Below are 57,183 nucleotides of genomic sequence, written 5' to 3'. Positions count from 1 at the left end.
CTCCGCTGGCCCCCGTGTGAGTGCGGGCACTCGTTGTGCCCCGATTACGTGCCGGAGGGCGACGGCTGAGAGGTTCGGCCCACGCGGGGCCCGAATGGCCGGTCGGGGGCCCGTGGCCGGCCCCCCGGCCGGCGTGCTCGGCGCCGTTTCTCAGGCCTGGAGGCCCAGCTCGCGGGCGATCAGCATGCGCTGGACCTCGCTGGTGCCCTCGCCGATCTCCAGGATCTTGGAGTCGCGCCACATCCGGGCCACCGGGTACTCGTTCATGAAGCCGTAGCCGCCGTGGATCTGGGTCGCCTCGCGGGCGTTGTCCACGGCCACCGTCGAGGAGTACAGCTTGGCGATGGCCGCCTCCTTCTTGAACGGCTCGTCCGCGAGCAGCCGGGAGGCCGCGTCGCGCCAGCCGATGCGGGCCATGTGCGCCCGCATCTCCATGTCCGCGATCTTGAACTGGATGGCCTGGTTGGCGCCGATCGGCTTCCCGAAGGCGTGCCGCTCGGCGGCGTACTTCACCGACTCGTCCACACAGCCCTGCGCCAGGCCCGTCGAGAGCGCCGCGATGGCGATCCGGCCCTCGTCCAGGATGCGCAGGAACTGCGCGTAGCCCCGGCCCTCCTCGCCGAGCAGGTTCTCCAGCGGGACGCGCACGTCGGCGAAGGACAGCTCGCGGGTGTCCGAGGCGTTCCAGCCGACCTTGGAGTAGGGCGCGGCCACCGTGAAGCCGGGGGTGCCGGAGGGGACGATGATCGAGGAGATCAGCGGGGCGCCGTTCTCCTTGCGGCCGGTCACCGCCGTGACCGTGACCAACTCCGTGATGTCCGTACCGGAGTTGGTGATGAAGCACTTGGAGCCGTTGATCACCCACTCGCCCGCCGCCTCGTCGCGCACGGCGGTCGTCCGGGTGCCGCCCGCGTCCGAACCGCCGTCCGGCTCGGTCAGGCCGAACGCGCCCAGCGCCTCGCCCGAGCAGAGCTTCGGCAGCCACCGCCGCTTCTGCTCCTCGGTGCCGAAGCGGTAGACCGGCATCGCGCCCAGCGAGACCCCGGCCTCCAGCGTGATCGCGACCGAGGAGTCGACCCGGGCCAGCTCCTCCAGGGCGATGCCGAGCGCGAGGTAGTCGCCGCCCATCCCGCCGTACTCCTCCGGGAACGGCAGCCCGAACAGGCCCATCCGCCCCATCTCGCGCACGATCTCGTACGGGAACTCGTGCCGCTCGTAGAAGTCGCCGATCTTCGGGGCGACGACGTCGTGGGCGAACTCCTCGACGGTACGGCGCAGTTCCTCGTGCTCGGCGGTCAGCCGGTGGTCCAGGGACATGGGTTGTTCACTGCTCCTTGTGGGACAGGGTGCGGACGGTGCGGGAAGGGCTGGGTCGGCCCAGGTGGCCGGCGAGCCACACGCTGGTGGCGGTGAGCTCGCCGAGGTCGACCCCGGTTTCGATACCGAGGCCGTCGAGCATCCACACGAGATCCTCGGTGGCGAGGTTTCCGGTCGCGCTCTTCGCGTACGGGCAGCCGCCGAGGCCGCCGGCCGACGCGTCCACCGTGGACACGCCGTGCCGCAGCGCGGCCAGGGTGTTGGACAGCGCCTGCCCGTACGTGTCGTGGAAGTGCACCCCGATCACGTCGGTGGCCACCCCGGCCTCGTTCAGCCCGGTCAGCAGCGCCTGGACGTGGCCGGGGGTGGCGACGCCGATGGTGTCGCCGAGGGACAGCTCGTCGCAGCCGAGGTCCATCAGCGCCCTGGCGACCCGGACGACCTGCGGGACGGGCACGGCGCCCTCCCAGGGGTCGCCGAAGCACATCGACAGATAGCCGCGCACGTGCGCCGACTCCGCCTTGGCCCGGGCCACCACCGGCGCGAACATCGCCAGCGACTCGTCCACCGTGCGGTTCAGGTTGCGCGCGGCGAACGTCTCCGTCGCCGAGCCGAACACCGCGATCCCGCGGGCCCCGAGCGCCAGCGCCCGGTCCAGCCCGCGTTCGTTCGGCACGAGGACCGGGAGGGCCACGTCACCGACGTCCGCGATGTCGCCGAGCATCGGGAACAGCTGCTCGGCGTCGGCGAGCTGGGGCACCCACTTGGGGTGCACGAAGCTGGTGGCCTCGATGGTGGTCAGCCCGGCGACCGCGAGCCGGCGGATGAACTCCGCCTTCACCTCGGTCGGGACGACCTCCTTCTCGTTCTGGAGGCCGTCGCGGGCGCCGACCTCGTGGATGCGGACCCGGGCGGGCAGCCCCTCGGCGGGCACGGTCATCGGCAGGGCACGGGCGGTGGTGGTCACGCTTCCTCCCCGGCGCCGGCGGCGGGCACGACCACGGCGAGCACCTGGTCCATGGCGACCGTGGACCCGGCGGTCACGTCGAGTTCGGTCACGGTGCCGGCGTGCGGCGCGGAGATGACGTGCTCCATCTTCATCGCCTCCACCACCAGCAGGCTCTGCCCGGCGGCGACCTCGTCCCCGACGGCCACCTTCACCACGGTCACCGTCCCGGGCATGGGCGCGGCGAGCGTGTCCGCGCCGGAGCGGGCGGCGCCGGTCAGCGACGCCTGGACCGGGTCGTGGTCGCGGACGTGCCAGCTGTCGCCGTCCCGGCCGAGCCAGTGCCCCTCCGGGGAGACCGCGTACGCGAACACATGGGTGACCCCGGCGAGTTCGAACGCGATCCGGCCGTCACCGGCCGCGAGGGTCCTGGCCTTCTCCGCCGTACCGGGCAGCGGTCCCAGCGGTCCGCAGGAGCCCGATTCCGGGGCGGGCGGGCTCGCGCCCTCGCCGACATGGCCGAACGTCAGCTCCGTGTCCCCGCCGCCGCACGGCCGCAGGCCCACCTGGACCGGGTCGTGGCCCGGGATGTGGAAGTCGAGCACCGTCCGGGCCGGGGAGCCGCCGAGCCGCCAGCCGTTCCCGGCCGAGAACGGGTCGGCCCAGGTGCCGGGGGCGGGGCGGGCGGCGGCGGAGGCGGTGTGCTGTCGCAGCAGCGCGGCCGCCGCGTACACCTCCTCCGGCACGCCCTCCGGGACCAGCGCGGCCACCTCGCGCTCCACCAGGCCGGTGTCCAGCTCGCCCGCCACCACCGCCGGGTGGGCCAGCAGCCGGCGCAGGAACCCCGCGTTGACCGGGACGCCGAGGACGACGGTGTCCGCGAGGGCCACCCGCAGCCGGCGCAGGGCGGTCGCCCGGTCGGGGCCGTACGCGATGACCTTGGACAGCATCGGGTCGTACAGGCTGCCGACCTCGCCGCCCTCGGCGAGCCCCGAGTCGGTGCGCACCCCGCCGCCCTGCGGCTCGCGCAGCGCGAGCACCGTGCCGCCGGAGGGCAGGAAGCCGCGGGCCGGGTCCTCGGCGCAGACCCGGGCCTCCACGGCGTGCCCGGTGAGCGTGATGTCGTCCTGCCCGTACGGCAGCGGCTCACCGGCGGCGACGCGCAGCTGCCACTCCACCAGGTCGAGGCCGGTGATCAGCTCGGTCACCGGGTGCTCGACCTGGAGACGGGTGTTCATCTCCATGAAGTAGTACGAGGAGGGGTCGTTGCCCGGCACGATGAACTCCACCGTGCCCGCGCCGACGTAGCCGCAGGAGCGGGCCGCCTGGACGGCCGCCTCACCCATCGAGGCCCGGGTCGCCTTGTCCAGCAGGACGGACGGGGCCTCCTCGATGATCTTCTGGTGGCGGCGCTGGAGCGAGCACTCGCGCTCGCCCAGGTGCACCACGTTGCCGTGCGCGTCGGCCAGCACCTGGATCTCGATGTGGCGCGGCCGGTCGATCCACCGCTCCACCAGCAGCGTGTCGTCGCCGAAGGAGGCGCGGGCCTCGCGCCGGGCCGCCGCGATCTCGTCCGCGAGCAGCGCCGCGTCCCGGACCAGCCGCATGCCCTTGCCGCCGCCGCCCGCCGAGGGCTTCAGCAGCACGGGCATGCCGATCCCGGCCGAAGCCTCCGCCAGCTCGGCGTCGCTCAGCCCGCTCCCCGAGGAGCCGGGGACGACGGGGACGCCCGCCGCGGCGACCGTCTCCTTGGCCCGGATCTTGTCGCCCATCAGCGAGATCGCGGCGGCGGGCGGCCCGATGAAGACCAGCCCCGCCTCCGTGCACGCCCGGGCGAACGCCGCGTTCTCCGCGAGGAAGCCGTAGCCGGGGTGGACCGCCTGCGCACCGGTGCGGCGGGCGGCCTCCAGGAGGCGGTCGGCGCTCAGATAGCTCTCGGAGGCGGGCGCGGGGCCGATCCGTACGGCCGTGTCGGCCTCGCGTACGTGCCGCGCGTCGGCGTCCGCGTCGCTGAAGACGGCGACCGAGCGCACGCCCAGCTCGCGCAGGGTCCGGATGACCCGGACCGCGATCTCGCCGCGGTTGGCGACGAGGACCGTGTCGAACATCGTCATCTCTTCCTCACATCCGGAAGACGCCGAAGCCGGCGTCGCCCAAGGGCGCGTTGGCGCACGCGGTCAGGGCGAGCCCCAGCACCTGCCGGGTCTCCAGCGGGTCGATCACCCCGTCGTCCCAGAGCCGGGCAGTGGCGTAGTACGCGTTGCCCTGGGTCTCGTACTGCTCGCGGATGGGGGCCTTGAAGGCTTCCTCGTCCTCGGCGCTCCAGTCGTCGCCCAGCTGGTCGCGCTTGACCGTGGCGAGGACGGACGCGGCCTGCTCGCCGCCCATGACGGAGATCTTGGCGTTGGGCCACATCCACAGGAACCGGGGGCTGTAGGCCCGGCCGCACATGGAGTAGTTGCCCGCGCCGTAGGAGCCGCCGACGACCACGGTCAGCTTCGGCACCCGGGTGCAGGCGACGGCGGTGACCATCTTCGCGCCGTGCTTGGCGATGCCGCCGGCCTCGTAGTCCCGGCCGACCATGAAGCCCGAGATGTTCTGGAGGAAGACCAGCGGGATGCCGCGCTGGTCGCACAGCTCGATGAAGTGCGCGCCCTTCTGGGCGGACTCGGAGAACAGGATGCCGTTGTTGGCGACGATCCCGACCGGGTGGCCGTGGATGTGCGCGAAGCCGGTGATCAGCGTCGTGCCGTACTCCGCCTTGAACTCGGCGAACCGGGAGCCGTCGACCACCCGGGCGATCACCTCGCGCACGTCGTACGGCGTACGCGAGTCGACCGGGACCGCGCCGTACAGCCCGGCCGGGTCCACCTTCGGCTCCTCGACCGGACGCACCGACCAGGGCAGCGCGCCCCGGTCCGGCAGCGTCGCCACGATGTTCCGCACGATCCGCAGCGCGTGCGCGTCGTCCTCCGCGAGGTGGTCGGTGACGCCCGACGTGCGGGAGTGCACCTCGCCGCCGCCCAGCTCCTCGGCCGTGACCACCTCGCCGGTGGCGGCCTTCACCAGCGGCGGGCCGCCCAGGAAGATCGTGCCCTGGTTCCGGACGATGACGGCCTCGTCGCTCATCGCCGGGACGTACGCCCCGCCGGCCGTGCAGGAGCCGAGGACCGCCGCGATCTGCGGGACGCCGGCGCCCGACATCCGGGCCTGGTTGTAGAAGATCCGGCCGAAGTGCTCGCGGTCCGGGAAGACCTCGTCCTGCATCGGCAGGAAGGCGCCGCCCGAGTCCACCAGGTACAGGCAGGGGAGACGGTTCTCCAGCGCCACCTCCTGGGCCCGCAGGTGCTTCTTCACGGTCATCGGGTAGTACGTGCCGCCCTTGACCGTCGCGTCGTTGGCGACGACCACGCACTCCCGGCCGCTGACCCGGCCGATCCCGGCGATCACCCCGGCGGCCGGCGCCGCGCCCCCGTAGAGCCCCTCGGCCGCCAACGGGGCCAGCTCCAGGAAGGGCGAGCCCGGATCGAGCAGCGTGTCCACCCGCTCCCTGGGCAGCAGCTTGCCGCGCGCCACATGCCGGGCGCGGGCCCTCTCACCTCCGCCGAGCCTGGCCGTGGCGAGCCGCTTGCGCAGCTCGTCGGCGAGCGCGTGATGCGCCGCCTCGTTGGCCTGCCAGGCCGCCGAGGCGGGATCCGCCGCGCTCGTCAGCACCGGTGCCTGCTGCATCGTGTCGAGCCCCCTTGCCCGTACCGCGCCGTTCCGATCGCCAACGCCACCGTGTTAATGAGCGTTAACGTGATCACAGGTTAACGAGCGCTAACCCGCCTGTCTAGAATGGCTGCTCATGAGCACCCATGCCGCCGCCCGCGTCGCGGCCCCCACCCGTCGCGAGCAGATCCTCCGGGAGGCCGCCCGGCTCTTCGCCGAGCGCGGCTTCCACGGCGTCGGCGTGGACGAGATAGGGGCCGCCGTCGGCATCAGCGGCCCCGGCCTCTACCGCCACTTCCCCGGCAAGGACGCGATGCTCGCCGAGCTCCTCGTCGGCATCAGCGAGCGGCTGCTGGCCGGCGGCGAGCTCCGGGTCTCCGAGGACGCCGCCTCCGGCGACGGGTCGCCCGAGGCCCTGCTGGACGCGCTCATCGAGGGCCACATCGACTTCGCCCTCGACGACCGCCCCCTGATCACCCTGCACGACCGGGAGCTGGACCGCCTGCGGGACACCGACCGCAAGCGGGTGCGCCGGCTCCAGCGGCAGTACGTCGAGGTCTGGGTCGCCGTCGTCCGCGACCTCTACCCGGAGCTGCCCGAACACGAGGCCCGCGCCGCCGTCCACGCGGTCTTCGGCCTGCTCAACTCCACCCCGCACCTGGGCCGGCCGGGCGCGCTGCCGGGGCGCGCCGAGACGGCGGCGCTGCTGCACCGGCTGGCCCGGGGCGCGTTCGCGGCGGCGGGGGACCGACAGGAGACCGGCCGGGACTGACCGGCCCCCGGACGGCCGGGACGCCGGGCACGCGTCACGGCACAATGGCCCCATGCCGATACCCAGCCGCGCCGCCCTCGTCGAACAGCTCGTCCGTACGCGCATCGCGGGGGACGTCGCCACCCCGCGCGACAACAACCTGGCCCACTACCGCAGCCTGGCCAACGGGGACCGGCACTACTGGCTGGGCCTGGAGCTGGGCGACCGGTGGCGCGACGAGCAGGACGTGCTGGCCGTGATGGCCGAGCGGTGCGGGGTCAGCGACGATCCGGAGCACCGGTTCGGCCAGGACACCATCGACCCCGAGCTGACCGTGGACGCCCTGGATCGGGCCGCCGCCCGGCTCCGCAAGGCCGTCGAGGGCGCCGAGCGGGTGCTCTTCGCCACCGGCCACCCCGGCGGCCTGCTCGACGTGCACCGCCGGACCGCGCAGGCGCTGCGGGCGGCCGGCTGCGAGATCGTCCGCATCCCGGGCGGTCTCATGGCCGACGAGGGCATGGTCTTCCAGTTCGCGGACGTCGCCGTCCAGGAGCGCGGCGCGACACTCTGGCACACCCACTCCCCGGCCCCCATGGCCGCCGTCCTCGACGGCCTGGAACGCGAGGGCCGCCCGCTGCCCGACCTCGTCGTCGCCGACCACGGCTGGGCCGGATGCGCCGCGCAGCGCGGCCTGGACGCCATCGGGTACGCGGACTGCAACGACCCCGCGCTGTTCCTCGGCGAGTCCGAGGGCACCCTCCAGGTGTGCGTCCCGCTGGACGACCACGTTGTGGACCCGCGCTTCTACGACCCGATGACGGACTACCTGCTGGACGCGGCGGGGCTGCTCTGAGGCTTCAGGGCCCCTCCTCCTCCGCCCGGGCCCGGCGCCGCGCCTCGCGCCCCGATGTGGGGTCCAGGTACACCCGTTTGATGGACGCGTACCGCTGCCGCAGCCGGCGCTCGGCCTCCTCGCACGCCGTCTCGACCTGTTCGGCGGTGACGGTGTCGCGGAAGTCGACCTTCGCGGCGACCAGGATCTCGTCCGGTCCCTGGATGAGCGTGGTCAGCTCCAGTACGGAGATGAGGTGGTCGACGCCGAGCAGCTCCTCCCGGATGCCGTCCCGCATCGGCCGCGACACCGGCCGCCCGATCAGCAGCTGGATGTTGGACTTGCCGAGCACCCACGCCACGTACACCAGCAGCGCCCCGATCAGCAGTGAGGCGATGCCGTCCCACACCCCGGACCCGGTCAGCTGGCCGCCGAGCAGCCCGCCCGCCGCGAGCAGCAGGCCGAGCAGGGCCGCCGAGTCCTCCATCACGACGGCCTTGACGGCGGTGTCCGGGGTGCGCCGGAAGTAGTGCCGGGCGGGCGCGCCCAGTTCCTCGGCCTCCTGGCGGACCTGCTTGAGCCCGGTCCGCAGCGAGAAGCCCTCGAGGAGGAAGGCGACGACGAGCACGAGGTACGAGATCAGCGGCGAACCCAGGTCCTCGCCCGCGAGCAGGGTGTGCACCCCGTCGTAGATCGAGAAGACCGCGCCGCCGACGAACGTGGCGACGGAGGCCAGCAGCGCCCAGATGTACCGTTCGGGGCCGTACCCCAGCGGGTGGTCGTCGTCGGCCGGTTTCTCGCTGCGCTTGAGCGCGGTGAGCAGCAGGACCTCGGTGACGGTGTCGGCGACGGAGTGGGCCGCCTCGGAGAGCATCGCGCTCGATCCGCTGATCAGCCCGGCGACCGCCTTCGCCACGGCGATGCCGAGATTGGCCAGCGCCGCGACGACGACGGTGAACGTGGACCCCCCGCCACTGCTTTTCGCGTCAGTCATGCCGGTGAGTATGTCCGCGCGCGGCCCGCTCATGTCCGACGCGCGGCCGGTCACCGGGGGACCCGGACCACACCCTCCTGGATGACGGTGATCGCCAGGCGGCCGTCCTGGGTGTAGATGCGGGCCTGACCGAGGCCGCGCCCGCCGGACGCGGACGGCGACTCCTGGTCGTACAGCAGCCACTCGTCGGCCCGGAACGGCCGGTGGAACCACATCGCGTGGTCCAGGCTGGCCCCGACGACGTCCCCGACCGCCCAGCCGCCGCGCCCGTGGGCGAGGAGCACGGAGTCGAGCAGTGTCATGTCGGAGACGTACGTCGCCATGCAGACGTGCAGCAGCGGGTCGTCGGCCAGCTTGCCGTTGGTGCGGAACCACACCTGCGACCGGGGCTCGCGGGGCTCGCCCACCGTGCCGAACGGCGGCGCGTCCGCGTACCGCAGATCGACGGCGGCCCGCGCCTCGACCAGCCGGTCCACCATGCCCGGGTCGCTGAACCGGCCGGCGTAGCGGGGCAGCATCTCGGCGGCGGTGGGCAGCGTCTCCGGGTCGGGCGCAGGCGGCATGTCCGCCTGGTGCTCCAGGCCGTCCTCGTACGCCTGGAAGGACGCGGAGAGGTGGAAGACCGGCTGCCCGTGCTGGACGGCGACGACCCTGCGGGTGGTGAAGGAGCGGCCGTCGCGGATGCGGTCCACGGTGTAGACGATCGGCGCACCCGGGTCGCCCATGCGCAGGAAGTACGCGTGCAGCGAGTGGGCGGAACGGTCGGCGGGGACGGTGCGGCCCGCGGCGACGAGCGCCTGGGCCGCGACCTGTCCGCCGAAGACCCGGGGCACGACCGCCGAGCGGCTGGTGCCCCGGAAGATGTCCTGCTCGATCCGCTCCAGGTCGAGCAGATCGAGCAGGGAATCGAGTGCGGTGCTCATGGCTGTGTGGACGCGGTCCCTACAGGCCCATGGACTTGGCGATGATCGACTTCATGACCTCGCTGGTGCCGCCGTAGATGCGGTTGACGCGGTTGTCCGCGTACAGGCGGGCGATCGGGTACTCGTTCATGAAGCCGTAGCCGCCGTGCAGCTGGAGGCAGCGGTCGATCACGCGGTGCGCGACCTCGGTGCAGAACAGCTTCGCGGAGGCGGCCTCGGCGGCGGTCAGCTCACCGGCGTCCAGCGCCTCCAGCGCGCGGTCGGCGACGGCCTGGGCCGCGTCCACCTCGGCCTGGCAGGCGGCCAGCTCGAACTTGGTGTTCTGGAACGAGGCGACGGTCTTGCCGAAGACGGTGCGCTCCTGGACGTACTCCTTGGCGAACCGCACGGCGGCGGCGGCCTGGGCGTACGCGCCGAAGGCGATGCCCCAGCGCTCGGACGCCAGGTTGGTGCCGAGGTAGCCGAAGCCCTTGTTCTCCTCGCCGAGCAGGTCCTCGGCGGGCACCTTGACGTCCACGAACGCCAGCTCGGCGGTGTCGGAGACCTTCAGGCCCAGCTTGTCGAGCTTGCGGCCGATGGAGTAGCCCTCGGACTTGGTGTCCACGGCGAAGAGCGAGATCCCGAAGCGGCGGTCGTCCTCGCGCGGGGCGGAGGTGCGGGCGCAGACGATGACGCGGTCGGCGTGGACGCCACCGGTGATGAACGTCTTGGAGCCGTTGAGGACGTAGTGCGTGCCGTCCTCGGAGAGCTTCGCGGTGGTCTTCATGCCCGCCACGTCCGACCCGGTGCCCGGCTCGGTCATCGCGAGGGCCCACATCTCCTCGCCGGTGACGAACTTCGGCAGCCAGCGCTTCTTCTGCTCGTCGGTGGCGAGCATCTTGATGTACGGCAGGCCGAGCAGCGTGTGCACCCCGGAGCCGCCGAAGGAGACGCCGGCCCGGGCGGTCTCCTCGTAGATGACGGCCTCGTACTTGTGCGAGTCGATGCCCGCGCCGTCGTACTCCTCGTCCACGTTGATCCCGAAGACGCCCAGCTCACCGAGCTGCTTGTAGAACTCCCGAGGCGCCTGCCCGGCGGCGAACCACTCCTCGTACACGGGCACGACCTCGGCCGCGATGAAGGCCCGGATGGTCTCCCGGAACGCCTCGTGGTCCTCGTTGAATACCGTACGGCGCACGGGGTGCCTCCCTGGTCGGCTGCGTCTTCTGGGTCTACGTCTTCCGGAGCATGGCTAAGCGCTTGCTCAGCCATGGTTAAAAGTTACCCGGCGGTCATGGGGCTGTCCAGGGTGATGCGGAGCACGTGGGAGCGGGGTGGTGGCGACTGCCGGTCGATAGGGTGACGCGCGGTCCGCGCCTTCGGGCGGACGCGGACTACCCGCCCACGGAGGCGCAGGTGCTCGCGGCGATCGACGGGGGGCTCGCCCGGATCCGCGCGTTCGGCGCCGAGCTGGGGCGCGATGTCGGGGGGCGCCCCGATTACCTCGCCCTCCTGGCGCTGCGTGTCCTCGCGGCCGGGGACCGGGAGGCGTTCGACGCGGCGTTGGGCCGACTGCTGCTCTCGTACAGGTCGTTCGGCGAAGTCGGCGCACAGCCCCGTTCCCTTCTGCCGCTCCCACCCCTGGCGCTCGCCGCACTGGCGTACCGCCGCCGGGGCTGGACGCCTGCTGTGGACAGCGACTACCTTCCCCGCGCCGTGGTCACAGGCCGCGAGGCGATTCGACCCGCCACCCCCGGCCGGGCCGACATGGTCGCCGCTCTGCGCTCGGGAGCGGAACTCTTCGAGCGGCCGGGCGATTAGCGCGGGCGCGGTTGGCGCCCTCAGGTGGGGAATTCGCCGATCCAGGTGCGCTGGTGTAGGCCCTGGCCGGTGACAGGGAGCGTGCGCTTCTCGTGATGGATGCGGCACTCGGGTGTCGCCCACGGCAGTGGCGGCGCGGAGGATCGCCGATCCCCCTTGCGTGGCGTTCACCACGGCTTCCCAGGTTTCGATGGCTGAGCACGTGGGGTCGACTGTCGACCGGGCGCTGACGCATGTGCGGACGGAGTTCCACAGGGCGTCGAGCATATGTGGCGACTGCTCGATCGAGGAGATCTCCTCGATGGTCTCCTCGGTCAGGGCTTGTGCAAGCCTTCGTCGTCGGGTCCTGGCGCGCTATGGCGAGGGATGGTCACGGTCGCGAAGCTCCCTGATGTCGAACTGCCGAGGGCCGGGTCAGGGCATCAGGTGCAGCACTGCTTCGGCGTTTGCGATCATTCGTCCGATCTCGATGGGGGGATGCTCGAATTCCTCCATGGCAACGTCGTACGGCTCTACGCGATAGCGGTTTCCGTCCAGGCCGGTCGCCTCGATGAGCCACCGGTGCCCGGTGGGGGATGTGGAGTCCTCCGCGTCCACCCAGGTCGCCTCGTGGCGCAGGACTATGAGGTCTCCCAGGTAGGCGGTCAGGTCCGTGTGCAGGGTGATCCAGTCCGACTGCTCGAACTCCGCCAGCGGAAGGCGGTCCACGTAGTTCTGGAGACCTGGCAGGAGATTAAGAGGGTCTTCCGTGTACCGCTGCTCGCTCAGGCCCAGCATCTCGGCGAGGCCCACGGCGTGACGGTGCATGCCGGCGGCCCACTCGGAGGCGTATGAGGATTCCGGCATTTCTTCGCCGCGCATTCGATCGGGTCCTGCCTGTGACGTCGATGGAGGGTCATGTGCTATTCGAGTGGGCTTGGGCTAGTTCCTCTTGGGCGCCTCGCCGTACTCGAGAAAGATGATTCTTGCCTCGGTCAAGTAGGCTCGGAGCTCATCGGACGGGCCGGCGTGCGTGAACGACCACCGAGGATCGTATCGGGGGTCGGCTCGTCTAAGGGCCAGGTCTTTATGTATCTGCTCACGGATGTGCTTGCTCAAAGGTACCTGGTTCTTGACCGCCTGACGTGTGCCGTCCTTGAGTGTGATGGTTCGGTACGGTCCGTACGTCTTCACCTCGACGGCGACCGTGCGCCCATCGGGAAGGTCGACGGGGACATCCACTTTTCGTCCGCCGGTGGCAGTCACGGGGTAGCGAGCATGGGAATTCGTCGGGACGGGATAGTGGCGTTCCGGGCCCCCGCCCCACAGTTGCCGGTGGAATTCCTCGCCGCGCTCCCAACGGTCGCGCGTGCGTGCGGTATTGCGTACATCTCTGAGAGTGAGTGGGCCCTCCGAAGGCAGGAGCGCGGGTCTCGGAGGCTCCTGTTCGCCTTGCGAATGAGTTTCCCCGGCCGAGTGATCGTGGGGTGGCCGCTCGTCGCTGTCAGCCGACCCGGCGTCCTCGCCCTGCTCCGGTCCCTGTTCCGGTTCGTGTGGTGGCGGACCGTCGGGACGCTCCTCGACCCGAACGGTGTCGTCGGCCGGGTGCTCATGGTGCGGGGTCCCCGGCCCACCGTGGCGGGCACCGTTGTTCACGGGGTGCGGTGGGAGTTCGGGGAGGTGACTGCCACCCGTGCGCTCCCCGCCGCCCGCGTGGTGCGGTGTCGCGCCCGATGATCTCCCCGCCCCGACGAGCGCCTCCTCCGGCGAGGCCGAAGCCCGTACCCCCGCCCCCTCCTGCCGGGCCGCCGAGTTGTGCTGGAGGAGGGTGCCGTCCTCGCGCAGGAGGTTGCCGTGGCCGTCCAGGTAGACCGTGTTGCCGGCCTCGTCCGTGCCCCTGAGCACGTTCTCCGGCAGGGCCGTCGTACCCTCCGGGAGTTTGAGGGTGCCCTCCGGGATGCGGAGGGAGCCCGCTGGGGGCTGTACTCCCTCCGGGAGGCGGACCACGCCGTCGCCCAGGGCTATGGCGCCCGGGGGGATCTCCGCGCCCGCCGGGAGTTTGAAGGAGTTGGCCGGGACCTCGAACGCGCCCTCCGGGACCGCCGCGCCCTCCGGCAGGTGCAGGGTGCCGTCGGGGAGTTTGAACGCGCCCTCCGGGAGGGTGATCGCGCCCTCGGGAAGGGCGGGTATCTCGAACTTCCCCAGGCCCTTGAGCGCAGCCAGGCCCTCGCCGATCTTCGTCAGGCCCATGCCCGCGCCCGTGAAGACGTACGTCATCGGGTCGACGAACCGGCCCACCTTGCCCGCCGTGGACAGGGCCTTCGCCGCGAGGGCCGCCTTTCCGGCGCCGGAGGCCGCGCCGCCCGTGCCACCGGTGAACACCGTCGTGACGACGTTGAACGACACCGCGCCCAGCGCCCGGGACGGGTTCTCGCTCCACTGGTCCCAGGCCAGCAGTGCCTTGCCGGTCTGCTTCATCGCCGTGCGGGACTCACGCAGGGAGGATGGGAGCTTGTCGTCCGGCAGGCCCCAGTACAGGCCGGCCAGTGGCGTGCCGGAGACCGCCAGGCCGGTGGCGAGCTTGCCCAGGCCCGACCACGCCTGCTTGGCGGAGTCCCAGCCGTCGGTGCCGACCAGGGTGCCCAGGCCCTTGATCGTGCCCCAGACGCCGTCGACGAAGAACCCCTTGGCGAAGTCCCAGGCGTGTTCGTGGAGCTGCCACCAGGGCACCGACTCCTCGACCGGGTCGCCCCAGGGCAGGCCCTCCGCGTGCTTCAGCGCCTCGGCGTCGTAGCCGTACGTGTGGGCCTTGCCCGAGCCGTCGTCGGCCCTCAGGGGCGCGCCGTCCACCAGCGCGACGATCTTGTTGTAACAGGCCCGTTCCACCGCCTGGAAGGCCGCCCAGGTCTCCGCGATCTCCTCGCGGCGCCGGTTGTTCTCGCCGACGAGGTCGCCGTCCTCGCGCCACTTGTCGTCGGCGGCGGCCTTCACCCGGAACGCCCCGGCGTCGCGCTTGAGCTGCTTCAGCTTCTCGATCAGCGGTTCGGCGTCCTGAGAGTACGTGCTCAGCGCGGAGGTGATCGTGGCCAGGTCCGACTTGAGGGAGATCCCGCGGTCCGCCACCGGCCGGGTCGTGGCGAACAGCTGGTCCGCTTCGGGCGCCCGGTAGAACGCCTGGAGGCCGCCGAAGCTGCTGTGCACGTCGCCGGCGGACGTCTCGATGGCCTCGCCGCCCTTGGTCAGTGCGGACACCTGGACGTCGAGCAGGGCCAGGTCGCCGGTGAAGACCGGGATGCCTTCGAGGGTGATCGGCTCGTCGTCGCTCACCTGCCCTCCCCGATGTCCTTCAGCACGTCGAGGCGGAGAGCCCTGGCCGCGTCCTGGGCCCTCTTGGCGTTGTCCAGGTCACCCTCGACGTACTCGTTCGTCGCCGTGACCGCGCCCAGGACAGCCGCCTCGATGCGCTCCGCCATCGCGGCCAGCTGCGGCTGCCGGCAGCGCAGGTACTCGCCCAGGGCGGCGGCGACCGGACCCAGCGTCGGTGCCGTGAGGTGCGGCTGCCCCGGAGCAACCGGGCCTTGCAGCGGTGTCTCGCGGGCCATCGTGCCGGGCACCGCCGTGCCCGCCGCCCGGGCCGCCTTCTCCAGGGCGGCCAGCATCGCGTCCTGTGCCTTCGCCAGCTCGCCGGCGTGACCGCCCACGAGCCGCAACTGCCCCTGCACGCCCTGCGGTCTGATGTCCCAAGCCGTCACCGGCCGCCCCGGAGTCGTGACCGTCAGCCGATGTTGTCGACGGCCGCCTTCGCGCGGGCCAGGGTCTGGTGGGCCGTGCCGTCGTTCTTCTCCAGCGTGGAGCGGAGGAGGTGGATGATGTTCTTGACCTCCTGGGACGTCGCCTGCCAGCGGAGTTCCTTGCCGTGGTACTCGTCTGCCACGCCGTCCGCCGCGAAGTCGCTCATCGCTGCCTTGACCTGGCCGTCCCGGGCCGTGATGACCAGTTCGAGCTGGGCGATCACCGTCTGGAGGTTGCCCTGCACCTCGGTCGATGCGCCGGTGTCGTACGAGCGCCGGTCCGTGTTGCCGCCGTTTCCCGCCATGACTCTTTGTCTCCCCGTCAGGAATGTGTGCGGATGCGTCGAAAGTGCCGGTCGTGCCGGCTCAGCGGGCGCCGAAGCGGGCCGCGTCGAAGTTGGCCGAAGCCATCTGCGTACGCGCGTTCTCGCCCTGCTCCTGCTCGCCCGAGCCGAAGGCCGCGTCCATGCCCTGCTGCCCGCCCAGGATGCCGGAGAGCGAGGCGTTCAGCGCCGCCGTGATCTCGTCGGAGCGGTTCTTGAAGTCGTCGAACGCGATCTTGCCCGCGCCGTTGAACTTGCCCTCCAGCGGCTCCGCCGCCGCGATCAACTGCCGGATCAGCGTGCCCAGATCGGTGCTGGAGCCCTGCGAGTGCTTGAGCAGCGTCGACAGGACCGTGGACCCCATGTCGAACTTCATCGGCTTCCCCCATGCGTCGAGCCTCGAACGGATGTGTTCGTTCCAGCCTCATGTCTATCAATCCGCGCGTCGCTACTGCAATCTGCAATCGGCCATATCGTCACCGTGAGGGGACGAGTGGGCCGGTGACCCCTTCGGCCGCGCTTTGCGAAGGGGTACGTCAGTGCGGTACGTACACCGTCTGCGTCAGCCGGTTCGGGCGCCCGCGCTGGATGAAGACCCCCCGGCCCGGCGCCTGTTGGGCCGCGTACACGCCGGGGAAGAGCTGGCCCTCGCTGCGGTCCCCGGACATCACCAGCGCCGAGGCCCCCGACTCCCGCAGGCTCTGCACCACCGGCTCGTACATCCCGCGCGCCGCCCCCGCCACGCGCCGCGACAGGACGAAGTGCAGGCCGATGTCCACGGCGGAGGGGATGTACGGGAGGAACGCGGCCAGCGGCGACTGGCCCGCCGTCGTCAGCACGTCGTAGTCGTCCACCAGGACCACGATGCGCGGGCCCTTGCCCCAGCTGCCCGGCTCCAGGTCCTCCAGGCGGGCGTTCTCGTCCGGCAGCCGCTTCTCCAGCTCGGCGGCGATCGCGGCCGAGAGGCCCGTGCAGAGCTTGGAGTTGTACGCGTAACCGCCGTTCAGCTCCTCCGGGACCACCCCGCGCAGCGAGCGCCGGGGGTCCATCACCGCGAAGACGAGGTCGTCCTCGCCGTAGCGGTCGGCGAGCCCCTGGGCGACCGCGCGCAGCAGGTTCGTCTTGCCGCACTCGCTGTCCCCGAGCACCAGCAGGTGCTGGTCGTGGCCGAACAGGTCCAGCAGCACGGGCGCCAGGGCCGACTGGTCGAGGCCCAGCGGCACCCGCTCCGGCTCCGCCGCCCGGCCGGGCAGCAGGTGCGGTTCGAGCAGATGCGGCAGCACCCGTACCGGCTGGGCGACCTCGCCGTGCCAGGTGGCCCGGACCGTGCGCGCGGCGCGCTCCAGGACCGCGCCCAGCTCCGCCGTCTCCACGGCCCCGTCCGTGCGGGGCAGGGCGACCTGGGCGAAGAGCTTCCCGTCGGTGAGGACGCGGCCCGGCTCGTCGGGGGAGAGGGTCTCGGCGAGCTTGCGGTCGATGCTCGACTCGCCCGGGTCGTTGAGCCGCAGCTCCACGCGGGTGCCGAAGTTGGACTGGATCGCGATGCGCACGTCGTTCCACCGGAGCATCCCGGCGACGACGTGGATGCCGTAGCCGCCGCCCCGCTTGAGGATGTCCGCGACCGCGTCGTCCAGCTCGTCGAAGTCGTCGCGCAGCGCGCCGAACCCGTCGATGACGAGGACGATCTCGGCGGACGCCAGCCGCGGCAGGCGGCCCGCCGCGTGCAGGGCGCGCAGCTGCTCGACGGAGTCGATGCCGTGCTCGCGGAACAGCTCCTCGCGCAGGGTGAGCATCGCGCGCACCTCCTCGACCGTGCGCGCGGCCCGCTCCCGGTCGGCGCGGCCGGCGACGCCGCCGACGTGCGGCAGCCCGGCGAGTGCCTGGAGGCCGCCGCCGACCAGGTCGAGGCCGTAGACGCCGACCTCCTGCGGGGTGTGCGTGAGGGCCAGCGAGAGGACCAGGGTGCGCAGCAGCGTCGTCTTGCCGGACTGCGGGCCGCCGATGACCGCCGCGTGCCCGCCGGCCACCGTGAGGTCCAGGAGCCACTGCCCCTGCCACTGCTTGGCCGGGTCGTCCAGCAGCCCGAGCGGCACCAGGAGCGGGCCGCGCTGCCGGGTGCCCGGCCTACCCGTGTCCGGGCGCACCCCGGTCAGCCGCATCCCGCGCGGTCCGGCGTCCAGCGGTCCGGCGACGGCATCGAGGGTGATCGCCGGGGGCAGCGGGGGCAGCCAGATGCTGCGCACCCCGGGCGCGGCGCCGGTCAGCTGGTCCACCATCACCGCGAGTTCGGTCGGCCCGGTCTCGCGGCGGCGGGCCGACGGCTCGCGGTCCTGCGGGGCGCTCTCCGGCCCGGCGAGGGTGTTGTACGCCTCGTAGGGGAGGGCGAGGGGCCCGGTCTCCTCCTCGTCGGCGGTCCGGACGGGACCCCGGTACGCGCCGGAGACGTAACCCGCCTTGAAGCGCGTGTAGTGGCTGGTGTCCACCTTGAGGAAGCCGAAGCCGGGCAGCGGCGGGAGGTGGAAGGCGTCGGTGGTGTCCAGGACCATCCGCGACTCGTCGGCGGAGAAGGTGCGCAGGCCGAGGCGGTACGAGAGGTAGGTCTCCAGGCCCTTGAGCTTGCCGCTCTCGATGCGCTGGCTGGACAGCAGCAGGTGCACGCCGATGGAGCGGCCGATCCGGCCGATGGACAGGAACAGGTCGATGAAGTCCGGTTTGGCGGTGAGCAGTTCGCCGAACTCGTCGATCACCACGAACAGGTGCGGCAGCGGCTCCAGGTCCGGCCGCTTCCGCGCGCGCAGCGCGGCGTAGTCCCCGATGTCGGCGACGTTGCCCGCGTCCTTCAGCGCCTGCTGGCGGCGTTTGACCTCGCCGGCCAGCGAGGAGTGGACGCGCTCGACGAGACCCGCCTGGTTCTCCAGGTTGGTGATGACCCCCGCCACGTGCGGCAGGTCCGCGAACGGGGCGAAGGTGGCGCCGCCCTTGTAGTCGACCAGGACGAGCGCCAGGTCCTCCGGCGGATGCGTGGCCGCCAGGCCGAGGACCAGGGTGCGCAGCAGCTCCGACTTGCCGGAGCCCGTCGCGCCCACGCACAACCCGTGCGGGCCCATGCCCAGCTCGGAGGACTCCTTGAGGTCCAGGAGCACCGGCTCGCGCGCGTCGCTGATCCCGATCGGCACCCGCAGGAAGGCCCGTTCGCCGCGCGGCGCCCACAGCCGGTCCAGGTCCAGCGCCGCCACGTCCTGGATGCCCAGCATCGCGGCGAACTCGACCGGACCGGCCAGCGGCGCGTCGGCCAGGGACTCGGCGGACAGCCGCAGCGGCGCGATCATCCGGGCCAGGCCCTCCGCGAAGTCCACCCCGACCTCGTCCACCGTGCCGTGCGACTCGACGGTCTCCGCCCCGCGCAGGTCCTCCACGACCACGTCGGCGCCGTCCACGGTGAGGCGCACGTTGACGTGGTCCGGCTCCTGGACCCGCCGGTCGAGCAGGTGCACCACGGTCACGCCCATGTCGCGCAGCCCGACCGCGTCGTCGGGGCGCGGCAGGTCCACGGCGTCCTCGCCGTGCCCGTCGACCACCACGAGCAGCCGGGAGTTCATCGCGAGCGCGTCCCGCCCGGCCAGGCCCCGGCGCACCTCGGCCGCGTAGGAGGCGCGGCGGCGCAGCTCGGGCCCGAGGAGGCGGGCCAGCCGGTCGGCGGAGGGCGCGATGCGCCGGGCGGCCACCGGGCCGTCGGACTGCTCGGGGTCGAGCAGATGCGGCAGCCACTTGGCCCATTCCCAGGCGGCCATGCGCTCACCGGACGCGGCGACCGCGATCGCCACGTCGTCCGGCGCGTGCAGGGCCGCCGCCTGGACGAGCAGGGCGCGCACCACCCGCAGGCCGTCCTCGCGGGGGCCGACCACGCTGACGTTCCCGGCCCGGTCGAGCGGGACGGTCAGGGGGAGCTCGGTGCCGTTGCGGAACCGCTTCACCACGGCCGACGCCTCGTTGAGCATGAAGAGGTCGGGCGGGGTGAGGACGGACGAGCCCTGCTCGCCGATCCGGAGGTCCCGCAGCGGCATCTCGCCCGTGCCGGCCCGTATCCGCAGGAAGTCGTCGTCGGCCCTGCGCCGCTCCCAGAGCCGGGCCGGGTCGCGCACGATGTCGTAGAGGGCGTACGGGGACGGGTTCAGCACGTCCGCCTGCTCGCGCCGGGCCCGCTCCTCCGCCGACAACTCCTCGCGCAGGTCCTCCACATAGGCGAGATACGCCTCGCGCTGGGTGCGCCGGGTCCGCTGCGCCTTGCCGCGCTGGGAGAGCAGCAGCACCGCCGAGCCGATGACCGTGACGACGAGGATGATCGCGCCGAGCCCGGCGAACTGGCTGTTGCGGACCACCGTCATCATCACCACGGACGACATGACCCCGGCGACCGGCAGCAGCGACATCGCGATGTTCCCGGACTTGCCCTCGGGCAGGTTCGGCGGCGCCTCGATGGTGCGCGGCTCGGAAGCGGCCGGCGGGCGCGTCGTGCGGGCGGGGCGGTGGATCAGGCGGGTGCTCATCGGCTCCGTCCGGGGATCTCGGCCGGGTGGGCGTGGGGGTACGGGCACGGTGCCGCGCGGCGGGCGGGAGGGGCGGGACAGGCCCTCGGCACCGGGATCACCGGCGCTTCTGGGACAGCTCGAAGACCTCGGCGGCGAGGCGGGTGGCGGCCAGCCGGGCCGGGCGGGAGAGCAGTTCGGTGCGCAGCGGTCCGCCGGCCGCCAGGTGCCGGTCGTACGGCAGGACGTGGACGCGGGCGCCGGTCGTCGCGAGGCGTTCGGCCGCCGCGTCGGCGTCGACGCCGAGGCGCGGGGTCGTCACGGAGAGCGCGACGACGGTCCCCTCGATGACGTGCCGGGGGAGTGCCCGGAGCCATTGCAGCACGGCGTACGTGCTGGTCACGCCGTCGAGCGTGGCGGGGGCCGCGAGCACCCGGGCCTGCGAGGCGGACAGGGCGACCCGGGCGACCTCGGCGGGCAGCGTCTCGCAGTCCACCACGGTCACCCCGAAGTAGCGGCGCAGGGCGACCATCACCCGTTCGTACGTGACGGTGTCGACCATGGCCCCGATCCGGCCCTGGCTGCCGGGCAGCAGCCAGGCGTTGTCCGGGAGCTGGACGAGATAGCCGGTGACGTCGAGCAGCGACATCTGCGGCGCGGCGATGTCCGCCAGGTCCGCCGTGGTCCAGCGCAGCGCGCCGGCGCCCAGCCGCAACGGCAGCGACCCCAGCGCCGGGTCGGCCTCCACCAGGAGGACCGGGTCCTGCCGGTAGTGCGCGTACGTGGTGCCGAGCAGCGCGGTCACCGTCGTCTTGCCGGCGCCGCCCCGGATGGACGTGACCGCGATCTGCCGCCCCGTCGTCACCGGCTGCTGGAGCACCTCGGCGGTACGGGTGAGCGCGGCGACCTCCCGGGCGGCGGACCCGGAGACGATACGGCGCACGGCGCGCGCGGCCCGTACGGCGACGGGCTCGCCCCGCACCGGCCGCCGCGCCACGGCGGCCATCGCCTCGTCGAGGACGGGGAGCGAGTCGGGGGTGGGCGGAGGCGTGGGCGACCCGGGCCAGGCGCGGGCGGCGGGGGGTTGCGCCTCCGGTTCCGGCCGTGCGGGCGGGACCGCGGGGCGCGGGGCCTCCGGGGCCGCCGGGGTCCCGGAATCGCCGGTCCCGGCCGGGCCGGGCCCCTTCAGGTCACGCAGGAGGTCGCCCTGCCAGTGGTGGTCCGCGTTCGGCATGTCTGCCCTTCTTCGCCGCTTCGATGCCCCGCCGGGCCCGCGTCGGTGGTCTCGGAGTCGTCAGAACTTGTTCAGCAGCTGCCCGTAGACGCCGAACACCCCGACCGCGAGCGGGAAGAGTCCCACGACGCCGATGGACTCGACGAGGTCGGCGGTCCGCCGCAGCCGCACCCGTACGTGCTCCGGGGGCTCCGCCACCAGCGCGAGCAGGGGCAGCAGCGCGGCCGCGCACAGGACCGCGACGGGCCCCGCGCCCCCGGAGTGGTCCAGCCACAGCACCACCAGCCGCACCGCCACGACCGCGGCGGCGGCGAACAGCGCCACCACCTCCGCCACCAGCGGGAACGCCCGCGCCCGGGACAGCAGCACCACCGCCACCAGGCACGGCAGCAGCACCGTCCACACCGTCGGCGGGTCCGCCGTGGTCAGGAGCCAGCCCCCGGCGGCGGCCGACACCGCCGTGACGAGCGTCGCCAGGGCGAGGCCCCGGTGCGTGGCGGCCAGCGCGTTGCCCACGTCGTGGCGGCTGACCGAAGTGCCTCCCGAGCGACGGTCGTCCAGCCCCGTGAGGCCCGACGCCATCAGGGCGAGCCGGGGGAGCAGGCCGAGCAGGACCACGGAGAACACGGCCATCACGGCGCCGAGCCGGGCCCGGTCCTCCGCCACGGCGGCGACGACCTCCCAGACCCCCGTCACCACGGCCGTGGCCAGCGCGCCGATCAGCCCGCCCCGGCCCAGCGGCGAGAGCAGCCCGAGCAGCACCAGCGACAGCGCGACCGCCCCGGCCACGGCCGCCAGCCGCAGCGCACCGGACCAGTCGTGGGCGTCCGCTGCCGTCCACGCCGTGAGGACGCCGAGACCGGCCGAGACGAGGAGCAGCGCGGTCGCCAGCGAGCGGTTGCCCCGGCCGAGCCGGGCGGCCAGCGCACCGGCCACCAGCAGCAGGACCGTGACGCCCGCCAGCGCCCCGGCCAGGGCGCCCAGCGGGAACTCGCGGCGGGCGAGCAGCGCGGCGATCACCGCGAAGACCACGGTCGCCGCACCCGCGCCGGCCCGGCGGGCGGCCGGGCGCCACCGCCAGGTCTGGAGGTCCAGGCTGTCGGCCACCTGGTCCGTGACGTCGTGGACCACCGGGGCCGGCGGGGCCGCGTGGATGCGGACCAGCCTGAGCACGGCACCGTCACCGATGCCCGCCGAGGCCAGGGTGGCGTCGTGCGGCAGCGCCGAGCCGTCGGCGGTGAGCAGCTGCCTGGTCAGCGGGCGGGACGCGGCCCGGTCGTCCAGCAGCCGGAGAATGTCCGGAAGGAGCTGCCCGACCGGGGTGTCGGACGGCAGGACGAGATCCGCGCGGCGCCGCTCGCCGACCAGGGTCACCCGGCTCATTTCCGCTCGGGGAGCCGTTGCGGTACTCACTGACGAAAACCAATCATCGCGACGTCCAGGAATGTAGGGGCCAACCGGTCAGCGGTTGTACTGCTGGTACTGCCGCTGCTGCTTCTCCTGCTCGGCCTTCTGCTTGTCCAGGGTGTGCTGGAGGAAGGACCAGCCGACGCAGCCCGCGCACAGCACGGCGGTGATCGCGATGCCCGCGAACACCTTGCCCAGGCGCTCGTCGGCCGTCCGCCGGGCACGGCCGGTGCCGAACAGGAGCGCGTCGCGCATCCGCCGGCGGCGTACTCCCACCGACTCCAGCAGCTGACTGTCGTAATCCCGTGCCATGCGACCCCCCTTTGCCACTGCAACATAAGCCATGGGGCGCTGAGGGGGACACCTCAGGGTGGCCGGATCAGGGGGCGCCGGGCGGGCGCGGGGGGATTCATCCGTTCCGGTGGGTGAGTGGACGAAACGTACACTTCAGTCCGGCCCCGCGGCCGCCTAGCGTCGCTTCGGCAGACGCGCCGGAGGACCCCGGCCCCGCACCCGATGGAAAGGGCACCACCCACCATGAGCAGCAACGACGCGCCGCGCGGTCCCATCGACTCCTCGCGCATCCCGCGGTACGCCGGGCCCGCGACGTTCGCCCGGCTGCCCCGCCTGGACGAAGTCGGCACGGCGGACGTGGCCGTCGTCGGGGTGCCGTTCGACTCGGGTGTCTCCTACCGGCCCGGCGCCCGCTTCGGCGGCAACGCGATCCGTGAGGCGTCGCGCCTGCTGCGCCCCTACAACCCGGCGCAGGACGCCTCGCCGTTCGCCCTGGCGCAGGTCGCCGACGCGGGGGACATCGCGGCCAACCCGTTCCACATCGAGGAGGCCGTGGAGACCGTCGAGGCGGCGGCCGACGAGCTGCTGTCCACGGGCGCCCGGCTGATGACGCTCGGCGGCGACCACACCATCGCGCTGCCGCTGCTGCGGTCCGTCGCCAAGAAGCACGGCCCGGTCGCGCTGCTCCACTTCGACGCCCACCTGGACACCTGGGACACCTACTTCGGCGCCGCCTACACCCACGGCACGCCGTTCCGCCGGGCCGTCGAGGAGGGCATCCTCGACACCTCGGCGCTCTCCCACGTCGGCACCCGCGGCCCGCTCTACGGCAAGCAGGACCTCACCGACGACGCCAAGATGGGCTTCGGGATCGTCACCTCGGCCGACGTGATGCGGCGCGGCGTGGACGAGATCGCCGACCAGCTGCGCCAGCGCATCGGCGACCGGCCGCTGTACATCTCCATCGACATCGACGTGCTGGACCCGGCGCACGCCCCCGGCACCGGCACGCCCGAGGCCGGCGGCCTCACCTCCCGCGAGCTGCTGGAGATCGTGCGCGGCCTGTCCTCCTGCCACCTCGTCTCCGCCGACCTGGTCGAGGTCGCCCCCGCGTACGATCACGCGGAGATCACCTCCGTCGCCGCCTCGCACACCGCGTACGAGCTGACGACGATCATGACCCGCCAGATCGCGGAGGCCCGGCAGCGTTGAGTCACGACCACCACGACGAGCGGCCCGGGCTCACCCCGGCGCAGATCGAGGCCGCGCTGACCCCCCCGCCCGGGCGGACCGGCGGCGACCTCGTCGTCGAGACGCTGCGCGGGCTCGGCGCGACCACGGTCTTCGGGCTGCCCGGACAGCACGCGCTCGCGATGTTCGACGCGCTGCGCCGCTCGTCGCTGGAGTACGTGGGACTGCGCGTCGAGAACAACGCGGGCTTCGCGGCCGACGCCTACGGGCGGATCGCCGGCGAGGTCGCCCCGCTGTTCCTGTCGACCGGGCCCGGCGCGCTGACCTCGCTCGCCGCGCTCCAGGAGGCGGCGGCCGCCTCCGCGCCGGTCCTCGCGGTCTCCAGCCAGATCCCGGTCCGGGGTCTGGGCGGCGGGCGCCAGGGCCATCTGCACGAGCTGCGCGACCAGCAGGCGTCCTTCCGGGACGTCGTGAAGTCCGTCCACACCGTGCGCGCCGCCTCCCAGATCCCGTCCGCGGTCGCCGCCGCGTGGGAGTCCGCGCTGACGGCCCCGCACGGCCCCGTCTGGGTCGAGATCCCGCAGGACGTGCTGGACGCGGAGACCGCGCTGCCCGTCGTCCTCGCCCCGGACGCCACCCCGCGCGAGCTCCACGCCCGGCCCGAACTCGTCGCGGTCGCCGCGCACCTCCTGTCGCACGCGGAGCGCCCGGCGATCGTCGCGGGCGGCGGAGTCGTCCGGTCGGACGCGTCCGGGAAGCTGCGGGCGCTGGCCGAGAAGCTCGACGCCCCGGTCGTCACGACGTACGGCGGGAAGGGCGCCTTCCCCTGGGTCCACCCGCTCTCGCTCCAGTCGTGGGTGGAGGACCGGCACGTCACCGACTTCCTGGAGGACGCCGACGTCCTCCTCGTCGTCGGCTCCGGACTCGGCGAACTCTCCTCCAACTACTACACGTTCGCCCCGCGCGGCCGGGTGATCCAGATCGAGGCGGACGCCGGCAAGCTGGAGGCCAACCTCCCCGCCCTCGGCATCCACGCGGACGCCCGCGACGCGCTCGCCGACCTCGTCGACGCGGTCGCCCCGCGCGAGGACCCGGCCGCCGCCGACCGGGCCGCCGGGGTCCTCGCCCGGGTCCGGGACCGGATCACCGGCCAGGGCCGGGAGCTGGAACAGGACCTCCTCGCGGCGATCCGGACCGCCCTGCCCGACGCCTCGCCCAGCTTCTGGGACATGACGGTCCTCGGCTACTGGGCCTGGGCCGCGTTCGACGCCCGCCGCCCCAACACCATGCACTCCGCCCAGGGCGCGGGCGGCCTCGGCTACGCGTTCCCGGCGGCGCTCGGCGCGGCGGTGGCCGACCCTACCCGGCCGGTCCTCGCGGTCTCCGGCGACGGCGGCGCGATGTACTCCGTCGCCGAACTGGCCACCGCCCGGCAGTACGGCCTGCCGGTGACCTGGCTGATCGTGGACGACGGCGGTTACGGCATCCTGCGCGAGTACCTGACCGGTGCCGCCGGCGGGACCATCGGTACGGAGCTGGCCCGCCCGGACTTCACGGCCCTCGCCGCGTCCTTCGGCGTCCCCGCCGTCCGTACCAGCCCCGAGACGCTCGCCGCGGACCTGGCCGAGGCGTTCGGACGGCCGGGACCCTCGGTGGTCGTACTCCCGGCCCGCCTGAGGATGTTCGAGCCGACGCACGTGTAACGGGCCCCCGACGGACCCTGTGGCGCGTACAACCTTCCGGCCCTCCGCGAGTCATCTCTTGCGGGCGTGCCGGGGGGCCGCCCGCAGGAACCTTCCAGGGGGAACGCACCATGACCATGTCCCGTACCACCGGGCGCACCCGTGCCGCGCTCTGCGCCGCCGTCGCCGCCGGGGTCCTCGCGCCCGTCGCCCTCGCCGCGGCGCCCGCGTCCGCCGCGACCGCGCAGGTGAGCTGCACCTCCAAGCGGGCCGGGCTCGCCGCCCAGCTGACGAAGGACATCACCGCCGCGCTCAAGGGCCGCAAGTCCACCGTCGCGCTCGCGCTCTACGACCGGTCCACCAACACCACGTGCACGCTGCGCGCGACGAGCAAGTACGACTCCGCGAGCGTCGTGAAGGCGACCGTGCTGGCCACGCTCCTGTGGGACAACGCCAAGCACAACCGCTACCTCACCCAGCGCGAGATCGACCTCAGCACCAAGATGATCACCAAGTCCGACAACGACGCGACCACCAGCCTGTGGAAGCAGCTCGGCGTCAGCAAGGTCAACGCCTTCCTCAAGGCGGCCGGGATGACCCACACCGTGCCCGGTTCCGGCGGCTACTGGGGCCTGACCCAGATCACCGCCCAGGACGAGCAGCGGCTGCTGACCCTGCTCACCTCGAAGAACTCCGTGCTCACCGACAGCGCCCGCTCCTACGAGCTGGGGCTGATGAAGAAGGTCGTCTCCTCGCAGCGCTGGGGCACCCCGGCCGGCGCCGTGACCGGGACCACCGTCCAGGTCAAGAACGGCTGGCTGTCGCGCGCCACGCACGGCTGGCGGGTCCACAGCATCGGCGCCTTCACGGGCAACGGCCACGACTACGGGCTGACCGTGCTCACCCAGGACAACAAGACGATGAACGACGGCATCAACACCATCCAGGCCGTCGCCCGGGTCGTCCACAAGGACCTCAACCCGCGCATCATGCACCGCAGGGTCGTCTCCGTCCCCGCCGCCCCGCAGGAAGCCGTCCCGCCGGTCCCGGAGGCGCCCGCCGGCCGGATGCTCACCGCCAAGCCGCGGTAGCGGGGGAACCGGGGGCCTCTCGCCCCGGCCCGGGCCCGCCTCCTACCGGGCCCGGGCCGGGGCGCAGGAACGCGAGAGCCGCGCCCCTGCGCGGCCCGGGCCGCCGGCGGATCGCGATCGGCAGGGCTGCACGCGGCTCTTCCGGGTACGCGGCGTCTCAAGGAGCGTCGGGTCCGGATCACCGACTGGCGTAAGCCCCCCAACGCAGTAGGAGAGGGAATGAGGCTTCGCGAATCTGCTCAGGCCACCGCTTCCCGGCTTCACGCCGAGGTGCTCAGCGGCCGGTACCGCCTGGACGAGTCCCTCGGTTCGGGCGGTGCGGCGGACGTCTACCGGGGCTTCGACCTGAGGATGAGACGACCCGTGGCCGTCAAGGTCTTCCGGCCCGACACCTGCCTCGACGCCGAGGAGAGCTGGCGGGCCGAAGCGGAGATCCTGGCCCGGCTGCACCACCCCGGCCTGGTCACCGCCTTCGACGCCGGGCACCACGACGGACGCGCCTTCCTGGTCATGCAGCTGGTCGAGGGCACCACGCTGAAGAACCACATCGCCGGGGGGCCGCTGTCCCCCGACGCCGCCGCGGCACTCGGAGCCAGCCTCGCCCAGGCGCTGGCTCACGCACACGAGGCAGGCATCGTCCACCGCGACGTCAAGCCGTCCAACATCCTCCTGGATTCCGCTCGCCGCCCGTACCTGGCCGACTTCGGCATATCCAGGCCCCTGGACGCCACGACCCGGACAGCGCCCGACACACTCGTGGGCACCGCCGCCTACCTGTCCCCCGAGCAGGTGCTCGGCCGGCCCGTGGGGCGGCCCGCCGACATCTACGCCCTCGGCCTGGTGCTCCTCGAATGCCTCACGGGCCGCCTGGAGTACGGCGGCGGCCCCGTCGAAGCCGCGATCGCACGGCTGCACCGCCCACCCGTTCTGCCGCTCGACGCGCCGGAGGGGTTCCGCGCTCTGCTCGGCCGGATGACGGCCCAGGAGGACGAGGCCCGCCCGACGGCCCGCGACTGCGCCCGCGCCCTGACGGAACTGGCCGTGCCGGGCGCGGAGGCCGCTGAGCTGTTCGGCGGTCCCCGCTTCCCGGCGGAGCCGGCCGCGGACGTGGACCCCACGCCCGCGCGTCCGCCGCGCGCCGGGGACGACGACGCCCGCCCGGCACGAGGACGCACCGCCATGGCCGGCGGAGGCGTGGCCCTCGCCGCCGTCGCGGCGGTCGTACTCGCCGTCACGGGCAGTTCCGCCCCGACCGACGCCGGCCCGGACGCGCCCCGGACCTCCGTCACTCCCACGGCCGGCACCCATGCCCGTAACGACGGAGGCGAGCGCGCAACGACGCGCACACCGCCACCGGCGGTACGGCCCACCGGCCCGCACGCCGCGGCCGGCCCCCGCCGGACCGCGGACACGCCCCCGCCCGGCACCCCCTCCGCCTCGTCCGGCACGCCCCGCGCCTCCACTCCCGCCACCGGCTCGGACGACCCGACGGACACGGCGGCGCCCACCCGGAGCACGGAGCCCACCCCCTCGACCACCTCTCCCACCGCACCGGCCACACCGAGTGAAGGGACCCCGTCGGCGTCGGCCACACCGAGCGGCACGGCGACCGAGTCCCCCCGGCCACGGCCCGGCCAGGGCGAGAAGACCGAAACGGCCCGGGGCCGGGAAGGCGGCAGCGACGGCTGAACGCGGCCGGCCGGAAGGAAGGGACTTAGGTCGCAGGTCCTGTATTCGTCGCGGAGGGATGAAATCCGCAGCACACCGCGTTGGTGCCTTGCGTCGGATCAGGTCGGACGGGAGGCACCGGGTGGCGGACGCACGGGAGACGGAGAGCGGGCAGCGGGGCGGCTGGGCGCGGAGACTGAGCGGTTACGCCTGGCGCTACCGGCGCAACGTCCTGCTGGCGCTCGGCTCCTCGCTCGCGGGCATGGCCGTGATGGCCCTCGTCCCGCTGATCACCAAGGTGATCATCGACGACGTGGTCGTCGGCCACACCCGCTCCCTCGCCGTCTGGACCGGACTGCTGATAGTGGCGGCCGTCCTCGTCTACGCCTCCACCTACATCCGCCGCTACTACGGCGGCCGGCTCGCCCTCGACGTCCAGCACGACCTGCGGACCGGCATGTACGGGACGATCACCCGGCTCGACGGCAGGCGCCAGGACGAACTGTCCACCGGGCAGGTCGTCGGACGCGCGACCAGCGACCTCCAGCTCATCCAGAGCCTGCTCTTCATGCTCCCGATGACCATCGGGAACGTGCTCCTGTTCCTGATCTCCCTGGTCATCATGGCCTGGCTGTCGCCGCTGCTGACGCTCGTCGCCGTCGCCGTCGCCCCCGCCCTCTGGTACATCGCCCGCCGCTCCCGCGCCCGCCTCTTCCCCGCCACCTGGTACGCCCAGTCGCAGGCGGCCGCCGTCGCCGGCGTCGTGGACGGAGCCGTCTCGGGCGTCCGCGTCGTCAAGGGCTTCGGGCAGGAGGAGCAGGAGACCGGCAAGCTGCGCGAGGTCGGCCGCAGGCTGTTCGCGGGCCGGCTGCGCACCATCCGGCTGAACTCCCGCTACACCCCCGCCCTCCAGGCGGTGCCCGCCCTCGGCCAGGTCGCGATGCTGGCCCTCGGCGGCTGGCTGGCCACCCGGGGCGAGATCACCCTCGGCACGTTCGTCGCGTTCTCCACGTACCTCGCGCAGCTCGTCGGCCCGGTCCGGATGCTCGCCATGGTCCTCACCGTCGGCCAGCAGGCCCGCGCCGGCGTCGAACGCGTCCTGGAGCTCATCGACACCGAGCCCTCCATCGAGGACGGCACCAAGGAGCTGCCCGCCGACGCCCCGGCGAGCGTCGAGTTCGAGGACGTCCGGTTCGGCTACGACACGACGCGCCGCCCCGTCCTCGACGGCTTCTCGCTGGCCATCGAACCCGGCGAGACCGTCGCCGTCGTCGGCGCCTCCGGCAGCGGCAAGTCCACCGTCTCGCTGCTCCTGCCGCGCTTCTACGACGTGACGCACGGCGCGGTCCTCGTCGGCGGCCACGACGTGCGGGAACTGACCCTGGACTCACTGCGCGCCGCGATCGGGCTCGTCCCCGAGGACAGCTTCCTGTTCTCCGACACCGTCCGCGCCAACATCGCGTACGGCCTGCCCGGCGCCACCGACGAGCAGATCGAACAGGCCGCCCGCTCCGCCCAGGCCCACCGCTTCATCGCCGAGCTGCCGAACGGCTACGACACCAAGGTCGGCGAGCACGGGCTCACCCTCTCCGGCGGCCAGCGCCAGCGCATCGCCCTGGCCCGCGCCATCCTCACCGACCCCCGCCTCCTGCTCCTGGACGACGCCACCTCCGCCGTGGACGCCCGCGTCGAGCACGAGATCCACGAGGCCCTGCGCCAGGTGATGGCCGGCCGTACCACGCTGCTCATCGCCCACCGCCGCTCCACCCTGAACCTCGCGGACCGCATCGCCGTCCTCGACGACGGCCGCCTCGCCGACCTCGGCACCCACGAGGAACTGGAGCGCCGCTGCGCCCTCTACCGGCGCCTGCTCACCGACCCGGACGAGCTGGGCGCCCCGTCGCCCGGCCACCGCCCGGCGGCCGCCCCCGAGGACCCGCAGGGGGAGCGCGCGCTCCAGGAGGAGATCGGCGCCGCATTCGACGCCGAACGCGGCATCACGCCCGCGCTGTGGGTGCGCGGGGAGGAGGACCGGGGCGCCGACACGGCGGGCACGCCCGCCACGCCCGAGCTGCTCGCCCAGGTGGACGCGCTGCCTCCGGCGACCGACACCCCGGACGTGGACGAGGCCCGCGCCGTGCACCCCGAGGACTCCTACGGGCTGCGCAGGCTGCTGCGCGGCTTCGGGCTGCCGCTGCTGGTCAGCCTCGGCCTGGTCGCCGTGGACGCCGGGGCCGGACTGCTGCTCCCGGTACTGATCCGGAACGGCATCGACGACGGGGTCACCCAGCTCGCGCTGGGCGCGGTCTGGACGGCTTCCGCCTTCGCCCTCGGCGTCGTCCTCGTGCAGTGGGCGGCCCAGGTCGGCGAGACACGGATGACCGGCCGCACCGGTGAGCGGGTGCTGTACGCGCTGCGGCTGAAGATCTTCGCCCAGCTCCAGCGCCTGGGGCTCGACTACTACGAGCGCGAGCTGACCGGCCGCATCATGACCCGGATGACGACGGACGTGGACGCGCTGTCCACGTTCCTCCAGACCGGCCTGGTCACCGCCTTCGTCTCCGTCGTCACCTTCCTCGGCATCATGGTCGCGCTGCTGGTCCTCGACGTGGAGCTGGCCCTGGTCGTCTTCGCGACCCTGCCCGTCCTCGTCGTCGGGACCTTCTTCTTCCGCCGCAAGAGCGTCAAGGCGTACGAGCTGGCCCGGGAGCGGATCAGCGTCGTCAACGCCGACCTCCAGGAGTCCGTCGCCGGCCTCCGCATCGTGCAGGCGTTCCGGCGCGAGCGGGACGGGGCCGACGCGTTCGCCGCCCGCAGCGACGAGTACCGCGAGGCGCGGGTGCGCGGGCAGTGGCTGATCTCCGTCTACTTCCCGTTCGTCCAGCTGCTGTCGTCCGTGGCCGCGGCGGCGGTGCTGATCGTCGGCGCCCACCGGGTGGACGACTCCACGCTCACCGCGGGCGCGCTGGTCGCCTACCTGCTCTACATCGACCTGTTCTTCGCACCCGTCCAGCAGCTCTCCCAGGTCTTCGACGGCTACCAGCAGGCCGCCGTCTCCCTCGGCCGCATCCAGGAACTCCTGCGCGAGCCCGCCTCCACCACCGACCGCGACGATCCGCGGCACGTCCGCGAACTGCGCGGCGAGATCGCCTTCGAGGACGTGTCCTTCGCCTACGGGGACGAGGAGGCGGCCCTCCGGGGCGTCGACCTGCGCATCCCGGCCGGGCAGACCGTCGCGTTCGTCGGGGAGACCGGGGCGGGGAAGTCGACCCTGGTCAAGCTGGTCGCCCGGTACTACGACCCGACGGAGGGCCGGATCACGGTGGACGGCGCCGACCTGCGCGCCCTCGGGCTCACCGCGTACCGGCGCAGGCTCGGAGTCGTACCGCAGGAGGCGTACCTCTTCGCCGGGACCGTGCGCGACGCCATCGCCTACGGGCGGCCGGACGCCACGGACGCGGAGGTGGAGGCGGCCGCCAGGGCGGTGGGCGCGCACGACATGATCGCGACGCTGGACGGCGGCTACCTCCACGAGGTCGCCGAGCGGGGCCGCAACCTCTCGGCCGGACAGCGCCAGCTGATCGCGCTCGCCCGCGCCGAGCTGGTCGATCCGGACATCCTGCTCCTGGACGAGGCGACCGCCTCGCTCGACCTGGCCAGCGAGGCGCAGGTCAACCAGGCGACCGACCGGCTGGCGGGCCGCCGGACCACGCTCGTCGTCGCCCACCGCCTGACCACCGCCGCCCGCGCGGACCGGGTCGTGGTGATGGACCACGGCCGGGTCGTGGAGGACGGCACCCACGACGAACTCCTCGCCCGCGAGGGGCACTACGCGGTGCTGTGGCGCACGTTCATAGGGGAGGACGAGCCGGCGGGGGTGTGACCCGGGGCCTATTCCCCGTCGCGGATGCCCGAGATCTTCCCGGTCGCCAGGTCGGACCGCACCGTCAGGTAGGTGTACGCGGGGTCCTCGGGCGATCCCCAGGTGAGCCGGACCGTGGACCAGGTGTGCCCGGCGCCGCTGTGGCCCGCGGTGACCCGGTGGTCCACCGGGACGTCCTGGGCGAGGAGCACGCCGTCCGCGTGGTTCGCCGCCTCCCAGTCGGCGAGGCGGGCACGCAGCCCGGGGGTGAGGTAGAAGCCGCGCAGCGCCGTGGCGAGGTCCCCGCCGTCCTCGGCGGCCACCGCGTCGATGTACGCGCTGTAGAAGTCGTCCACCAGCCGCGATTCCTGGGTCGACGTCTCGTCCCGGACCGTCGCCCCGGCGGACGCCTCACGCGGGGCGGCGGTGGCGGCGGCGGGCACGGCGACGGCGGCGGCGAGGAGCGCCGAGGCGATCAGCGTACGGCCGGCGGTGCGCCGGGCGGAGCGGGTTCGGGTCATGGCGGTTCCTGCCTTTCGTGGTGGTCTGTCCTGTCCGGCTCCATGGTGGGCCGCTCCGGCCCGTGCAGGTGCCGGGCCCGCCGGATGCAACCTCCGGATGGCCTCCCGCGTCGTACGCAGGTACAGGCATATGCGCCCAGGTGTCGGGTAGAGGCGCGGATGTTCGATGAAGCGATGGGGCTGCTGTGACCAGAGGGACCGAAGGACATGCCCGGGGCGCGCGGCGCGGGCTCCGCCGTCATGCCGTGGTCCTTGCCCTGGCCACCGCCTTCGCACTGGTGACCGGCGGGGCGGTCGCGGGGAGCGCGGACGCCGCCTCGGTGTGCGCGGGCCGCCCGAAGAAGACGGTGAAGTTCGCGACGGGTGAGCTGCGCGTCTACACATCGCGTGCCTACGCCTGCGTCACCGCCGTCGCCGCCAAGCCCGGAAAGCGCCGCCCCATGGCAGTGACCATCCAGCCGCGCGGCGGCCTCCCCGTCACGGACAGCGGCCGCTACACCCAGCGGGCGGGCCCGGTGACCGTGCACGCCCTGAACCGGTGCGTGCGGGTCTCCGGCACCGTCGCCGGCAAGGGCGCCCGCACGGGCTGGATCCTGTGCTGACCGGGTGACACCTCCCGGACCCCGGCAACGGGGTCTGGTGGTGCGCGTGTTGCCCCGCTAGGTTCACCGCGTCAGCTGTGGACCAAGAGGCGTCTCGCGGTACTCCGGAGACGGCTCAGGGGAGGACACGCATGCGCAAGACGCTCAGAGGAATCCTGTCGCTCGCGGTGCTCATCGGCACGGTGAGTGCGACGGGTGCCTCGGCCGGGGCGGCCACCGCCGCCGGACCGGCCTCGCTCCGCACCGCCGTGAGCGACAGCGGAACGAGCACGGACATCAAGGACCGCATCCTGGCCATCCCGGGCATGAGTCTCATCGAGGAGAAGCCCTACGCGGGCTACCGCTACTTCGTCCTGAACTACACCCAGCCGGTCGACCACCGCCACCCGTCCAAGGGAACGTTCCAGCAGCGGATCACCCTGCTGCACAAGGACACCTCCCGTCCGACGGTCTTCTACACCGGCGGCTACAACGTCTCGACCAACCCCAGCCGCTCCGAGCCCACCCGGATCATCGACGGCAACCAGGTCTCGCTGGAGTACCGGTTCTTCACCCCGTCGCGCCCCTCGCCCGCCGACTGGTCCAAGCTCGACATCTGGCAGGCGGCAAGCGACCAGCACCGCGTCTTCACCGCGCTCAAGCGGATCTACTCCGAGAACTGGCTGACCACCGGCGGCTCCAAGGGCGGCATGACCGCCACGTACTACGAGCGCTTCTACCCGAAGGACATGGACGGCGTCGTCGCCTATGTCGCCCCCAACGACGTGGTGAACAAGGAGGACTCGGCCTACGACCGGTTCTTCGCGAAGGTCGGCACCGAGGAGTGCCGCGACAAGCTCGGCGGCGTCCAGCGCGAGGCCCTGATCCGCCGCGCGCCGCTGGAGGAGAAGTACGCGCGGTACGCCGCCGACAACGGCTACACCTTCGACACCGTCGGCTCCCTGGACCGGGCGTACGAGGCCGTCGTCATGGACTACGTGTGGGCGTTCTGGCAGTACAGCCTGCTGGCCGACTGCGACAGCCTCCCGGCCGACGCGAAGGCGGCGACCGACCAGGAGATCTGGAACTCGGTCGACTCGATCTCCGGCTTCTCCGCCTACGCCGACCAGGGCCTGGCCAACTACACCCCGTACTACTACCAGGCGGGCACCCAGCTCGGGTCACCGGACATCGAGCAGCCCTGGCTCGGCAAGCTGAGCCGCTACGGCTACCAGCCGCCGCGCAACTTCGTGCCGCGCTCCATCCCGATGAAGTTCCAGCCCTCGGTGATGCGGGACGTCGACACGTGGGTGAAGCACCACGCCACGCACATGCTGTACGTCTACGGCGAGAACGACCCGTGGGGCGCCGAGCGCTTCCGGCTCGGGGCGGGCGCCCGCGACAGCTATGTGTTCACCGTGCCCGGCGGGAACCACGGCTCGAACGTCGCCGGTCTCGCGCCCTCGGAGAACGCCACGGCCACCGCCGCGATCCTGCGCTGGGCGGGTGTCGCACCGGCCGCCGTGCAGCAGGACGAGTCCAAGGCGAAGCCGCTCGCGAAGTTCGACGCGCGGCTCGACGACAAGGAGCTGACGACCGACCACCGCCTCGGCGTCCGGCGCCCGTGACGCGACCCCGCCCCGGCGGCCGTGGTCACACGGCCACCGGGGCGGGGCGTCGGTCAGTACGTCAGCCCGTACCCCACCGGGTACAGCACCTTCGACGGGTCGTCCGCCCGTTGGACCGGCACCGGAAGCTTGCCCTCCGGCCGGACCCGGCCCGCGATCACCCGGACCGCCGCGCGCAGTTCGACGTCGGTCCAGGAGTAGGCGGCCAGGTGCGCCCGGTGCCCGGTGCCCGCCAGCTGCGCGATGTCGTACGGGTTGCGGATGGCGACCGTGATCACCGGGACGCCCGTCGCGGCCAGCGCGCCGACCAGCGTCCGCTGCGAGCTGGTCGCCGAGACGTTGTACGTCCCCACCACCACCGCGTCCTTGCCCTGGGCGGCCGCCACCGCCGCGTCGATGGCAGCCTTGGTGGGCGCGGTCCCGGTGGACAGCGCGGTCGCCGTGAAGCCCAGCTCCTCGAACGCCCCGGCCAGCGTCGTCGTCGGCGGGCCCGTGGTGCCCGAGGGCGAGGCCGGGTCCGCGCCCACCACCAGCAGGTTGCGGTGCGAGCGGCGCGACAGCGGCAGCAGCCGGCCCTCGTTGGCCAGCAGGGTCGTCGTGCGCTCGGCGATCCGGTCGGCGGCGGCCAGATGCGCCCGGGTGCCGACCGTACGGTCCACCCCGCGCCCGGAGACGAACGGCTGGTCGAAGAGCCCCAGCTTCGTCTTCAGGCGCAGGATGCGCAGGATCGATTCGTCGAGCCGGGCCTCGCTGACCTCGCCGCTCTTCACGGCCGCCAGCAGCGCGTTCCACGAGACGTCCAGGCTCGGCGGGTTCAGCAGCTGGTCCACGCCCGCCCGGAGCGCGAGCACCGGCACCCGCTCGTCCCCGTACTTCGTGCGCACGCCCTGCATGCCGAGCGAGTCGGTGACCACGACCCCGTCGTAGCCCAGCTCCTCGCGCAGGATGCCGGTGAGGATCGGCTTCGAGAGGGTCGCCGGGTCCTCGGCCGGATCGAGGGCGGGCACCACGATGTGCGCGGTCATGATCGAGTCGATGCCCGCCGCGATGGCCGCCCGGAACGGGGGCGCGTCCAGCTCCGCCCACTGCTCCCGGGTGTGGCCGATGACCGGCAGGCCCGTGTGGCTGTCGGTGCTCGTGTCGCCGTGGCCCGGGAAGTGCTTGGCCGTGGAGGCGATCCCGGCGCTCTGATACCCCTTCACCTGCGCGGCGACCATCCCGGCCACGGACTGCGGGTCCGAGCCGAAGGAGCGGACGCCGATGACCGGGTTGGCCGGGTTCACGTTGACGTCGGCGTCCGGCGCGTAGTTCTGGTTGATGCCGATCGCCGCCAGCTCGGCGCCCGCGATCTGCCCGGCCCTGCGGGCGTCGGAGCGCGAACCGCCCGCGCCCAGCGCCATCGCGCCCGGCATCAGCGTGGCCGGTTCGCCGACGCGGCAGACGATGCCGTGCTCCTGGTCGGTGGAGATCAGCAGCGGGATGCGGGACGGGCCCGCGAGGCCCGCGCGCTGGATGCCGTTGGAGAGCTCGGCGATCTGGTGCGGGTCGCGGGTGTTGTGGGCCCAGGCGAAGTAGATGATCCCGCCGACGTGGTACTTGGCGATCATCTCGGCGGCCGTACGCACCCCGATCTCGGAGAGGTTGGCGTCGATGTCGGCCTGGTCCGGGTCGGTGGCGGAGTGCCCGTAGACCCGCATGACGAAGAGCTGGCCGACCTTCTCCTCCAGGCTCATCCCGGAGATGAGCCGCTTCAGCCGCCGGGTCGTGGCGGCGGAGGTGTGACTGCTGTGCGCGGAGCCGGCGCCCTGGGAGGCGGCGGCCCCCGGGGCGGTCGCCATGCCGGCCGCGGCGGCGACCGCGGTGGCGGCGGTGGCGGTGAGCAGGGTGCGTCTGGAGGTGCGGTGGTGCACGTGAGCTCCTTCGGCCGTTCTCGGTGACGAGGGGGTGAAAGAAACTTCCAAGGAGCACGGATATCCAGAAAATAACTTCCGGTCAAGGGTGCGGACCGTTTTGAGCGCGTCCCTGCCGGTCGTCGGGTGCCGTGGGGTGTCGTCGCACGTCCCGGCCGACCGGCCTACCGCAGCCCCACCCCCGCCCCGTGCGCCTGGAGCGCGGCCACCGCCGCCGTGATCGCGGGCCGCCGGGCCGCCCCCGTCCGCCACAGCGCGTACAGCCGCCGCACCGGCACCGGGTCCATCCGTACCGCCACCACGCCCTCCGGCAGCGGTCCGCGCCCCAGCCGGGGGATCATCGCGACCCCGAGACCCGCCGCGAGCAGGGCGAGCTGGGTGTGGTTCTCCTCCGCCTGGTGCCGGATGTCCGGCTCGTAGCCCGCCGCGCGCAGCGTCCGTACGAGCCAGTCGTGGCAGACCGTCCCCGGCGGCTGGCAGATCCACCGCTCCCGGGCCAGCTCCTCGCGCAGCACCCCGTCCCGCCCCGCCAGCCGGTGCCCCGCCGGGACCAGCAGGTCGCACGCGTCGTCCCCGATCACCGCCTGCTCCACGCCCTCCGGCGCCGGCAGCGGCGCGATGTCCCAGTCGTGCGCGACGGCCAGATCGATCACGCCCTTGGCGACCAGGTCCACCGACAGGTGCGGGTCCACCTCGGTCATCCGCACGTCGAGCCCCGGGTGCCCCCGGTCCAGATCCGCCAGCACCCCCGGCAGCAGCCCCCGCGCCGCCGAAGCGAACGCACCCACCGAAAGGCGTCCCGTCGGCAGCCCCCGGCGCTCCTCGAGCGAGGTCTCCGCGCGCTCCACGATCGCCAGCAACTGCTGGGCGGCGGACGCCAGATGGACGGCCTCCTCGGTCAGCGCGACGCCCCGGCCGCGCCGCTCCAGCAAGGTCGTGCGGGTCTCCCGCTCCAGCTTGGTGATCTGCTGCGAGATCGCCGACGGGGTGTAGCCGAGGGCCGCCGCCGCGCCCGCGACGGAACCGTGGACGGAGACCGCGTGCAGCGCGCGCAGCCGGGCGAGATCGAGCATCCGAAGCCTCCGGAACCGGCGTGATTCATCAGCGATGCTCAATTCCACCATGAAGGAACGCGCGCTGGTGCTACATGGTCGGGGCGGGTGATCCTCGGTGCATGCGTCCCCGCCACATCGCCCTGGCCGCCCTGGTGGCAGCCGTCTGGGGTGTCAACTTCGTCGTCATCGAGCTGGGCCTCGACCACTTCCCGCCGCTGCTCTTCTCCGCGCTCCGCTTCCTGACCGCCGCGCTGCCCGCCGTCTTCCTCGTGGGCAGGCCGAAGGTCGCCTGGAAGTGGATCGTGGGGGTCGGGCTGGCCCTCGGCGTCGCCAAGTTCGGGCTGCTCTTCATCGGCATGGACCGGGGGATGGGCGCCGGGCTCTCCTCGCTCGTCCTCCAGGTCCAGGCCGTGTTCACCGCGCTCTTCGCGGCCCTCGCGCTGGGCGAACGACCAGGCCGCACCAAGCTCCTGGGCATGGCGGTGGCGCTCGCCGGCATCGGCGTCGCGGCCGTGGACGAGGGCGCGAGCGGGCCCGTGCTCGCCTTCGTCCTGGTCATCGCGGCGGCGGCCTGCTGGGGCGTGTCCAACGTGCTGACCCGCAAGGCCGCCCCGCCCGACCCGCTCAACTTCATGGTGTGGGTCTCGACCGTGCCCGTCCTGCCGCTGCTCGGGCTCTCCCTGCTCTTCGAGGGCTGGGACCGCGACCGCGAGGCGCTGGCCGGGCTCGACCGGAGCGGGGCCGGGGCCATCGTCTACGTCGCCTGGATCGCCACGGTCTTCGGCTTCGGCGCGTGGGGCTTCCTGCTCAGCCGCTACCCGGCGTCCTCGGTGGCCCCGTTCACCCTGCTCGTGCCCGTCTTCGGGATGTCCTCGGCCGCCCTGGTGCTCGGCGAGTCGGTGAGCCCGCTGCGGTGGTGCGCGGCGGCACTCCTGGTCGGCGGGGTGGCGCTCACCTCACTGGCCGGGACGCGCCGGGCGCCCGCCCCGGAACCGGTACCCGCCTGATACCGCTCACTGCTTGGGCGCGCCCAGCCGCAGCAGGTGCTCGCGCCCCGCGACCAGCAGCCCCGGCAGCTCCGCCGCCCCCGGGTACCAGCGCTTCTCGTACTCCCAGCAGACCCAGCCGTCCGGGTCCAGCGTGTCCAGGCACGCCCGCAGCGGCAGCACCCCGTCCCCGAGGGCGAGCGGCGTGGTGTCGTCCGCCGACGCGATGTCCTTCACCTGTACGTAGCCCAGGTGCGGGGCCAGCACCGCGTGACTGGCCACCGGCTCCTCGCCCGCCAGCCAGGTGTGCATGACGTCCCACAGCGCACCGATGCTCTTGTGCCCCACCGTCCCGGCCACCCGGGCGGCGTCGGCCCCCGCCCGGTGCGAGTCATGGGTCTCCAGCAGGATGCGTACGCCCAGGTCGGCGGCGTACGGAGCGGCCGCGCCCAGCCTGCGCGCGGCGGCCGCGTCGGCCTCCTCCGGATCCTGGTCACCGCCGCCCGGGAACACCCGGACGAACGACGCGCCCAGGTCCCGGGCCAGCTCGGTCAGCGCGGCCAGCTCGTCCAGGACCGGCTGGTCGTACCCCTCGGCGGCCACCTGCGCGTACCCCGCCACGCCCAGGATCTCGACCCCGCCGCGCTCGAACTCCGCTCGTACGGCCGCCCGTTCGGCCTGCCCGAGGCCCAGGTGGACCGGCTCCTCGGGGTGGGCGCGCAGCTCGACCCCCTGGTAGCCGCTCCCGGCGGCCAGCCGGACGACCTCGGGCATGGGGAGCCCCGGCACCCCGAGGGTGGAGAAAGCGAGCTTCACTGCGTGATCCTTCCGTCGTTCCGTGCCGCCGTGCGCGTGCGAGGGGCGCGCCCCGCCGCCGCACCCTACGAGGGGCGGGCGCCCTGACACGTACCCCGCCACCTGCGGCTCACCCCCGGGGTGCCGCCGTCGAGCCGCGCACCATCAGCTCGGCCGGGATCAGCGCGATGCCGCCCGGCGGCGGGTCCTCCTTGCCCATGGCCAGCCGCCCCGCCCGCGCCCCCGCCTCGAAGAGCGGCAGCCGCACGGTCGTCAGGGCCGGGACCACGTCCACGGAGAACGGCAGGTCGTCGAAACCGGCCACCGAGATGTCCTCCGGGATGCGGAGCCCCCGGTCGCGGACCGCCGCCGCCGCACCGAGTGCCACGGTGTCGTTCGCGGCCACGATCGCGGTGATCTCCGGTTCGCGGCGCAGGAGTTCGACCGTGGCGTCGTAGCCGGAGCCCCGGTCGTACGAGCCGTGCACGGTGAGCCGGTCCTCGTCCCCGGCCGCCCCCGCCGCACGCATCGCCTCCCGGTGACCGGCCAGGCGGTGGCGGGTGGTGGTCCGTTCCAGCGGGCCCGCGACATAGCCGATCCGGCGGTGCCCCAGGGAGAGCAGGTGGCCGGTGAGGCGCCGGGCGCCGCCCTGGTTGTCGAAGGCCAGCGCGGCCACCACTGACGCCCCGTCCGGCAGCGGGGGGCGCCCGCAGAGCACGACCCGGGTCCCCGCCTCCGCGAGCTTGGCGAGCTTCGCGGCCATCGCCGTCTGGTGCTCCGGGTCCTCCACCGCGCCCCCGGTCAGGACGACGGCGGCGGCGCGCTGGCGCTGGAGCAGGGTGAGATAGGTCAGCTCGCGGGCGGGGGAGCCGCCGGTGTTGCAGACGACCGCCAGTTTCTCGCCACCCGCCCGGCCGGACCCGTCGCCGGGCCCGCCGATCTCGGTCTGCGCGGCGCCCGCCATGATCCCGAAGAACGGGTCGGCGATGTCGTTGACGAGGACGCCGACCAGGTCCGAGGTGGCCGCCGCCAGCGCGCTGGCCTGCCCGTTCAGCACGTAGTCCAGGTCGTCCACCGCACGCAGCACCCGTTCCCGGGTGGACGCCGCCACCGGGTAATTGCCGTTCAGCACACGGGAGACGGTGGCCGGGGACACCCGGGCGCGGGCCGCCACGTCCGCCAGGGTGACTGTCATCGCTTTCCTCCGTGGCCGGTGACCGATTGACGGGCCCCCTCTTGTCCGGGCCGCTGTCGGCAGGCTAGCGTCATCCCGCATAGAAAGCGCTTGCTACGGCTGTACGGAGGGAACTTTCGTGACACGCAGGACAGTGCGCATCGCCATGAACGGCGTGACGGGACGCATGGGATACCGGCAGCACCTGGTGCGCTCGATCCTCGCGATCCGCGAGCAGGGCGGCCTCGACCTCGGCGGCGGCGACGTGCTGTGGCCCGAACCGATCCTCGTCGGCCGCCGCGCCCACGCCCTGGAGGAGCTGGCCGCCCGCCACGGTCTGACCGAGTGGTCGACCGACCTGGACGCGGTCCTCGCGGACGACACCGTCGACATCTACTTCGACGCCCAGGTCACCCAGGCCCGGGTCGAGGCGATCAAGAAGGCCGTCGCCGCCGGCAAGCACATCTACACCGAGAAGCCCACCGCCACGGACGTCGAGGGCGCGCTCGACCTGGCCCGCCTGGCCCAGGAGGCCGGCATCAAGCACGGCGTCGTCCAGGACAAGATCTTCCTGCCGGGCCTGCTGAAGCTGAAGCGCCTCATCGACGGCGGCTTCTTCGGCGAGATCCTGTCCGTGCGCGGCGAGTTCGGCTACTGGGTCTTCGAGGGCGACTGGCAGGAGGCGCAGCGCCCCTCCTGGAACTACCGCGCGGAGGACGGCGGCGGCATCGTCGTGGACATGTTCCCGCACTGGGAGTACGTGCTCCACGAGCTGTTCGGCCGGGTCACCACGGTGCAGGCGCACGTCCAGACCCACATCCCGGAGCGGCGCGACGAGCACGGCAAGCCCTACGCGGCGACCGCCGACGACGCCGCCTACGGCATCTTCCAGCTGGAGGGCGGCGCCGTCGCCCAGATCAACTCCTCCTGGACGGTCCGGGTCAACCGCGACGAGCTGGTCGAGTTCCAGGTGGACGGCACCCACGGCTCCGCCGTCGCGGGCCTCCGCAACTGCCGCGTCCAGCACCGCTCGGCCACCCCGAAGCCGGTCTGGAACCCGGACCTGCCGGTCACCGAGTCCTTCCGCGACCAGTGGCAGGAGGTCCCGGACAACGCGGTGTTCGACAACGGCTTCAAGGCGCAGTGGGAGCTGTTCCTCCGCCACATCGTGCTGGACGAGCCCTACACCTGGGACCTGATGGCGGGCGCCCGTGGCGTGCAGCTCGCGGAGCTCGGCCTGAAGTCCCACGCGGAGGGCCGCCGCCTGGACGTCCCGGAGCTGTCGCTGTGACCCGCCGCCTCCCTTCCGGCCCCGAGGAGCCGTCACCGTGACCATCCATCTCCCGCAGGGCCCGTACGAACCCCGGGCCACCCCGCTCGACCTCACCCCGACGGGGACGCCGCTCGCCTCCCGTACGGTCTTCTCCGCCGCGCATGTCGTCGCCGACCCGTACGCCGACACCACGCCGGACTCCCCGGCCGCCGTCGACTGGGACGCCACCCTCGCCTTCCGCCGCCACCTCTGGTTGCACGGCCTGGGCGTGGCCGAGGCCATGGACACCGCGCAGCGCGGCATGGGCCTGGACTGGGCGGGCGCCGAGGAGCTGATCCGCCGCTCGGCCGCCGAGGCCAGGTCGGTCGGCGGCCGCATCGCGTGCGGCGTCGGCACGGACCAGCTGCCGCCGGGCCCCGCGACGCTCGCCGAGGTGCGTGCCGCGTACGAGGAACAGCTCGCCGTGGTCGAGGAGAGCGGCGCCCAGGCGATCCTGATGGCCTCCCGCGCGCTCGCCGCCGCCGCGAAGGGCCCCCAGGACTACCTGGACACGTACGCCCATCTGCTGCGCCAGGCCACCGAACCGGTCGTCCTGCACTGGCTGGGCCCGATGTTCGACCCGGCGCTCGAAGGCTACTGGGGCTCCACCAACCTCGACCTGGCCACCGACACCTTCCTCCAGGTCATCGCGGAGCACCCGGACAAGGTCGACGGCATCAAGATGTCGCTGCTCGACGCGGACCGCGAGATCGACGTGCGCCGCCGCCTGCCGAGCGGGGTCCGCTGCTACACCGGCGACGACTTCAACTACCCGGAGCTGATCGCGGGCGACGACCGGGGCTTCAGCCACGCGCTGCTCGGCATCTTCGACCCGCTGGGCCCGCTGGCCGCGCACGCGGTACGGGTGCTGGACACGGGTGACACGAAGGGCTTCCGCGAACTGCTGGACCCCACGGTCGAGTTGTCCCGGCACCTCTTCCGGGCACCGACCCGCTTCTACAAGACGGGCGTGGTGTTCCTGGCCTGGCTGGCCGGCCACCAGGACCACTTCACGATGGTGGGCGGCCTCCAGTCGGCCCGCTCGCTGCCGCACCTGGCGAAGGCGTACGAACTCGCCGACGGGCTCGGCCTGTTCCCGGACCCGGACCTCGCGGAGTCCCGGATGCGCGCGCTCCTCACGGTCAACGGAGGCACCCGATGAGCGACGGCCGTCTCTCCCTCAACCAGGAGACCATCAAGCAGTGGTCGCTCCCCGAGCTGGCCGAGGGCTGCGCGAAGGCGGGCATCGACAAGGTGGGCCTCTGGCGGGCCCCGGTGCAGTCGTACGGGGTCGAGGCGACGGCCCGCCTGCTGTCCGACCACGGCCTGTCCGTCACCAGCCTGTGCCGGGGCGGCTTCCTCACCGCCACGGACCCGGCCGAGCGCACCCGCGCCCTGGACGACAACCGCGCCGCGCTCGACGAGGCGGCGGGCGTGGGCACGGACACCCTGGTCCTCGTCTCGGGCGGCCTCCCGGAGGGCAGCAAGGATCTGTACGGCGCCCGCGAACGCATCGCGGACGCCCTGGCCGAGCTGGCCCCGTACGCCGCCGAACGCGGGGTGCGCCTGGCCATCGAGCCCCTGCACCCCATGTTCGCCTCGGACCGCTGCGTGGTCTCGACGCTCTCCCAGGCCCTGGACCTCGCGGAGCGCTTCCCGGCCGACCAGGTGGGCGTGGTCGTGGACACGTACCACCTCTGGTGGGACGACCAGGCCCCCGCCCAGATCGCGCGAGCCGGTGCGTCCGGCCGCATCCACTCCTTCCAGCTCGCGGACTGGATCACCCCGCTCCCGGCGGGCGTCCTGCTGGGCCGGGGCCAACTCGGCGACGGCAGCGTGGACTTCCGCTTCTTCCGGGAGGCGGTGGAGACGACGGGCTTCGACGGCCCCATCGAGGTGGAGATCTTCAACGAGGCGCTGTGGGCGAGGGACGGCGCCGAGGTCCTGGCGGAGGTGGCGTCCCGGTACGCCGAGCACGCCTGCTGAACGCGGTTCGCCCGGGGCCCGCCTGTGCGGTGCGGGTCCCGGGAAACACCGATGAGGTTTTACGGAAGCATCTCGCCCTTGTCGAAGTCTTCGACAAGGGCCGACGTGAGGACGGTGGCGGCCGGCCACCCGCCCTTGTCCGGTCCGCTCACCGGAAGATTCGAGACAGCCCTTGAGCTCGAACGCCCCCTGCACGCGCGGGACCGCGGGCTGCTGACGAGGGTCACGAACCACACACCTTCTGCCTCCTCGTGAGAGCGGATCTCCCGCAAGGCGAGCCCGGCTTCATCAGGGCCGCCGACTGATCGGCCGACTGCTCTGGGCCTCGGCCGCCCTGCCGGGCTCCATCCGTGACCTGACGGCTGCCCGAAGCCACGGGATGGTCGATGCGCTCGCCACCGAGGGACTGAATTGCTGGGCGGACATGGCCTACTAAGTGCCGGTCGGTACATCCGAGTCCCTTTCCGGGGCCGCCGACCGAAGCGAAGCGACGTCACAACAGCAGCCACGCCGAGATCGGGCGCGCCGGCGACAAGCCATGGCCCAGCCGGATCACCGACATTGTCAAGGCCGTACTCGTCCTTCACCCACGCCTCAATATGAGGCGGGAAAGACTCCCTGCCAGGACGAAGGGCTGGCCAGGTGAGCGCGAGGCCCGACTCGAAGCCTTGCGGTGGCTCCACCGCTGCAGCACCCGCCGCCGACATGCCTACCTCGGACAACGACTACCGATCTCCTTAGGAGATCCCTCCACCTCACCTCTTGATCAGTTCTGTGCAACGGGCCGGTCCAGCAGTTTTTAGCCATGGCTACTTTCCAATCCCTGCGTGCCGACAGGCGAGGGCGACGCAACGCAATACTCCCAATTGCCCTGAAGCGTACTTCCTGTACCTGAATTCTCCGCTCATTTCGGGCGAAACGCCTTGCGCCGAGACCAAGGTTTTGCAAAATGCGATCGAAAGTGACCCTTTCTTACTTTCGGGCCGTGATCATGTGCAAGGCATTCAATCAACTCACATGAAACCTTGGGGGGGGATCACGATGAGATCCGAACGCCTGCGCGGGCTGTATCAGGCCGGTCGCCGCGGAGGGGTGGTCGCACTTGGTGCCGTCTCCGTGCTGGGGATCATTACTGCCCCAGCTTCGGCAGACAGCTGGACCGGACACCTGACCGGCGCCGGGCCCGGATACGAATCCCACCGATGGGGGGACGACGGCGGCCGAACAAACATCAAGTTCACAGGCTGCAAGGACGACTGGAACAACGAACGCGTCGCTGTTCAGCTATTCAAAGACACATTCGGACCGGACCCCTACTACTCGTCACAGAACTTTTCTGAGTGCTTCAAGGGGAGTACTTCGACGTCCTCCGGGTGGTGGGAGGATCACGGGTCCGGCTCCTACTACTTCGACGTCAACGGTGCACTGGTTGGGGTGCACGTGTCGGTCGCTTCCATCACGGTAAATTACTGAGCAATCCCTCCTCCCTGCAAGGCTCCGAGAATTATCGACGCCCCGTGGGGAGGGTTACCGTTTATTCGCAAGGTGTTCACCGTGCCATTGAAGTTTAATTCCGTCACATTTCGCTACGGGCGTCGACTCCGCCCCGTTCTCAGCAACCTGGACCTAGAATTCTCCACCGGTCATACCGTTCTCCTCGGCCCCAACGGTGCGGGAAAAAGCACACTCCTGGCCCTCGGGGCAAGCGGTGCGACTCCCACGTCGGGGAGCGTGTGCTACGAGGGGCTCGATCCCGCTGACCGCAGAGATGTCGCGGCCTACCGCAGCCGAGTGTCTTGGCTGCCGCAGCGTTCCGGCTTCCTTCCCGGCATGACATGCAGGGAACATGTGGCCTATGTCGGCTGGCTCAAAGGGCTGAAGGAGTCCGAGGCGTGGGGTGCGGCGGCGGCGGCCATCGAGCGCGTCGGTCTCACCGAGAAGATGAACATGAAGGTCAAGTCTTTGTCTGGGGGGCAACAACAGCGCATCGCCATTGCTCAGGCCATCGCTCACAGTGCTGAACTGCTCCTTCTCGATGAACCCACCGTCGGCCTGGACCCGAATCAACGGCGCCGGTTCCTTGACCTGCTTTCATCGCTGCGCGGCTCAGCGCATGTAATCGTTTCCACTCATGACATCGGCGACCTCGACGATATGTTCGACGAGGTCGTGGTTCTTGAAGCCGGCCAACCACGGTTCCGAGGCAGCGTGGACGCGTTCGCCGAGCACGCTGCGGTTGACAGTGCCCCGGAGCGACGCCTGGAAAGCGCATACGCCTCCCTCCTGGAGGCTGCAGAATGATCACTTGGGCAACGGTTCGCGCCTCGTCCGCGCCTTGGCTCGTCCTCCCGATAATGATCTACGCCTATCTGTATATCGATGACGCGACGTTCACAGATCCCTCGATGTACGGAGTCGAGTCCGGTGAACTCGCCTCGCACGCCCTTGCCATCGTCGTTCCCGGGGTGGCCGCCTGTGCCGCGTGGGAAGCGGGTCGACACCGTCTGTTGGGACCCCTCGCCCGAACGGGCCGGCGCGGCGCGCTGCGACAGTTCCTGCACGCCGCTACGCCTGTACTGCTCCTCACGCTTGTTCTGGTTGCAGGGGCCATGCTCATGGCGCGCCGCGCGGTTGGTGTCTGGCCCTCCGGCGCCGGATGGCTGGCTGTCACCCACCTGGTCGTGCTGTGCATCGGCTGGACAATCTGCGGCTGGAGCCTGGGCTTGCTCATGCCCAGGAGTATCGCGGCCCCGCTTTGCGGCATCGGCTGCTGGGCGTGGCTCGCTACAACCCACGCGATGGCCGCGCCGTGGATACGTCACCTGGGGGGATTCATCGACGGAAACTCGACCGTCAATGATCTGCTGGACCCAGCCGTATATTTCGTCCCGTGGGGCGTTGCCGCTGGTTTCGCGCTGTCGCTGTCGGTGTTGGCCCGCATGCGGCCACGAGGCTGGGCGGCTCTTATTGCCCTTGCTCTCCTTGCAGGTACCCTCATCATCGGTCGATCGGCCGTGGTCGGCTGGGGTTACGGGAATCCGCATCACCCCCGTCACGTCGCGCTGACCTGTAGGGGAACGAAACCACGGGTGTGCGTACCACCGGAATACGCGCCCTACGCCACCTGGCTCAGACGAAGGGCTATAGGCCCCATTGCGAAACTGTACAAGGCGGGGATTCCGACCCCGCAGGAACTGCGAATCACATCTGAGGATCTCCCGCTGAGCCCAGGAGTCTGGCCATTGCGCTGGTCGCTTCCACTGCGCGGTGGCGACGAAGGATCAAGTGAATTCGCTGCCAACATGGCAGAGTCTGCGGTCACTGGCACAGCGGTGCGCGCAGGAGTGAAGGATTGCAGACAACAAGGCTCAACGGCTGCAGCCTGGGCTGCCCTTGTGGCAGGAGTTACAGAGGACGACATGCAGGAAATGATGTCGCCATCCGACTGGGCCGCACTCCAGAAGATTCGCAGCCTTTCCGCCTCGGAACAGGTCGACTGGTTCACCCGCGCGGCTGTCAGCCAGCGACACTGCGCCGAAGGCGTCTCATGACTCGCTACGCGGTCATCGTCAGGCGGTGGTGGGCTGTTCCTGCCGCGCTCGTGATCGTCATCGCTGTCTGCTTGGCGGTCGGCGCCAACGAAATCCCCGTTCCGACCTTGTCCGGCGGTATGGGGAGCGCCCAGCTTGCATACTTCACACCAGTACTGGTGGTTGTGGCTCTGATGTACTGCCTGGACCGCCGTCTATCTGACGTCGAAGCCGTCGCGGTGATTTCCGTCAAGCGGCTCGATGAATATTCGGTGGTTCTAACAGTTCTGCTGGCCCACGCTGCTGGACTGGCAGTGGGTCTGAACTTCGCGCGCAATACGATGCTGATCCTGGCCTTGGCGCTCCTCGCCCGGCGGTTCGCCAATGAGGCTGCAGCGGCAGGAGTAAGTCTGCTCTTTCTTATCGCGAACGTGCTCCTCGGGCGAGGTCTCGACCCGGACGGAAAAGTCATCCACACCTGGTGGGCGATAGCCCTTTATCCGACGGGAAGTCTGATTGCCTGGCTCGCCGCTTGCGCCGTATTGCTCCTGGCGCTTCTACTGGATTTCAGCAAAACAGCCGCGCGCCACTATTGAGATTTTTCAGCTTCGCCGCTCCAGGGCGAGGATGACCTTGGCGACTGACGCCATGCGGTTGGGGGCTGCAGCGGGATCTGCGGAAGTTCTGCCAGGACTTCAGGCAGGCGACGCCGCGTTCAAGGATGCCGGCGCTGTGGTCAGGGTTCGGTTGCGGGTCTTCTCTGTGACGGCGAGTTCCCGCAGGGGTCTGCGTTTGATGCCGGTGGTCAGCCATGACGACCCACTCCACGAGTGCGTGCGCAGGTCGAGCGCGGAAGGACGTGTGGCCAACGAGGCTCCTGAGCAAAGTGATTGAGACGTCAGACCTCTCGATCAACCGCCCAGGGGCCTCGCTCGTTGTGCTTCCCGGCCCGTCACCCGATCGGTGACCAACTCGAAGAAGCTCATTGATCAGGATCGCGCCGGGCATCTACCCGAGTCGGCCGCCCTTGATCGCGGTGACGAAGGATGCCCAGCCGTCGGTGGAGAACACGACGGCGGGCCCGTCGGTGGCCTTGCTGTCACGGACGGGGACGGACGCGTGGCCGCGCGCGGCTTCGAGGCAGTCACCGTTGTTGCCACCGCTGTAGCTGGACTTGAACCATCCGGTCAGGGACCGTGAGTCAGCGTAGGGGCGGGTGCTGCTGTCCATTTTCGTGCTCCTCTGCGATGGCCCGGATGAGGTCGATCGAAGCCCGTTGGGGCGCCGCATCACCCAGGGCGAGAGTGTAGGACTCCTGGCAGGCGGCCACCAACGCCGGATCATCCATCAGATTTCCTGTCTGAAGTCCCTCTACGTACGCGAGTGGAGGGCCGTCCGCGAAGTCGAGCATGTAGAGCGCGCTCTCCATGAGCGCGTGGGCCCCTACGGCAAAGGGCAGTACGTGCAGACGCAGTCGCCCGGAGGCCGCCATGTCCGCGATCTTGTGCAATTGCTCCGCCATGACCTGCGGGCCACCGACACGCCGTCGGAGAGCCGCTTCGTCGAGCAGCGCCCAGACGACCGGACGCGTCGACTCCGCGAGCATCCGGCCACGTTCCAGGCGGTTGACGACGAACGTGTCAAGCTCGTCCGGCTGGTAGTTGGTTCTGTACGCCTCGAAGACGGCGCGGGCGTACGGGCCGGTCTGGAGGAGCCCGGGGATGAGCGACAAGCCGTACAGGCGCACCTCGGTGGCCTGCCGCTCCAACTCGGCCACGAGTGCGAAGTACTGGACGAACTTCGAGTCCAGGTCCTCAAGCCACCGTACGAAGAACCCGCCCGTGTCCAACGCCCGGTCGATCCTCGCCGCGTCCTCCGGGCTCGGCAGCCGCCGCCCCGCCTCGTAGTGGCTGATCAGCGTGGGCGAGCAGACCACCATCTCGCTCAACGCCTCCTGTGTCAGGTTCGCCGCGACGCGTCGCAGCCGCAGCTCCGCGCCGTACTTCTGCCGTGGTGAACGCGGCACCCGCTTCATATCCATGCGGCTCAACTCCCCGTCTTGACGTGCCCGCTGTCATCCCCGACCCCCTGGCAGCGTAGCGACGCGTAACCCCACTCTGTGATGGGTTCGCTACAGAACGCAGACCCCCGGAAGGAAGCAGGCAGACGTGAAGGAAAACGAAGCGCAGACGATCAGGCTGCTGCCGTGGGAGGGCCAGGGCGGCAAGCCCTGCTACGTCCTCGGAGACGGCAACGGCTACGTCTCGCGGATGGCCGACGACATCGAGAGCGTCCAACTGGGCATGGCTGACGACCTCTTGGGCCACGCGGCCGACCTGCTCGCGGACCGCCAGGTCACCAGCCCGGAACTGCACTTCCTGGCGAGCCGCCTGACCGAGTCCCTGCGGGACGTACGGCGCGTGGCGGAGAGCCGGGGCTCGCGTGTGACGGGGCCGACGCGCTCAGCGCACGGCTGACCCGGCCACCTGCTCGTACGCTTCGCGGGCGCCCTCCACCTCCGGGAGATGCGCGGCGGCCCAGGCGCAGCAGGCCGCCATGGGGGCGAGCAGCGAGCGGCCGAGGGGGGAGAGCGCGTAGTCGACGCGGGGCGGGATGCCCTCGCCGACCGTACGGGTGATCAGGCCGTCCCGCTCCATGGAGCGGAGGGTCTCGGTGAGGACCTTCGGGGTGATGCCGCGCAGGGGCACCGCCAGTTCGGAGAAGCGCCGGGGGCCGTCCTCCAGGCACCGGACGATCTTCGCGGTCCACTTGCCGCCCAGCCGGAACGGCGATTCGGTGTGGTCGCAGCCGGTGAACATCTCGGCGTCCAGTGGTTGGCTCACGCTGTCGAGCGTACGTAACTATCGTTGCGGAAACCATGGGGTGCCGGTCTAGCGTCGCGGCGACGGCCCACGGACGACGTGGGCCCTGGCGGGGGGACAACCCATGAGCAGGATCGTTGTGTTCGGAGCTGGTGGACGTGCGGGGCGGCGGGCGGTCACGGAGGCCGTGGAGCGGGGGCACCGGGTGACGGCCGTGGTGCGGGACCCCGCCGCATACCAAGGGTTCGCCCGACCCGGGGTGGACGTGGTCGCCGGGGACGTGACCGACGCGGAGAGCGTGGCGGCGGTGGCGGAGGGCCATGACGCGGCGATCGGCGCGGCGGCGCGGATGGACATGCCGTCGGCCGAGTTCTTCGCGGGTGCGGCGCACGCGCTGCTGACCGGGCTGGAGCGGGCCGGCGTGACCCGGCTGGTGCTGGTCGGGATCGGTACGACGCTGGAGGCGGCGCCGGGCGTCATGCTCCACGACACCCCCGGATTCCCGGCGGACGCCCGGACCTTCTCGCTCGGCCACGCGGCGGAACTGGACATACTGCGCGCCGCCGAAACCACCATCGACTGGCTGGTGCTCGCCCCGCCGCCGGTCTTCCTGGACGACCGGGCCGACCGCACCGGCCACTACCGGACGGGCGGCAGCGAACTGCTGCCCGACGCCGGCTTTTTCTCGTACGCGGACCTGGCGGTCGCCCTGATCGACGAGATCGAGACCCCGAGGCACAGCCGTTCGCTGACCGCTGTGGCCTCCTGACCGATCCGCGAAGTCAGGTGTAGTGGTAACGGGCCTGCACGACGATGAGCTCCGACTCCGTCGGCTTGTACACGAGACGGTGCTCGTCGTCGATGCGCCGCGACCAGTAGCCGCTCAGGTCGCCCCGCAGCGGCTCCGGTTTGCCGATGCCGTTGAAGGGGTCTCGGATGGTGTCGGCGATCAGTTTGTTGATGCGACGCGTCATGCGCCGGTCGCTCTCCGACCAGAAGGTGTAGTCGTCCCAACCACGCGTGGTGAACGCGAGTTTCACGCGCGACCCTCGCCGTCGTCGTCCGGCACGTCCGCCAGTTCGCGGTACTCGGTCCCGCCCGCCTCGGCTTCCGCGATGGAGTCGAGCAGTCGACGCGCGTTGGCGGGGGTGCGCAGCAGGTAGATCGTCTCCTGCCACGAGGTGAAGTCCTGCTCGGACATGAGGACCGCGTTGCCCTTGCGCGAGGTGATGTGCACGGGGGCATGGTCCTCGTTGACCTGCTCGATCAGCGGGAAAAGGTGCTTTCGGGCTTCGCTTGCCGTTATCGACATCTCGGAACCTCTTCTGCCGCGACCGACTGGTACTGCTTATGGTACCAGTCGGGACCCTCGCTCGCGCTGGGAGCCGTGCTGTCGCACCCGCCCGATACCGTCGCCCCATGGCCACCACCGCGTCCCACACCCCCAACCTGGCCGTCCTCGAAGGCGTGCTGGAGAGGATCACGTACGCCAACGAGGAGAACGGGTACACCGTCGCCCGCGTCGACACCGGGCGGGGGGCCAACGATCTGCTCACCGTCGTCGGGGCGTTGCTCGGGGCGCAGCCCGGGGAGTCCTTGCGGATGGAGGGGCGTTGGGGGTCCCACTCGCAGTACGGCAAGCAGTTCCACGTGGAGAACTACCGGACCGTCCTCCCCGCCACCATCCAGGGCATCCGGCGCTACCTCGGCTCCGGGCTGATCAAGGGCATCGGGCCGGTCATGGCCGACCGGATCACCACCCACTTCGGGGTCGACACGCTCGACGTCATCGAGCGCGAGCCCAAGCGGCTCATCGAGGTCCCCGGGCTGGGCCCCAAGCGGACGAAGATGATCGCCGCCGCCTGGGAGGAGCAGAAGGCCATCAAGGAGGTCATGGTCTTCCTCCAGGGCGTCGGCGTCTCGACGTCCATCGCGGTGCGGATCTACAAGAAGTACGAGGACGCCTCGATCTCCGTCGTGAAGAACCAGCCCTACCGGCTGGCCGCCGACGTCTGGGGCATCGGCTTCCTCACCGCCGACAGGATCGCCCAGGCCGTGGGCATCCCGCACGACAGCCCGGAGCGGGTGAAGGCGGGGTTGCAGTACGCGCTGTCGCAGTCCACCGACCAGGGGCACTGCTTCCTGCCCGAGGAGCGGCTGATCGCGGACGCGGTGAAGCTGCTCCAGGTGGACACCGGGCTCGTCATCGAGTGCCTGGCGGAGCTGGCCGAGGAACCGGAGGGCGTCGTACGGGAGAAGGTGCCGTCACCCGAGGGCGGCGAGCCGGTCACGGCGGTGTACCTGGTGCCGTTCCACCGGGCGGAGATCTCGTTCGCCGGGCAGGTGCGGCGGCTGCTGCGGACGCCGGAGGAGCGGATGCCGGCCTTCGCGGACGTGGACTGGGAGAAGGCGCTGAAGTGGCTCGGGGGCCGGACCGGGGCCACGCTGGCCCCCGAGCAGGAGGCCGCGGTGCGGCTCGCGCTCACCCGGAAGGTCGCCGTGCTGACGGGCGGCCCCGGTTGCGGCAAGTCGTTCACGGTCCGGTCCATCGTGGAGCTGGCCCGGGCCAAGAAGGCGAAAGTGGTGCTGGCCGCGCCGACCGGGCGGGCCGCCAAGCGGCTGTCCGAGCTGACCGGTGCCGAGGCGTCCACCGTGCACCGTCTCCTCGAACTGAAGCCGGGCGGCGACGCGGCGTACGACAAGGACCGCCCGCTCGACGCCGATCTGGTCGTCGTGGACGAGGCGTCGATGCTCGATCTGCTGCTCGCCAACAAGCTCGTGAAGGCGGTGGCACCGGGTGCCCACCTGCTGCTCGTCGGCGATGTGGACCAGCTGCCGTCGGTGGGGGCGGGGGAGGTGCTGCGGGACCTCCTGGCCGAGGGCGGCCCCGTGCCCGCGGTCCGGCTGACCACGATTTTCCGCCAGGCCCAGCAGTCGGGCGTCGTCACCAACGCGCACCGCATCAATTCCGGCGTACCGCCCCTGACTCAGGGGCTCAGTGACTTCTTCCTCTTCGTGGAGGACGAGACGGAGGACGCCGGGGTGCTCGCGGTGGACGTCGCGTCCCGCCGCATTCCGGCCAAGTTCGGGCTGAACCCGCGCCGGGACGTCCAGGTGCTCGCCCCCATGCACCGGGGCCCGGCCGGGGCAGGGCACCTCAACGGACTGCTCCAGCAGGCGATCACCCCGGGCCGGCCGGGCGTGCCCGAGAAGCGGTTCGGCGGCCGGGTCTTCCGCGTGGGGGACAAGGTCACGCAGATCCGCAACAACTACGACAAGGGGGAGAACGGGGTCTTCAACGGCACCGTGGGCGTCGTCACCGGCCTTGACCTGGACGAACAGCGGCTGACGGTCCTCACCGACGAGGACGAGGAGATCGGCTACGACTTCGACGAGCTGGACGAGCTGGCCCACGCGTACGCCATGACGATCCACCGTTCGCAGGGCAGCGAGTACCCCGCCGTCGTCATTCCGGTGACGAAGAGCGCCTGGATGATGCTCCAGCGGAACCTGCTCTACACCGCCGTGACCCGGGCCAAGAAGCTCGTCGTCCTGGTCGGCTCGCGGCAGGCGATCGGCCAGGCGGTCCGCACGGTTTCCGCAGGCAGGCGCTGTACGGCGCTGGATCACCGGCTCCGCGGAGGCGGCGACGGAGGATCGTCGGTAAAAATGATCGATCAAAACGGTGGGAAACATCACGGAGGTCTTCCGGAACCGCAGTCAAGGGGGCAGGATGGCTAAGTTCGCGGCACTCAGTGCCGCGAGTAGGTCCAATGGACGACCCCGAGTGCACTCTCCTGAGCCAAATGGGGGAGGGTGGAGACAGTCAGGGAACCTCGAAGAAGAGGCACTACGTCGGTGAGGGATGACGTGAGCGAGCACACCAACAACGCTGTGGTACTGCGGTACGGCGATGGCGAGTACACCTACCCGGTGATCGACAGCACCGTCGGCGACAAGGGCTTCGACATCGGGAAGCTCCGGGCGAACACCGGCCTGGTGACGCTGGACAGCGGATACGGCAACACCGCTGCCTATAAATCGGCCATCACCTACCTCGACGGCGAGCAGGGCATCCTGCGCTACCGCGGCTACCCGATCGAGCAGCTCGCGGAGCGTTCGACCTTCCTCGAGGTCGCGTACACGCTGATCAACGGTGAGCTTCCCAAGGTCGACGAGCTTTCGACCTTCAAGAACGAGATCACCCAGCACACGCTGCTGCACGAGGACGTCAAGCGGTTCTTCGACGGCTTCCCGCGCGACGCCCACCCGATGGCCATGCTGTCCTCGGTCGTCAGCGCGCTGTCCACGTTCTACCAGGACAGCCACAACCCGTTCGACGAGGAGCAGCGCCACCTCTCCACGATCCGGCTGCTCGCCAAGCTCCCGACCATCGCCGCGTACGCGTACAAGAAGTCGATCGGTCACCCGTTCGTCTACCCGCGCAACGACCTGGGCTACGTCGAGAACTTCCTGCGCATGACCTTCTCGGTCCCGGCCCAGGAGTACGAGCTGGACCCGGTCGTCGTCTCGGCGCTCGACAAGCTGCTCATCCTGCACGCGGACCACGAGCAGAACTGCTCGACCTCCACCGTCCGCCTGGTCGGCTCCTCGCAGGCGAACATGTTCGCCTCGATCTCGGCCGGCATCTCGGCGCTGTGGGGCCCCCTGCACGGCGGCGCCAACCAGTCCGTCCTGGAGATGCTGGAAGGCATCCAGGCCAACGGCGGCGACGTCGACTCCTTCATCCGCAAGGTGAAGAACAAGGAGGACGGCGTCCGCCTGATGGGCTTCGGCCACCGGGTGTACAAGTCCTTCGACCCGCGCGCCAAGATCATCAAGGCCGCCGCGCACGACGTGCTGTCCGCCCTCGGCAAGTCCGACGAGCTGCTGGACATCGCGCTCAAGCTGGAGGAGCACGCGCTCTCCGACGAGTACTTCGTCTCGCGCAACCTCTACCCGAACGTGGACTTCTACACGGGCCTCATCTACCGCGCGATGGGCTTCCCGACCGAGATGTTCACCGTGCTCTTCGCGCTCGGCCGGCTCCCCGGCTGGATCGCCCAGTGGCACGAGATGATCAAGGAGCCGGGCTCCCGCATCGGCCGCCCGCGCCAGATCTACACCGGCGAGGTCCTGCGCGACTTCGTCCCGGTCGAGGGCCGCTGAACGCCCCATCCCGCTTCACCCCGGCCCTGACTGACGCCGGATCCCCGCGCCCCCGTCCGCCGCGCCCTCGCCCCGAGCGACGCGGCGGGCGGGGGCGTGTGGTGTTCCGGGGGAGTGCGTGGGGGTGTACGCCGGGCGCGCGCGCCGGTCCGGGAGCGCTCCCGTGCAAGAGAGAAGCGCCTCGCCATCGATCCCCCCACGGGCCGACAGCGAGGCGCTTCCCATGTCCCGGAGCGGATTCCCCCCACGGGATCCGGCCGGGCGTTCAGTGGGAGCCGTAGCTCCTGGGCTGTGCCTCGGTACTGCTTGTCCTGCTCACACGCTGTGGTCTGCCGGGGTACGTACCGACGGGAGGGCCGCTCAAAGCTCCCCGGTGTACGTGCCCCGGCCCACTCTTGCCCGGAGCATCCCCCAAGATGCTCCGCAGGACGTCCCCCAAGACATCCTTGGCATCGCACTCTAAGACTTACGAACGCATCGAATGGTTACCCTGAAACCGATGTGATCTGGATCTCATTGTGGAAATTACGTGAAGGAGCGCAGGCGCAGGCTGTTCGTCACGACGAAGACCGATGAGAAGGCCATCGCCGCTCCGGCAATCATAGGGTTGAGCAGCCCAAATGCCGCAAGGGGTAGGGCGGCCACGTTGTAGCCGAATGCCCAGCAGAGGTTGCCCCTGATGGTGGTGAGGGTGCGCCGGGAGAGGCGGATGGCGTCTGCTGTCACCTTGAGATCTCCACGAACCAGGGTCAGATCACTCGCTTCGATTGCCGCGTCCGTGCCCGTGCCCATGGCCAGGCCCAGGTCGGCGGTGGCCAGCGCGGCGGCGTCGTTGACCCCGTCGCCGACCATGGCGACGACCCGCCCGCGCTCCTGGAGACCCCGGATGACGTGCGCTTTCTCCTCCGGCAGCACCTCGGCGCGGACCTCCTCGATCCCGACCTCGCGAGCCACGGACTCCGCCACGGCGCGGTTGTCACCGGTCAGCAGGATCGGTGTGAGGCCGAGATTCCGGAGCGCTGCGACGGCCTCCGCACTGGTGTCCTTGACCGCGTCGGCGACTTCCAGGACCGCCCGCGCCTCACCGTCCCAGCCGACCGCGACGGCCGTACGCCCTTGAGCGGCGGCGTCCGTGACGGCGGCGGCCAAGGCGTCGGGAAGGGTGAACCCGGCCTCGGTGAGCAGCCGGGGGCGGCCGACGAGGACCGCGTGGCCGTCGACCACGCCCTGCACGCCGAGTCCGGGGACGTTGGTGAAGTCCTCCGGGGTGGGGAGGGTGCCGGTGCGTTCGGTGGCTCCGGTGGCCACTGCCTGGGCGATGGGGTGTTCGGAGGCGTGTTCCAGGGCGCCGGCGAGGCGGAGGGTGTCGGTTTCGGTGGTTCCGGGGGTGGT

The 57,183-nt window shown here is 71.7% G+C and carries 49 protein-coding genes and 1 pseudogene; 22 read left to right on the top strand and 28 right to left on the bottom strand.

Annotation, left to right across the window (positions count from 1 at the left end):
* Positions 1-150 precede the first annotated feature (150 nt).
* From ACN6LM_RS12690 to ACN6LM_RS12675, 4 genes are read right to left on the bottom strand one after another with little or no spacing between them, the layout of a single operon-like run.
* Positions 151-1,317 (bottom strand): acyl-CoA dehydrogenase family protein, encoded by a 1,167-nt coding sequence (locus ACN6LM_RS12690; RefSeq protein ID WP_073965089.1) that lies wholly within the window; start codon positions 1,315-1,317, stop codon positions 151-153.
* Between the two features lie 7 nt (positions 1,318-1,324).
* The gene (locus ACN6LM_RS12685) at positions 1,325-2,257 is read right to left on the bottom strand and encodes a hydroxymethylglutaryl-CoA lyase (protein WP_445065462.1); all 933 of its coding nucleotides are present in this window, start codon (positions 2,255-2,257) and stop codon (positions 1,325-1,327) included.
* Between the two features lie 23 nt (positions 2,258-2,280).
* The gene (locus ACN6LM_RS12680) at positions 2,281-4,377 is read right to left on the bottom strand and encodes an acetyl/propionyl/methylcrotonyl-CoA carboxylase subunit alpha (RefSeq protein ID WP_445065441.1); all 2,097 of its coding nucleotides are present in this window, start codon (positions 4,375-4,377) and stop codon (positions 2,281-2,283) included.
* 7 nt (positions 4,378-4,384) lie between these two features.
* Positions 4,385-5,992: a carboxyl transferase domain-containing protein gene (locus tag ACN6LM_RS12675; RefSeq protein ID WP_445065440.1), complete on the bottom strand. Its 1,608-nt coding sequence runs from the start codon at positions 5,990-5,992 to the stop codon at positions 4,385-4,387.
* Between the two features lie 118 nt (positions 5,993-6,110).
* Between ACN6LM_RS12675 and ACN6LM_RS12670 the strand changes: the two genes are divergently transcribed.
* A complete protein-coding gene (locus ACN6LM_RS12670) occupies positions 6,111-6,746 on the top strand; it encodes an SACE_7040 family transcriptional regulator (RefSeq protein WP_445065439.1) in 636 nt (211 codons plus the stop codon).
* Positions 6,747-6,798: 52 nt separating this feature from the next.
* Positions 6,799-7,578: a phosphatase gene (locus tag ACN6LM_RS12665; RefSeq protein ID WP_445065438.1), complete on the top strand. Its 780-nt coding sequence runs from the start codon at positions 6,799-6,801 to the stop codon at positions 7,576-7,578.
* Between the two features lie 4 nt (positions 7,579-7,582).
* Here ACN6LM_RS12665 and ACN6LM_RS12660 read toward each other — a convergent pair whose 3' ends face one another.
* Genes ACN6LM_RS12660 through ACN6LM_RS12650 form a run of 3 tightly spaced genes read right to left on the bottom strand, consistent with a single transcriptional unit; the run spans position 7,583 to position 10,651 of the window.
* Positions 7,583-8,551, bottom strand: coding sequence for a cation diffusion facilitator family transporter (locus ACN6LM_RS12660; RefSeq protein WP_445065437.1), 969 nt, complete (start codon positions 8,549-8,551; stop codon positions 7,583-7,585).
* A gap of 50 nt (positions 8,552-8,601) precedes the next feature.
* Entirely contained in the window at positions 8,602-9,474 is an 873-nt protein-coding gene (locus ACN6LM_RS12655) for an acyl-CoA thioesterase (protein ID WP_445065436.1), read from the bottom strand.
* A 19-nt stretch (positions 9,475-9,493) separates the two neighbouring features.
* Positions 9,494-10,651 (bottom strand): acyl-CoA dehydrogenase family protein, encoded by a 1,158-nt coding sequence (locus ACN6LM_RS12650; protein ID WP_445065435.1) that lies wholly within the window; start codon positions 10,649-10,651, stop codon positions 9,494-9,496.
* A 161-nt stretch (positions 10,652-10,812) separates the two neighbouring features.
* On the opposite strand from ACN6LM_RS12650, the gene ACN6LM_RS12645 reads away from it, so the two are divergent.
* Positions 10,813-11,274 carry an Imm49 family immunity protein gene (locus ACN6LM_RS12645; RefSeq protein ID WP_445065434.1) on the top strand — a complete coding sequence of 154 codons (462 nt, stop codon included), beginning with the start codon at positions 10,813-10,815 and terminating at the stop codon, positions 11,272-11,274.
* 414 nt (positions 11,275-11,688) lie between these two features.
* Here the strand turns inward: ACN6LM_RS12645 and ACN6LM_RS12640 are convergent, their stop codons facing one another.
* From ACN6LM_RS12640 to ACN6LM_RS12600, 9 genes are all read right to left on the bottom strand, one after another.
* Positions 11,689-12,120 (bottom strand): hypothetical protein, encoded by a 432-nt coding sequence (locus ACN6LM_RS12640; protein ID WP_445065433.1) that lies wholly within the window; start codon positions 12,118-12,120, stop codon positions 11,689-11,691.
* Positions 12,121-12,195: 75 nt separating this feature from the next.
* Positions 12,196-14,580, bottom strand: a complete 2,385-nt coding sequence (locus tag ACN6LM_RS12635; protein ID WP_445065432.1) for a hypothetical protein — start codon at positions 14,578-14,580, stop codon at positions 12,196-12,198.
* Complete coding sequence (locus ACN6LM_RS12630; protein ID WP_445065431.1) at positions 14,577-15,005, bottom strand: DUF6507 family protein; 429 nt, start codon at positions 15,003-15,005, stop codon at positions 14,577-14,579. The genes ACN6LM_RS12635 and ACN6LM_RS12630 overlap by 4 nt, the downstream gene beginning before the upstream one ends.
* A gap of 23 nt (positions 15,006-15,028) precedes the next feature.
* On the bottom strand, positions 15,029-15,349 hold the full coding sequence (locus tag ACN6LM_RS12625; protein ID WP_445065430.1) for a pore-forming ESAT-6 family protein: 321 nt from the start codon (positions 15,347-15,349) through the stop codon (positions 15,029-15,031).
* A 61-nt stretch (positions 15,350-15,410) separates the two neighbouring features.
* Positions 15,411-15,743 carry a hypothetical protein gene (locus tag ACN6LM_RS12620; protein WP_365681586.1) on the bottom strand — a complete coding sequence of 111 codons (333 nt, stop codon included), beginning with the start codon at positions 15,741-15,743 and terminating at the stop codon, positions 15,411-15,413.
* Positions 15,744-15,903: 160 nt separating this feature from the next.
* Positions 15,904-19,914: a type VII secretion protein EccCa gene (gene eccCa, locus ACN6LM_RS12615; RefSeq protein ID WP_445065429.1), complete on the bottom strand. Its 4,011-nt coding sequence runs from the start codon at positions 19,912-19,914 to the stop codon at positions 15,904-15,906.
* Positions 19,915-20,011: 97 nt separating this feature from the next.
* Complete coding sequence (locus tag ACN6LM_RS12610) at positions 20,012-21,127, bottom strand: nucleotide-binding protein (protein ID WP_445065428.1); 1,116 nt, start codon at positions 21,125-21,127, stop codon at positions 20,012-20,014.
* A 60-nt stretch (positions 21,128-21,187) separates the two neighbouring features.
* The gene (eccD, locus tag ACN6LM_RS12605) at positions 21,188-22,510 is read right to left on the bottom strand and encodes a type VII secretion integral membrane protein EccD (protein ID WP_445065427.1); all 1,323 of its coding nucleotides are present in this window, start codon (positions 22,508-22,510) and stop codon (positions 21,188-21,190) included.
* A gap of 78 nt (positions 22,511-22,588) precedes the next feature.
* Entirely contained in the window at positions 22,589-22,846 is a 258-nt protein-coding gene (locus ACN6LM_RS12600) for a hypothetical protein (protein WP_161212351.1), read from the bottom strand.
* Positions 22,847-23,071: 225 nt separating this feature from the next.
* Between ACN6LM_RS12600 and speB the strand changes: the two genes are divergently transcribed.
* The 5 genes from speB (at position 23,072) to ACN6LM_RS12575 (ending at position 32,343) form a co-directional block, all read left to right on the top strand.
* A complete protein-coding gene (gene speB / locus ACN6LM_RS12595; RefSeq protein ID WP_445065426.1) occupies positions 23,072-24,040 on the top strand; it encodes an agmatinase in 969 nt (322 codons plus the stop codon).
* Entirely contained in the window at positions 24,037-25,722 is a 1,686-nt protein-coding gene (locus ACN6LM_RS12590; RefSeq protein WP_445065424.1) for a thiamine pyrophosphate-binding protein, read from the top strand. The genes speB and ACN6LM_RS12590 overlap by 4 nt, the downstream gene beginning before the upstream one ends.
* A 110-nt stretch (positions 25,723-25,832) precedes the next feature.
* The gene (locus ACN6LM_RS12585) at positions 25,833-26,792 is read left to right on the top strand and encodes a serine hydrolase (RefSeq protein WP_445065423.1); all 960 of its coding nucleotides are present in this window, start codon (positions 25,833-25,835) and stop codon (positions 26,790-26,792) included.
* 219 nt (positions 26,793-27,011) lie between these two features.
* Positions 27,012-28,481: a protein kinase domain-containing protein gene (locus ACN6LM_RS12580; protein ID WP_445065421.1), complete on the top strand. Its 1,470-nt coding sequence runs from the start codon at positions 27,012-27,014 to the stop codon at positions 28,479-28,481.
* A 121-nt stretch (positions 28,482-28,602) separates the two neighbouring features.
* Positions 28,603-32,343 (top strand): ABC transporter ATP-binding protein, encoded by a 3,741-nt coding sequence (locus tag ACN6LM_RS12575; RefSeq protein ID WP_445065419.1) that lies wholly within the window; start codon positions 28,603-28,605, stop codon positions 32,341-32,343.
* Between the two features lie 8 nt (positions 32,344-32,351).
* Here the strand turns inward: ACN6LM_RS12575 and ACN6LM_RS12570 are convergent, their stop codons facing one another.
* Positions 32,352-32,843, bottom strand: coding sequence for a hypothetical protein (locus ACN6LM_RS12570; RefSeq protein ID WP_445065418.1), 492 nt, complete (start codon positions 32,841-32,843; stop codon positions 32,352-32,354).
* Between the two features lie 185 nt (positions 32,844-33,028).
* Between ACN6LM_RS12570 and ACN6LM_RS12565 the strand changes: the two genes are divergently transcribed.
* Positions 33,029-33,445: a hypothetical protein gene (locus tag ACN6LM_RS12565; protein WP_445065417.1), complete on the top strand. Its 417-nt coding sequence runs from the start codon at positions 33,029-33,031 to the stop codon at positions 33,443-33,445.
* A 131-nt stretch (positions 33,446-33,576) separates the two neighbouring features.
* Complete coding sequence (locus tag ACN6LM_RS12560) at positions 33,577-35,052, top strand: S28 family serine protease (RefSeq protein WP_445065416.1); 1,476 nt, start codon at positions 33,577-33,579, stop codon at positions 35,050-35,052.
* A gap of 53 nt (positions 35,053-35,105) precedes the next feature.
* Here the strand turns inward: ACN6LM_RS12560 and ACN6LM_RS12555 are convergent, their stop codons facing one another.
* Positions 35,106-36,962 (bottom strand): glycoside hydrolase family 3 protein, encoded by a 1,857-nt coding sequence (locus tag ACN6LM_RS12555; protein ID WP_445065414.1) that lies wholly within the window; start codon positions 36,960-36,962, stop codon positions 35,106-35,108.
* 164 nt (positions 36,963-37,126) lie between these two features.
* On the bottom strand, positions 37,127-38,035 hold the full coding sequence (locus ACN6LM_RS12550) for a LysR family transcriptional regulator (protein WP_445065413.1): 909 nt from the start codon (positions 38,033-38,035) through the stop codon (positions 37,127-37,129).
* Positions 38,036-38,136: 101 nt separating this feature from the next.
* On the opposite strand from ACN6LM_RS12550, the gene ACN6LM_RS12545 reads away from it, so the two are divergent.
* Positions 38,137-39,024 carry an EamA family transporter gene (locus tag ACN6LM_RS12545; RefSeq protein WP_445065411.1) on the top strand — a complete coding sequence of 296 codons (888 nt, stop codon included), beginning with the start codon at positions 38,137-38,139 and terminating at the stop codon, positions 39,022-39,024.
* Between the two features lie 6 nt (positions 39,025-39,030).
* On the opposite strand, the gene ACN6LM_RS12540 is transcribed toward ACN6LM_RS12545, so the two are convergent.
* Positions 39,031-39,819 carry a sugar phosphate isomerase/epimerase family protein gene (locus ACN6LM_RS12540; RefSeq protein WP_445065410.1) on the bottom strand — a complete coding sequence of 263 codons (789 nt, stop codon included), beginning with the start codon at positions 39,817-39,819 and terminating at the stop codon, positions 39,031-39,033.
* 109 nt (positions 39,820-39,928) lie between these two features.
* Positions 39,929-40,993 carry a LacI family DNA-binding transcriptional regulator gene (locus ACN6LM_RS12535; protein WP_445065408.1) on the bottom strand — a complete coding sequence of 355 codons (1,065 nt, stop codon included), beginning with the start codon at positions 40,991-40,993 and terminating at the stop codon, positions 39,929-39,931.
* Between the two features lie 118 nt (positions 40,994-41,111).
* Between ACN6LM_RS12535 and ACN6LM_RS12530 the strand changes: the two genes are divergently transcribed.
* The 7 genes from ACN6LM_RS12530 to ACN6LM_RS12500 all read left to right on the top strand — a co-directional run bounded on the left by ACN6LM_RS12530 (position 41,112) and on the right by ACN6LM_RS12500 (position 48,396).
* Complete coding sequence (locus ACN6LM_RS12530; RefSeq protein WP_445065407.1) at positions 41,112-42,263, top strand: Gfo/Idh/MocA family protein; 1,152 nt, start codon at positions 41,112-41,114, stop codon at positions 42,261-42,263.
* 37 nt (positions 42,264-42,300) lie between these two features.
* Positions 42,301-43,446 (top strand): dihydrodipicolinate synthase family protein, encoded by a 1,146-nt coding sequence (locus ACN6LM_RS12525; protein WP_445065406.1) that lies wholly within the window; start codon positions 42,301-42,303, stop codon positions 43,444-43,446.
* Positions 43,443-44,270, top strand: coding sequence for a sugar phosphate isomerase/epimerase family protein (locus tag ACN6LM_RS12520; RefSeq protein WP_445065405.1), 828 nt, complete (start codon positions 43,443-43,445; stop codon positions 44,268-44,270). Before ACN6LM_RS12525 ends, ACN6LM_RS12520 begins: the two co-directional genes overlap by 4 nt.
* Positions 44,271-45,311: 1,041 nt before the next feature.
* Positions 45,312-45,743: a hypothetical protein gene (locus ACN6LM_RS12515; protein ID WP_445065404.1), complete on the top strand. Its 432-nt coding sequence runs from the start codon at positions 45,312-45,314 to the stop codon at positions 45,741-45,743.
* 72 nt (positions 45,744-45,815) lie between these two features.
* A complete protein-coding gene (locus ACN6LM_RS12510) occupies positions 45,816-46,571 on the top strand; it encodes an ABC transporter ATP-binding protein (RefSeq protein ID WP_445065403.1) in 756 nt (251 codons plus the stop codon).
* A 53-nt stretch (positions 46,572-46,624) separates the two neighbouring features.
* Positions 46,625-47,821: a DUF7224 domain-containing protein gene (locus ACN6LM_RS12505; RefSeq protein ID WP_445065402.1), complete on the top strand. Its 1,197-nt coding sequence runs from the start codon at positions 46,625-46,627 to the stop codon at positions 47,819-47,821.
* Entirely contained in the window at positions 47,818-48,396 is a 579-nt protein-coding gene (locus ACN6LM_RS12500) for a hypothetical protein (RefSeq protein ID WP_445065401.1), read from the top strand. The genes ACN6LM_RS12505 and ACN6LM_RS12500 overlap by 4 nt, the downstream gene beginning before the upstream one ends.
* A 6-nt stretch (positions 48,397-48,402) precedes the next feature.
* Here ACN6LM_RS12500 and ACN6LM_RS12495 read toward each other — a convergent pair.
* The 3 genes and pseudogenes from ACN6LM_RS12495 to ACN6LM_RS12485 form a co-directional block, all read right to left on the bottom strand.
* Positions 48,403-48,612, bottom strand: a pseudogene (locus tag ACN6LM_RS12495) (IS5/IS1182 family transposase); the annotation flags it as partial.
* A 196-nt stretch (positions 48,613-48,808) separates the two neighbouring features.
* A complete protein-coding gene (locus tag ACN6LM_RS12490) occupies positions 48,809-49,030 on the bottom strand; it encodes a DUF397 domain-containing protein (protein WP_445065400.1) in 222 nt (73 codons plus the stop codon).
* Entirely contained in the window at positions 49,002-49,841 is an 840-nt protein-coding gene (locus ACN6LM_RS12485) for a helix-turn-helix domain-containing protein (protein WP_445065399.1), read from the bottom strand. Before ACN6LM_RS12485 ends, ACN6LM_RS12490 begins: the two co-directional genes overlap by 29 nt.
* A gap of 127 nt (positions 49,842-49,968) precedes the next feature.
* On the opposite strand from ACN6LM_RS12485, the gene ACN6LM_RS12480 reads away from it, so the two are divergent.
* Entirely contained in the window at positions 49,969-50,277 is a 309-nt protein-coding gene (locus ACN6LM_RS12480; RefSeq protein WP_445065398.1) for a hypothetical protein, read from the top strand.
* Here the strand turns inward: ACN6LM_RS12480 and ACN6LM_RS12475 are convergent.
* The gene (locus ACN6LM_RS12475) at positions 50,263-50,619 is read right to left on the bottom strand and encodes a winged helix-turn-helix transcriptional regulator (RefSeq protein WP_445065461.1); all 357 of its coding nucleotides are present in this window, start codon (positions 50,617-50,619) and stop codon (positions 50,263-50,265) included. The genes ACN6LM_RS12480 and ACN6LM_RS12475 overlap by 15 nt on opposite strands.
* A 127-nt stretch (positions 50,620-50,746) precedes the next feature.
* Between ACN6LM_RS12475 and ACN6LM_RS12470 the strand changes: the two genes are divergently transcribed.
* Complete coding sequence (locus tag ACN6LM_RS12470; RefSeq protein WP_445065397.1) at positions 50,747-51,391, top strand: NAD(P)-dependent oxidoreductase; 645 nt, start codon at positions 50,747-50,749, stop codon at positions 51,389-51,391.
* 13 nt (positions 51,392-51,404) lie between these two features.
* On the opposite strand, the gene ACN6LM_RS12465 is transcribed toward ACN6LM_RS12470, so the two are convergent.
* Together ACN6LM_RS12465 and ACN6LM_RS12460 are read right to left on the bottom strand one after the other, a co-directional pair.
* Entirely contained in the window at positions 51,405-51,662 is a 258-nt protein-coding gene (locus ACN6LM_RS12465) for a Txe/YoeB family addiction module toxin (protein ID WP_365681545.1), read from the bottom strand.
* Positions 51,659-51,934, bottom strand: a complete 276-nt coding sequence (locus tag ACN6LM_RS12460; RefSeq protein WP_445065396.1) for a type II toxin-antitoxin system Phd/YefM family antitoxin — start codon at positions 51,932-51,934, stop codon at positions 51,659-51,661. The genes ACN6LM_RS12465 and ACN6LM_RS12460 overlap by 4 nt, the downstream gene beginning before the upstream one ends.
* A 107-nt stretch (positions 51,935-52,041) precedes the next feature.
* Between ACN6LM_RS12460 and recD2 the strand changes: the two genes are divergently transcribed.
* Both recD2 and ACN6LM_RS12450 read left to right on the top strand, forming a co-directional pair.
* The gene (gene recD2 / locus ACN6LM_RS12455) at positions 52,042-54,363 is read left to right on the top strand and encodes an SF1B family DNA helicase RecD2 (protein ID WP_445065395.1); all 2,322 of its coding nucleotides are present in this window, start codon (positions 52,042-52,044) and stop codon (positions 54,361-54,363) included.
* A 129-nt stretch (positions 54,364-54,492) separates the two neighbouring features.
* Positions 54,493-55,791, top strand: a complete 1,299-nt coding sequence (locus ACN6LM_RS12450; protein ID WP_018518088.1) for a citrate synthase — start codon at positions 54,493-54,495, stop codon at positions 55,789-55,791.
* 525 nt (positions 55,792-56,316) lie between these two features.
* Here the strand turns inward: ACN6LM_RS12450 and ACN6LM_RS12445 are convergent.
* Positions 56,317-57,183 (bottom strand): heavy metal translocating P-type ATPase (locus tag ACN6LM_RS12445; RefSeq protein WP_445065394.1); only part of this gene is annotated, 867 nt, incomplete at its 5' end.

Source organism: Streptomyces sp. SAS_281, from assembly GCF_052542855.1.
This window is presented reverse-complemented; position numbering and strand designations above follow the sequence as displayed.

Bases quoted from the DNA above. Each gene is read 5' to 3' on its own strand.
- ACN6LM_RS12690 (WP_073965089.1), bottom strand. From the start codon at position 1,317: ATGTCCCTGGACCACCGGCTGACCGCCGAGCACGAGGAACTGCGCCGT.
- ACN6LM_RS12685 (WP_445065462.1), bottom strand. From the start codon at position 2,257: ATGACCGTGCCCGCCGAGGGGCTGCCCGCCCGGGTCCGCATCCACGAG.
- ACN6LM_RS12680 (WP_445065441.1), bottom strand. From the start codon at position 4,377: ATGACGATGTTCGACACGGTCCTCGTCGCCAACCGCGGCGAGATCGCG.
- ACN6LM_RS12675 (WP_445065440.1), bottom strand. From the start codon at position 5,992: ATGCAGCAGGCACCGGTGCTGACGAGCGCGGCGGATCCCGCCTCGGCG.
- ACN6LM_RS12670 (WP_445065439.1), top strand. From the start codon at position 6,111: ATGAGCACCCATGCCGCCGCCCGCGTCGCGGCCCCCACCCGTCGCGAG.
- ACN6LM_RS12665 (WP_445065438.1), top strand. From the start codon at position 6,799: ATGCCGATACCCAGCCGCGCCGCCCTCGTCGAACAGCTCGTCCGTACG.
- ACN6LM_RS12660 (WP_445065437.1), bottom strand. From the start codon at position 8,551: ATGACTGACGCGAAAAGCAGTGGCGGGGGGTCCACGTTCACCGTCGTC.
- ACN6LM_RS12655 (WP_445065436.1), bottom strand. From the start codon at position 9,474: ATGAGCACCGCACTCGATTCCCTGCTCGATCTGCTCGACCTGGAGCGG.
- ACN6LM_RS12640 (WP_445065433.1), bottom strand. From the start codon at position 12,120: ATGCCGGAATCCTCATACGCCTCCGAGTGGGCCGCCGGCATGCACCGT.
- ACN6LM_RS12625 (WP_445065430.1), bottom strand. From the start codon at position 15,349: ATGGCGGGAAACGGCGGCAACACGGACCGGCGCTCGTACGACACCGGC.
- ACN6LM_RS12620 (WP_365681586.1), bottom strand. From the start codon at position 15,743: ATGAAGTTCGACATGGGGTCCACGGTCCTGTCGACGCTGCTCAAGCAC.
- eccCa (WP_445065429.1), bottom strand. From the start codon at position 19,914: ATGAGCACCCGCCTGATCCACCGCCCCGCCCGCACGACGCGCCCGCCG.
- ACN6LM_RS12610 (WP_445065428.1), bottom strand. From the start codon at position 21,127: ATGCCGAACGCGGACCACCACTGGCAGGGCGACCTCCTGCGTGACCTG.
- eccD (WP_445065427.1), bottom strand. From the start codon at position 22,510: ATGAGCCGGGTGACCCTGGTCGGCGAGCGGCGCCGCGCGGATCTCGTC.
- ACN6LM_RS12600 (WP_161212351.1), bottom strand. From the start codon at position 22,846: ATGGCACGGGATTACGACAGTCAGCTGCTGGAGTCGGTGGGAGTACGC.
- speB (WP_445065426.1), top strand. From the start codon at position 23,072: ATGAGCAGCAACGACGCGCCGCGCGGTCCCATCGACTCCTCGCGCATC.
- ACN6LM_RS12585 (WP_445065423.1), top strand. From the start codon at position 25,833: ATGACCATGTCCCGTACCACCGGGCGCACCCGTGCCGCGCTCTGCGCC.
- ACN6LM_RS12580 (WP_445065421.1), top strand. From the start codon at position 27,012: ATGAGGCTTCGCGAATCTGCTCAGGCCACCGCTTCCCGGCTTCACGCC.
- ACN6LM_RS12570 (WP_445065418.1), bottom strand. From the start codon at position 32,843: ATGACCCGAACCCGCTCCGCCCGGCGCACCGCCGGCCGTACGCTGATC.
- ACN6LM_RS12560 (WP_445065416.1), top strand. From the start codon at position 33,577: ATGCGCAAGACGCTCAGAGGAATCCTGTCGCTCGCGGTGCTCATCGGC.
- ACN6LM_RS12550 (WP_445065413.1), bottom strand. From the start codon at position 38,035: ATGCTCGATCTCGCCCGGCTGCGCGCGCTGCACGCGGTCTCCGTCCAC.
- ACN6LM_RS12545 (WP_445065411.1), top strand. From the start codon at position 38,137: ATGCGTCCCCGCCACATCGCCCTGGCCGCCCTGGTGGCAGCCGTCTGG.
- ACN6LM_RS12535 (WP_445065408.1), bottom strand. From the start codon at position 40,993: ATGACAGTCACCCTGGCGGACGTGGCGGCCCGCGCCCGGGTGTCCCCG.
- ACN6LM_RS12520 (WP_445065405.1), top strand. From the start codon at position 43,443: ATGAGCGACGGCCGTCTCTCCCTCAACCAGGAGACCATCAAGCAGTGG.
- ACN6LM_RS12515 (WP_445065404.1), top strand. From the start codon at position 45,312: ATGAGATCCGAACGCCTGCGCGGGCTGTATCAGGCCGGTCGCCGCGGA.
- ACN6LM_RS12505 (WP_445065402.1), top strand. From the start codon at position 46,625: ATGATCTACGCCTATCTGTATATCGATGACGCGACGTTCACAGATCCC.
- ACN6LM_RS12500 (WP_445065401.1), top strand. From the start codon at position 47,818: ATGACTCGCTACGCGGTCATCGTCAGGCGGTGGTGGGCTGTTCCTGCC.
- ACN6LM_RS12490 (WP_445065400.1), bottom strand. From the start codon at position 49,030: ATGGACAGCAGCACCCGCCCCTACGCTGACTCACGGTCCCTGACCGGA.
- ACN6LM_RS12485 (WP_445065399.1), bottom strand. From the start codon at position 49,841: ATGGATATGAAGCGGGTGCCGCGTTCACCACGGCAGAAGTACGGCGCG.
- ACN6LM_RS12475 (WP_445065461.1), bottom strand. From the start codon at position 50,619: ATGTTCACCGGCTGCGACCACACCGAATCGCCGTTCCGGCTGGGCGGC.
- ACN6LM_RS12470 (WP_445065397.1), top strand. From the start codon at position 50,747: ATGAGCAGGATCGTTGTGTTCGGAGCTGGTGGACGTGCGGGGCGGCGG.
- ACN6LM_RS12460 (WP_445065396.1), bottom strand. From the start codon at position 51,934: ATGTCGATAACGGCAAGCGAAGCCCGAAAGCACCTTTTCCCGCTGATC.
- recD2 (WP_445065395.1), top strand. From the start codon at position 52,042: ATGGCCACCACCGCGTCCCACACCCCCAACCTGGCCGTCCTCGAAGGC.